The sequence below is a fragment of the Hydrocarboniphaga daqingensis genome (genome assembly GCF_900129825.1).
Lineage (GTDB): Bacteria > Pseudomonadota > Gammaproteobacteria > Nevskiales > Nevskiaceae > Hydrocarboniphaga > Hydrocarboniphaga daqingensis.
The window spans coordinates 1-42532 of sequence record NZ_FQWZ01000010.1 but is presented as its reverse complement, the minus strand read 5'-3'; the positions used below and the strand labels follow the sequence as shown (position 1 = coordinate 42532).

The following is a 42532-nucleotide window of genomic DNA, read 5'->3' as shown; positions in this document are numbered from 1 at the left end:
TCAGGCCAAGCCCGAGACTGAGAGGCCCTCACCCGGCGCGCCATGCGCGCCGACCTCTCCCGGGGGGAGAGGCAAGCGGGGGGCTGAGCCTTGGTCGGCGCATGGGTTACACCGCGTCCATTCGCTTGACCCAGAAGCGGCGCCAAGCCAGCAGCAGCACAGCGAACAGCGGCGGGGCCATCAGCACGCCGAGCAGGCCGCCCCAGCTGCCGATCACCAGCATGAACACCAGCAGCGGTACGGCCGGCAGCGAAGCCTGGCCGCGCATCACCAGCGGCAGGATCACATGGCCTTCAAGTTGCTGCGTGACGATGAACACCGCGGCGACCCAGTACACGCGGTGAGGGTCGTCGGACGCCAGCGTCACCAGCACCGCAAAGACCACGACGATGGCGATGCCGGCATACGGAATGATGCCGAGCAGCCCCGTCAGGATGCCGAACAGCAGCCAGTAGTCAGCGCCGACGATCCACAAGCCGATCGCGGTCAGCGCGCCGATGATCGCCATGTCGATCAGCTGTGCCTGGAACCAGTTGCGGATCGTCGTCGCCGCGTCGACCAGAAACTGCGAGGCTTGCAGTCGCTTCGATCGCGGGAACGCATCGACCAGGCCGCGGAAATAGGTTTCCGCTTCGACGGCGGTGTACAAGCCGACGATGAACGCGAACACCAGCGCGCCGAGCACGCTGATGCCCGACCATGCCCCGCGAAACACGCGGCCACCGACACTGCGTGCAGCCTCGGCGACGTTGAACGACTGCGCGCCGCTGTTGAGCCAGGGATAGCGGTCGAGCAGGCCGTTGGCCAGTGCTTGCAGCTTGCCGACGATCTGCGGCATGCGCTCCGACAGCGAGGCGACCTGCGTTTCGGTGATCGCGTAGATGCCGTAAGCAACGCCAGCGACCACGCCGATCGAGATCAGTGCCACGACCAGGGCGCCGACTGCGCGAGGCAAACTGAAATGCGCCTGGAATCGACGCAGCGGCGGTGCCAGCAGCACACCGACGCCGATGCCGATCGCGGCGCTGATGACGATGATCTTCAGGTACAGCAGCGCGACGATCGCCGCCGCGATCAAGCTGGCGAGCGTCAGCGCATAACGGATCGACTCGCGTGATCGGCGTCCGTCACGCGCTTGTGCTGATTCGCGTGCGGCATCGCGCGACGAAGCGCGCGCCATCGCGTGCGCAGTGCGTAGGACGTCCGTGTCCGACATGGTGTTGGGCCCCGTCAACGATCGGCGCCGTGCTGGCACCGCTGCGGCCGACTACAACGGCGCCGCGCTGAACTACCGGTGAACCCGATGCGCGCCGCAAAAAACTCAGGCCAGCTTGCGGTCCAGCATGCCGAGGATTTCCTTTTCGATGCGTCCCTTCATCGGCTTGAGCAGCATGCCGAGCTTGGCGCTGATCTTCACGTCCTGGGCCGTGATCGCCATTTGTCCGCTGAGCCCGCTGCGCTCGAACTTGAGCGTGTCGCCATCCCAGGCGTGCTTCAGGTCGAACTCCTTGGCGAGCTTGCCAATCAGGCCGTCGACGATCTGACGCGCCTCGGCGACGCTGCGGCCATGGGCGCGGACGACTTCAATATCTGCCATTGCTGTATCCCCTCTGTTGATGTGGTGAAGCCCGTCATGAAACGCGGCGGCCAATTGGGCCACCAGCGCGCGGATGGTCGGCGCTTTAGTCAGCGATGTGCAAGACCAGCTTGCCGATGTGCGTGCTTGCTTCCATCGTCCGGTGTGCATCGACGACCTGATCGAGCGGCAATACTTGGTGGATCACGGGCGCGCAACGGCCGGCATCGAGCGCCGGCCACACACGCTGGCGCAGCGCGCTGGCGATCGCGGCTTTCTGCGCCACGCTGCGCGGCCGCAGTGTCGAGCCCATCAGCCGCGCGCGGCGCTTCATCACCTCGCGCCAGTCGAAGTCGTCGACCTTGGCGCCGCCGAGCGTGGCGATCTGCGCAATGCGCCCGTCGAGCGCCAGCAGGCGCAGATGACGCGCGGTGTAGCGGCCACCGACCATGTCGAGCACCACGTCGATACCGCGGCTGCCGAGCCGCTCGCGCAGCACCGCTTCGAAATCCTGTTGGCGATAGTCGATCGCCATCGCGGCACCGAGTTGCTCGCAGGCCGCGCATTTGTCCGGGCTGCCGGCCGTGGCGTAGACGGTGGCGCCAAATTCGCGCCCGAGCTGGATCGCCGTCGTGCCGATACCGCTGCTACCGCCATGCACCAGCAGATGTTCACCGGGCTGCAACGCGGCCATGTCGAACACGTTGGACCAAACGGTGAAATGGTTTTCGGGCAGCGCGGCAGCCTGCTCAGCGCGGTAGCCGCGCGGCCACGGCAGGCAGTGCGCGGCCTCGGCCACGCCGTACTCAGCGTAGCCGCCGCCGTGCGTCAGCGCGCAAACGCGGTCGCCGATCTGCCAGCCCTGCACATCGGCGCCGACGGCGACGACCTCGCCGGCAATCTCCAGACCCAGCACCGGGCTGGCATCGGCCGGCGGCGGATACAGCCCGAGACGCTGCGCGATGTCGGGTCGGTTGATGCCGGCTGCCTGCACGCGCACCAGCAGCTGCGACGGCGATGGCTGCGGCCGGGGACCGCGGCGGATCACCATCACCTCGGCCTCACCAGGTGAGTCGAAAGCGACGTAACGCATGTCGTCGTGCAAGGGCATCGGAGTCTCGATGTCGGAGCGGGAGCCCATGTTCGCATCGCGGCCGGCGCGATGCTCAGCATGACCCTCTCGGCAGCGGAGCCGCGCCGCGCTGGTTGCATCAGCGCGCAGCGGCGACAATAGCGTGCTGCATGCCACCCCCTCCCCCATGAACGAGTCCCACCCGCCCCGGCGCATTCGCGCCGCGCGGCGCCCGCTGCATCACGATCGCCCGGTGTGCGCCGATGCATGACCGTCGCCGGATCGCGGTCGTGCTGGCCGGCGCGGCGGCGTTCCTGAGCTTGTACGCGCCGCAGTCGCTGATGCCGCTGCTGCATGACTGGCTCGGCGACAACGCAGCGCTGGCCGGGCTGATCGTGTCCGCCGGCACCTTCGGCGTGGCGATCGCCGCGCCGTTTGCCGGCTTGCTGGCCGACCGTATCGGTCGGCGCCGCGTGATCGTGCTCGCCGCATTCTGGGTCGTACTACCGACCACGGCCGTGGCGCTGGCGCAGAGCCCGACGCAGCTGATCGCCGCGCGGCTGCTGCAGGGGCTGCTGCTGCCCGGCATCTTCGGTGTCACGGTGGCGTACATCGGATCCGAATGGCCGGCCGCGTCGGCGCGGCAAGTCACGGCGCTGTATGTCGCCGGCACGATCGGCGGCGGTTTTGTCGGGCGCTTTACCTCGGGCCTGGTCGCCGAGTTCGGCGGCTGGCAGGCCGGCTTCATGGCGCTGGCGGTCGGCCAGTTGTTGCTGGCACTGCTGATCCGCGCCTGGCTGCCGACCGAACGCCAACGCCCACCGCCGGCCGGCTCGCCGCTGCAGACGATGGCGACGCTGCTGCGCCGGCCGGAGTTGCGCGGCGCCTATGCGGTCGGCTTCACGCTGCTGTTCGCACTGGTCGGCGGCTTTACCTATGTGACGCTGCATCTGGCACGACCGCCGTTCGCGCTCGGGCCGGCCGCGCTGTCGGCGATCTTCGCGGTGTATCTGGTCGGCGTGCTGATCACGCCGCTGTCGGGCCGGCTGCTGAACCGCTACGGCCACGGCCGCGTGCTGGCACTGGCCTGGGGCGTGACGATCGCCGGTCTGGCGCTGAGCCTGCTGTCGTCACTGCCCGCAATGGTCGTGGCGCTGACGCTGTTTTCGGGCGGCATCTTTGTGGCGCAGACGGCGGCGACCAGCTTCGTCGCCGAGGCGTCCGGCGCGGCGCGCGCAACGTCGGTGGGCTTGTACGTGCTGTGCTACTACCTGGGCGGTTCGGTCGGCGGCGTGCTGCCGGCTGCGCTATGGACGCACTACGGCTGGCCCGGTGTGGCGGCGCTGATCGCCAGCGTCGGCCTGGTGTCGATCGCGCTGGGCCTGCGCTCGTTCCGCCACGCGCTGCGCCCGCCGCCCGACGCACCGCCGCCGCTACCCGAGGCCGGCGGCGAATCGGCTTGATCGCCGCGCAATGGGCAGCGCGCCTACCGCTGTGATCGGGCGCTGACGCAGAATCGGGCGCTTCGATGATTCCAACAACAAGAGCACACCCCGATGACCCAAACCTTCAAGCGCGTAGCCGGCGCCACCGCGCTGGCACTGGCCGTGGCCACGTCATTGATCGCCAGCACGTCGGCGCAAGCCGTCGTGCCGCAGCAGAAGCAGCAAGTGCCGGGCTATTACCGGCTCAAGCTCGGCGACCTGGAGCTGACCGCGCTGTATGACGGCTACATCGATCTGGACCAGAAGATCCTGAAAGGCATCAAGGCGGGCGATCTGCAGAGCCTGCTGGCGCGGATGTTCATTCAGGACAGCAAGGCGGTGCAGACCTCGGTCAACGCGTTCCTGGTCCACACCGGCACGCAGTTGGTGCTGATCGACACCGGCACCGCGCAGTGCTTCGGCCCGACGCTGGGCACGATTCCGGGCAATCTGCGCGCGGCCGGCTACGAAGGTGCGCAGGTCGACGCCGTGCTGCTGACGCATATGCACCCCGACCACGCTTGCGGGCTGCTGCAGGCCGACGGCAAGCCGGCGTTCCCGAACGCGACCGTGTACGTGGCCGCGCCCGAAGCCGACTTCTGGACCCGCGACGCGATCAAGGCGCAGGCGCCAGCCGACCAGCAGCCGATGTTCGACCTGGCGCGCAACGCTGTGGCGCCGTATCGCGCGGCCGGCCGCTTCAAGACGTTCACGCCGGGCGACACGGTGTTGCCGGGCTTGGTGTCGTTGTCGACGCCGGGTCATACGCCGGGCCACAGCAGCTACTTGGTCGGCGAGCCGGGGCCGTCGCAGCTGCTGGTGCTGGGCGACTTGATCCATAGCCATGCCACGCAGTTCGCGCGGCCCGAGATCTCGGTGGAGTTCGACGTCGACGCCAAGGCGGCCATCGCCAGCCGGCGCCTGGCGTTCGATCGAGCCGCGCAGCAGCAGCTGTGGACGGCCGGCGCGCACTTGCCGTTCCCCGGCATCGGGCACATCCGCGCCGACAAGCCGGGCTACGCCTGGGTGCCGGTCGAGTTCGGGCCTTACCGAGCCGATCGCTGAGCCCGAGCATCGCTCGCGCCGTCGGGAACGGTCAGACGGTGCTGAGCGGGCGGCCCTGTGCGGCAGTCGCCGACGGCCTGGCGGGACGCGTGGTCGGACGCAGATAGCTCTGCAGAAACACACGCGAGCTGCCGTCGGCCAGTTGCACGCGCGCATGGGTATCGGTCAGGTCGACGATGCGGCCTTGCCCATAGCGGCTGACGCGAACGCGGTCACCGATCGCCAGCGGAGGCGCGGCCGCCGCGACGGGTTCCGCGGAGTCATCGCCACGGACGGACGGCACGGGCTTGCGCTCGCGCCAGGCGGCGTCGTTTTCGGCACGACGCAGCATGTCGGCGTCGACGCGGATGTCGGGACGCGAGCAGTTGTCGCAGTGACCGCAACGCTTGCGATCGGCGCGCACGCCGAAGTATTCGAGCAAGCGTCCCCAGCGGCACAGCGAGCTTTGCGCGTAGGCGATCATCTGCTCGAGCACCCGCTGGTCGCGCTCGGCACGGCGCGCGTAATCGTCAGCAATCTTCTGGAAGTCGAGCAGATCGCCCTCGCGGTCGGCCAAGCCATGGCCGCCGTCCTCGCTGCGCACAATCAACGACGCTTGTTCGAGCAGCTTCAGCGTGACGCGCAGCCGGGCGACACCCAGCCGCGGCAGCGCCTGCTGCAAGTCCTTGAGCGTGGCACGCCGGCCGTTCTGCGTCTGACGGCATAGCGCAACCCAGGTACTCGACAGCTCGTCGACACCCGGATATCGCCGCGCCAGAAAGAACTGCTGGACCTGCTTGTCCTTGCTGTCGAACAACAGCAGGCACAGCGCCGGCTGCCCGTCGCGACCGGCGCGGCCCGATTCCTGGTAGTACGCCTCGATACTGCCGGGCAGTTGGTAATGGATGATGAAGCGCAGATCGGCCTTGTCGATACCCATGCCGAACGCGTTGGTCGCGACCATGATCCGCGTCTGGCCCGACATGAAGCGGTCCTGGCTGGTGTCACGCTCCCGCGCCGGCAGCCGGCCGTGATAGCGCGTGCTGTCGATGCCGGCGCGGATCAAGGCTTCGTGTAGCGCATCGACGCTCTTGACCGTGGCGCAGTAGACGATGCCCGCACCCTCGCTGCTGCGCAGTCGATCGATCAGCGCAGCCCGTTTGCGGTCCTCGCCCTGCACCGGCTGCACCGCATAGTGCAGATTGGGCCGATACAGCCCGGTGTTGATCACGCGCAGCTGGTCCAGGCCCAGCTGCGTGCGGATATCGTCGATCACGCGCGGCGTGGCGGTCGCTGTCAACGCGAGCACCGGCGGGCGGTTGAGTGCATGAATCGCGGTGCCGATCTCGAGAAACGCCGGGCGAAAGTCATGGCCCCACTGCGAGATGCAATGCGCCTCGTCGACCACCAGCAGTGCCACCACCTTGCTGCGCAGCGTCTGCAGGAAGCGCTCGTCGGCGAGTCGCTCCGGCGTGACGAACACGATGCCGTCGCGCATTGCCTCGACCCGCTGCAGCATCAACGACTCGGCCTGCACGCCAAGCGCGCTGTTGAGCTGCGCGCTCTGGATGCCGGCGCCTTCGAGTTTGTCGGCCTGGTCCTTCATCAGCGCAATCAGCGGCGAGACGACCAGCGTCAGGCCGTCCAGATGCAGCGCAGGCAGTTGATAGCACAGCGACTTGCCGGCGCCGGTGGGCATGATCGCCAGCGTGTTGCGCCCGGCGAGCACGCTGGTGATCACGCGCTCTTGTCCGGGCCGCCACGCATCGAGTCCGAAGCGCTGCGACAGGGTGTCGCGCAACGCGCTCATGCCGAGCGCCGTAGCCGTCGTCATTCCTTGACCTACCTGCTGATACGGATGAAACCGACACCCACCACGCGCAGCTACTCGTGCCTCATGGCACGGGCCGAACGACACCTGGACTGCGACGACCGGGGCCGTCGAACCGCCGCTGCTACCGAAACCTAGTCGACCGGCTGACAGACCTTGCGCGTCGCCGTGCTGTCATCGGTCTTGTTGTCGTTGTACTGCTTGCCCGCATACGCGCCGACACCGGCACCGGCCACCGTGGCCAAGTCCTTGCCGCGCCCACCGCCGACTTGATGGCCGAGTACGCCACCGGCAACCGCACCGATCACCGGCGCGGCCACAAGGTGACCGTCGTCGGCCTTGACCGTTTCATAGTGGCAGTCGACGCGCTGACCGTCGTCGTTTGTATAGATTTCGGCGAAGGCCGGCGTGGCCATCACGCTCAACGCCGCAGCGGCACACAGCGCATATCCGGTGAGCCGGCTCTGATGCAGACGCTGCGGCGGCTGGCGATTGCGATGCTGATGATCGACGTCCATGTCGGTGATCCTCCTGTTGCACGAGCACCACGGTAGGCCGACGCGATGAATTGCCCGTGAACTCCGTGCCACCAGCGCCGATGATCAGGGCGTGCGCGACGCGACCAACTCGGTGCGCAGTTGGCGCAGCTTGCCCTTGATCACTTCGGCGTTTTCGCTGCCGATGCGGATCAGCGCCTTCTGGCCGGCCGAGCGCGATTCCAGCTCCGGGTCGGCAAATTGATAGAGCACCTTGGGCCGCTGCAGCAGCACCGGCGCAGGTACCTCCGGCGTTGCCAGCAAGTGGTCGATCACTTGGATCAGCCGGTCGTTGAAGTAGTCACTGCCATGGCCCAGCTCTTCATACGCGGCCTGGAACAGCGGGTAGTAGCGCCGGTACAACTGCACCAGGCGCTCGACGTCGGCCAGTTGCACCGCTTCGACGAAGCCGGCGTATCGCGCGGGGTTGCTGGCGCTGATCTGCCATTGCGGATCGGCGGCATCGGCCACCGTCACCGGTTGCACCGCAAAGCTGCCGTCGATGCGGCGCAGCGCGCGCAGGCGCATCGGTAGCGACGGCGCATCGAGGTTGTCGATCGTCGCCACAAAGCGGCGCACGATCTGCTGCGGTACCAGGAACGCATCGATGGGCACTTGGTCCATCGCGCCGATCAACGACTGGCGCAATTCGGAATCGCTGTCGGCCAGCGCCGGCAGGTCGGCCATCAGTGGCGCGGCGTCGTCGTCGGCTTGTCCAGGGGGCGATACGGGAAACTGCGGCGCCGGGGCAGCCTCGGCCGCCATGTCGGGATCGGCGGCGGGCACTTCGTTGGTCACCGGGACCGGCGCCGGCGCATCGCCGGCCGATCGCAGCAGATAAAACCCGGCCGCCACGACACCGGCCGTGATCAACAGCAACGGCGGAGCCCAGTCGCGCGGTTTCATAGCGTCATCCGTTGGCAGGTTTGAGTCACGGCCCAAGACTTGGAGAGCCCCGAGGCCTTGTCAAGCACGGTTCAGGCCGTCACCTCGATCGACAACGCAAAAAAGCACCGGAACCCCGATGGAATTCCGGTGCCGTCGCTTCCCTGCGCAAACCACCGCCGTCCATGGCGGCTTCAAACATCGGTCACCGCACGGCTATGACCTCGCCGTGAACCCGCGTGCCTCTGCGGCAACCGCGAAGCGCCCGCTCATTCGAAGAAGTATTCGTCCTTGCAGAGCTTGCCGTCGTTGTTGGCATCGCGGGTCTTCAAGCGCTTCTCGAGTTGCGAGCCGGGCTTGAGTTCGCCCGCTTCGAGGCAGCCGTCGCCGTTCTTGTCTTCGTAGTCGGAGTTGTTGACCGCCAGCGGGCTGCCGGGCGGATACGAACTGCCGACTCCGGTCTTGGAATAGGTGTTTTCAGCCGATGCAAGGCCACACAGCAGCGTCGAGGACACCAACAGCAGGGTTGCGGCCAGGCTGGCCGTCGAGATCTTGTTCACGCGTACGCTCCAATAGGACATCCATGGTGGGTAGCGCGTCGTTGCGCGGCAGGCCGCCGTCCGGATTGGGGCATACCTGGTGCCGCTGGGCGGCATTACCGGGCGGCGCGGAATGCGTAGCAAAAAACAAACCGACCCCGGCCATCGGACGCCGGATGTCGAGGTCTCGATCATTTCGGGGGACGCCATCCGAAAACTAGTCCGATGGGATCATTGAGCCGTCGCGTTGCGGTTGCAGCATACCGGTCAATCGAGCCCGCCCTGCGCGCGACCCCGGAGATTCGCTCAATGAATACCGCCACAACCACCGCCGGCCACGTCGAGCCGACGGCGCCGAAAACGCCACCGACTGCTGTCCACACCACGCCGCGCGTGCCCGGCCTGCCGTTTCTCGGCAATGCGCTGGAGATGTCCAAGGACATCGGCCGCTTCTTCCTGCGCTGCTACCGCCAGTACGGGCCGGTGTTCGAAATCAGCATGCTCGGCAATCGCTACAAAGTGATCGCCGGCGTCGAGGCTGCCAACTTCATGGGCACGCGCGAAGGCCGCGAATGCCTGCGCAGCAAGGAATTCTGGGAAGGCCTGGTCAAGGAATACGACGCGACGCGCACGCTGACCGGCGAAGACGGCGAAGCCCACAAGCAGCTGCGCGACGTGATGCGCAGCGGCTACTCGAAGGAGTCGATCAAGGGTCGCTACGACGAGCTGGTGAACATCACCGACGGCGCACTGCTGCGCGACTGGAAAGTCGGTGAGTTGGTGCCGGTGGTCGAAGGCATGCAGTACATGGTCGTCGATCAGCTGGGCCAGATCCTGACCGGTGCCGCGCCGCTGGAATACGTCAAGGACATCCGCACGACGATCCTGCACATCCTCAACGTGCTGGTCACGCGTCAGCGGCCGAAGTTTCTGCTGAAGCGGCCGGTGTACAAGAAGGCCAAGTCGCGCGTGCACGAGCTGGGCGAGAAGATGATCGCCGATGCGCGGGCGCGCTATGGCCGCGTCAAGCCCGAAGATCGCAACCTGATCGACGACATCATGGCCGCGCATATCGAGCGTCCGGACATCATGCCGGCGCAGGACCTGATCCTGACGCTGACCGGCCCGTACGTCGCCGGGCTCGACACCGTTGCCAACACGACGGCGGCGATCACGTACACGGTGCTGAAGTATCCCGAGGTCAAGCGCCGCGTGCTGGCCGAAGTCGACTCCTTGTTCGATGCCGGCCCGATTGACGAAGAAGGCTTGATGAAGCGGATCCCGTCGCTGCAGGGCGCGATCATGGAGACGATGCGGCTCTACCCGATCGCGGTTGCGCAGATGCGCACTGCGACCAAGGATTTCGTGTTCCAGGGTCACTTGATCAAGGAAGGCGAGATGATGTTCGTCGCCACCAGCGTTCCGCACTTCATGGACGAGTTCTACCCGGAAGCCGACCGCTTCGACATCGACCGCTACCAGCGTCCGCGCGCCGAGCACCTGCAGCCGGGCGTGTACTCACCCTACGGCCGCGGTCCGCACACCTGCCTGGGCAAGAGCCTGGCCGAAGTCCAGATCGCACTGTCGATGGCGCGGCTGTTCTACAAGCTCGACCTGGAACTCGAAACGCCGAACTACCAGCTGAAGACCAAGACCGCGCCGACGCCGGGCCCGGCGATGGACTTCAAGGTGCGCGTCAAAGGCTATCGCCACTGAGCACGCGGCGCAGCGCCGGCGGCTGATGCCGCCGCGCTGCGCACGTCAGCAGAATCGATGCAGCGCTGCGGGCGATACCCGCGCGCTGCACTCGCGGCGCGGCGGGTAAGCGATCCGCCTTAGACCGCCACCGGCGCCGACTCGACCGCATGCCGCAGCACGCGGCCTGCACGCTGCTCGCCAAAACCGGGTTGATACGCGCCGTCGCGCCACAATAGCTGGCCCGCCACGACGGTCGCCCGCACCACATCCGGCGGACGATTGACGAGTTGGTGATGCTCGAAGCAATCGCGCCACACGTATTCGATCGTCGCTTCCGGATCCCAGCCGCTGAGCGCCGCCGGGTCGATCAACGCAAGGTCGGCGATCGCGCCGGGCTCGATGCGACCCACGTCCATACCGAAGTATTCGGCCGGCTCACGCGTCAGCCGGCGTACGGCCTCGGCCACGCGCGCAACGCCGCCGCTGGCCTGCGCATAACGCAGCATCCGCAGGTTGCCGTCGTAGAACGCCATGTTGGTCAGATGCGCGCCGCTGTCGTTGAAGCCCGGCAGCAGCAGCGGATTGAACAGCAGCTCGCCGGTCAGCTGCGGGTCGCGGTTGGCGGTGGTGGTCTTCCAGCGCAGCTGCGTGTCGAACTGCCGCATCAGGTGCAAAAAGAAATCCGCATCGTCTGGCCGGGCCGGCGGCATTGCGTCGAACACCGCGCGCTCATCGGCGCTGCGCGCTTGTGCTGCATCGCCAGCGCGATACGCGCAAGCGCGCTGGTAGACGGCTTGCAGGCTGTCGCCGGACCAAGCCGCAATCGGGCAACGGTCGATGAACATGTCGTCGAGCCGACGCGACAGCACATTGGTTTCGCGGCGACGCCGACGCGCCAGATTGGCCCAGTTGAAGCCGCTCTTGCCGTGAAACCACATGCGGCGGAAGTCGGCGATCCACGCCGGATCGTCGAGCAAGCGGCGACGGCCCGCGCGATCGTCCAGATCGAGTTCGTTGAGCAGCCGCAGACACGGAATCTCTTCGGCCAGCGGCGTGATCACGCCGTCGCTCCAAGTCGTGAACGGCGCTGCCAGCGCCTGGAAGCGGAAGCGTCCGCCGATCAACCGGCTGTTCAGAATGCGCGACAAGACCAGCGCCATCTTCAACAGCGCGCCGTTGGTGTTGAAGTCCATCGCCGCCACGGCCGTGACTTTCAGCGGCCGGCCGAACAGCCGCCCCGACGTCAGCAGGAAGTTGCGGAAGATCGCAAGCTTGTTGTCCTTCGGCGGCGTGGCTTGCCACAAGCGGCCCCAGCGACGCACGACGCCGGTCAGCCGTTTAAGCTCGCCGTAGGGCGCGAACTGCGTCGGAATCTGCTTGCGCGTGTTCGGCGCATTGGCCAGAAAGTGAAATGGCAGCGCGTCGGTCGAAAATCCGATGTAGCCCTCGCGCATGCCTTTTTCGAGCAGCTGCTCCATCCGCGTCAACTCGTCGGCGGTCGGCTCGCGAGATACCGAATCGTTGAGCCCCATCACTTCGACGCGCAGCATCGAATGCGGAATCATCGGCGCGACGTTCGGGCCTAGCGGCAAGCTCTGCAAGTGATCCAGATACGCCGCGCTGTCGGACCAGCTGACGCGATCGGCGACTTTGCGCAGCACCGACTTGGGCACGTTCTCGACGCGCGCGAAGCAGTCGACGATCGGGTCGGCGCCGTTGCGGCGCTGCGCGCCATAGGCCAGGCCCAGCGAGCAATTGGCCATCACCACCGTCGTCGTGCCGTGGCGTACCGCTTCGGGCAAGCCGGGCTCCAGCTCGACTTCGAGATCGAAATGCGTGTGTACGTCGAGCAGGCCCGGCATCAGCCACAGGCCTTGCGCGTCGATCTGCGTCGCGTCGCCGGCCGGCAGATCATGGCCGATCGCCGCAATGCGACCGCCGGCGATGGCGACGTCGCGCCGTTGAGGCGCCGCGCCGCTGCCGTCGAACAGCAGTGCGTTGCGAAACACCAGTTGATACGCGAGCGAACCACCGTCCATGGGGCGGGTTCCTAGTGGGGGCCGTGCGCTATTTACGCTGGCAACGGGTCACCCGGAACTAGCAAATCCATCCCACGATGGAGGCTCGACGCCGAGACTGTAAGCCTCGTCCTACATTGGGCTGATATTGCCAGCCCGCGGCGGCACTCAAGGTTGCTGCGCGCGCTGGATCGTCGCCGTGGTCGAGTAGCCGTCGTGAAAATTCAGGATCACGGTCTGGCCGCCGGCCGCCTCCACGACATCGTGACCGGCGACCTGTTCCACCGTGTAGTCACCGCCTTTGACCAGCACTTGCGGCAGCACGCGGCCGATCAAGCGGGCCGGCGTGTCCTCACCGAACTCGACGACGGCATCGACGCACTTGAGTCCGGCGAGCACGCGCATCCGATCGGCCGCTGCGTTCAGAGGACGCGTCGGGCCCTTGAGCCGGCGCACCGAGTCGTCGCTGTTGACGGCGACGATCAGCGCATCGCCGAGCGCACGCGCCTGCTCCAGGTAGCGCAGATGGCCGACATGCAGCAGGTCGAAGCAGCCATTGGTCATCACGATGCGCTGGCCGCGCGTACGGCGCGCTTCGACCCATTGCAGCAGTGCATCTTCGGCCATTAGCAGCGACTCGCTGCTGGCCGGACCGTCGGGCGTCAGCTGGGCCTGCAGTTCGGCCGGCGTGACGGTCGCCGCACCGAGCTTGCCGACGGTGACGCCAGCCGCCAGGTTCGACAGCCGCGTTGCCGTTTCCAGATCGCTGCCGGCCGCCAGCGCGGCGGTCAGCGTGGCGATCACCGTGTCGCCGGCGCCGGTCACGTCGTAGACCTCGCGCGCCACGGTCGGCAGATGCAGCGGCTCGCGATGCGGCCGCAGCAGGCTCATGCCCTTTTCGCTGCGCGTGACCAGCAGCGCAAACAGCTGCAGCTCGCCCATCAACTGCGTCGCCTTGGCCACCAGCGTGGCCTCGTCCGGGCACGGCCCGACGACGGCTTCGAGTTCGGCCATGTTCGGCGTCAGCAGCGTGGCGCCGGTGTAGCGTGCGTAATCGCGGCCCTTGGGATCGACCGTGACCGGCTTGCCGGCGGCACGGCAGATCGCGATCAGCGACGCCACGTCCGACAGCGTGCCCTTGCCGTAGTCGGACAGGATCACGGCATCGGCCTGCTGTACCTGCGCGCGAAACTGCGCGGTGAACGCAGCGCGATCGAATGCACCCGGCTCGGCCAGCGACATCTCGAAGTCGAGCCGGATCACTTGCTGATTGCGCGACATCACGCGCAGCTTGGTGATCGTCGGGTAATCGGGTGACGGGGTGAACTGCGCATCGATGCCGGCGTCGGTGACGCGCTGCGCCAGCAACTGCGCCGGCTCGTCGTCACCCACAACGCCCAGCAGATGCGTCTGCACGCCCAGCGCCGCCAGATTCAGCGCGACGTTGGCCGCACCACCGGCTTGCGTGCGATCGGCGTTGATCTGCACCACCGGCACCGGCGCTTCCGGCGAGATTCGCGACGCGCTGCCCGACCAGTAACGGTCGAGCATCACGTCGCCGGCGACGACGACCCGCGCGCGGGTGAAATCAGGCAGCTGGCTCATCGGCGCGGGACCCGGCTCGGCGTGGCGATCAGATGTGGCTGAGCCACTCCGGATACCGCTCGGACTGGCCCTTGACCTGCGCCAGATACGCGGCCTGCAGCTTCTGCGTGATCGGACCGCGGCTGCCGCTGCCCACCGGGCGATTGTCGATCTCGCGGATCGGCGTGACTTCAGCGGCGGTACCGGTGAAGAACGCCTCGTCGCAGACGTAGACCTCGTCGCGGGTGATGCGGCGCTCGCGCACCGTGTAGCCCATGTCCTGCGCCAGCTGCATCACCGTGCGGCGCGTGATGCCGTCGAGCGCCGAGGTCACGTCGGGCGTGCTGATCACGCCGTTGGTGATCACGAAGATATTCTCGGCCGAGCCTTCGGCGACGTAGCCTTCGGGGTCGAGCATCAGCGCCTCGTCATAGCCGTCCTTGAGCACTTCGTTGAGCGCCATCGACGAGTTCAAATAGTTGGCGTTGGCCTTGGCGCGGCACAGCGAGCTGTTGACATAGTGGCGCGAGAACGAGCTGGTCTTGACGCGGATGCCGCGCTCCATGCCATCGGCGCCCAAGTACGAACCCCAGGTCCAGGCCGCGACGATCACGTGGGTCTTCAGACCGGTGGCGCGCAAGCCCATGCCTTCGCTGCCGTAGAACACCATCGGACGCAGGTAGGCTTCCTTGAGCTGGTTGACGCGCAGCACTTCGAGCTGCGCTTCATTGAGCTCGTCTTCGGACCAGGGCATGGCCATGCCGATGATCTTGGCCGAGTTAAACAGGCGGCGCGTGTGCTCCTGCAAGCGGAAGATCGCGGTGCCCTTGGGCGTCTCGTAGGCGCGCACGCCTTCGAAGCAGCCGGCGCCGTAGTGCAGCGTATAGGTCAGCACGTGCGTGGTGGCTTCGCGCCACGGCACCATCTTGCCGTCGTACCAGATGTAGCCGTCGCGGTCGGACATGCTCATGACGCTTGTTCCTTCTTGCAATATTCGTGGAGGTTGATGGCGGCGGCCCGGTGCGTCAGCGCGACGGGGCGACCGTGGCCCCGCGGGTCGGCGCGGCAGCCCGGTATTATAGGGGCCTGCCCGCCTCCGTCCTCCTGTCCGTGTCGCACGACGCCCCGATGCCCGAGTCTGGCCACGCACCCCGCATCCTGATCGTGCGCAGCTCGGCACTGGGCGACATCGTATTCGCCACATCCCTGCTCGGCGGCTTGCGCGCCCGCTGGCCCGCGGCGCACATCGGCTGGCTGGCGCAAGCGGGCTTTGCCGGCATCCTCGACGGCGACTCGCGCATCGATGAGGTGATCCGTATCGCGCCCGACACGGTCAAGTCGCCGTCGCGGCTATGGGCGCTGCGCCGCGAGTTGCGCGCTCGCCGCTACGACTGGGTCATCGACGCCCAGGGCCTGGCCAAGTCGCGGCTGCTGGCGGCGATGGCCGCCGGTGCGCGGCGGATCGGGTTCGACTCGCGCGAGCCGCTGGGTTTCCTGCTGCATCAGCGTCTGCCCAAGGGCGGCGACATCCGTGACATCGCATCGGAATACCGCGCGCTGGCCGAGGCGCTGACCGGCGCCGTCGCGCCGCCGCCCCGGCTGCTGGTCGCCGAATCGGCTCGCGACGCGGCGCAAGCGCTGCTGTCGGCGGCCGGACTGGCACCCGGCTACATCGCGCTGTGCCCGTTCACGACGCGGCCGCAAAAGCACTGGATTGAAAGCCACTGGCCGCCGCTGGCGGCGCTGCTGGCCGCACAGAACCCGGGCCGCGCGCTGGCGGTGCTGGGTGGCCCCGGCGATGTCGAGGCGGCGGCGCGGATCGTCACAGCCTGCCCGGTGCCGGTGGTCAACCTCGCGGGCAAGACGCGCCTGAACCAGCTGCCCGGCGTGTTGCAGCAGGCGGGCCTGGTGATCGGTGTCGATACCGGCCTGACCCATATCGGCGTCGCGGTGCAGCGCCCGGTCGTCGCGCTGTTCGGTAGCACCTGCCCGTATACGCAAGGCGCCGAGTCGCCACTGACGGTGATGTACGACGCGCTGCCCTGCGCACCGTGCAAGCGCAAGCCGACCTGCAACGGACGCTTCGACTGCCTGCGCGGGCTGACGCCGCAGCGCGTGGCCGCCGCAGCGCGCGCACTGCTCGGCCGCGACGAGGCCGCACGATGACCCGTCGCCTGAAGCTGCTGCATGTGGAAACCGGCCAGCATCTGTACGGCGGTGCCCAACAGGTGGCCTATCTGCTCGACGGACTGTCGGCACAGGGCGTCGATAACCATCTGGTCTGCCCGCCCGGCGCCGCGATCGGCGCGCACTTCGTCGGCAGCGCGGTCACGGTGCATCCGCTGCGTTGCAGCGGCGATGCCGATATCGGTTTCATCCGCCGGCTGGCGCGCGTGCTGCGCGAGCAGCAGCCCGATCTGGTGCATCTGCACAGCCGGCGCGGCGCCGACGTGCTGGGCGGGATCGCGGCGCGCTGGGCCGGCGTACCGGCCGTGCTGTCGCGTCGTGTCGACAATCCCGAGCCGCACTGGTGGGCGCAGCGCAAATACCGCCTGTATGCGCGCACCGTCTGCATCTCCGAAGGCATCGCCGAGGTGCTGCGCAGCCAAGGCGTCGACGACAGCCGCATCCGCGTCGTGCGCTCGGCCGTCGACGCCGAGCCCTGGCGTCACAGCGCGTCGCGCGACGCGTTCTGCGCCGAGTTCGACGTACCGGCCGATGCGCTGATCGTCGGCGTCGTGGCGCAGCTGATCGAGCGCAAGGGCCATCGCGTGCTGTTCGCCGCGCTGCGCGGCTTGTCTGCGGCGCGGCAGATTGCGCTAGTAATCTTCGGCCAGGGGCCGCTACGCGAAGCGCTGCAAGCGGAATCGGCGGATCTGCCGCTGCGCGCGCTGCGCTTTGCCGGCTTTCGCCGCGATCTGCCGCGCTGGGTCGGCTGCCTGGACCTGTTGGTGCACCCGGCACTGGCTGAAGGGCTCGGTGTGTCGCTGCTGCAAGCCTCGGCCGCGCGCGTGCCGATCATCGCCAGCCGCGCGGGCGGCATGCCCGAAGCCGTGCGCGACGGGCTCAACGGGCTGCTGGTAGCGCCGGGCGATTCAGCGGCGCTACAAGCTGCGATCGGCAGACTCGCCGACGATGCGGCGCTACGGCGCTCGCTGGGCGCAGCGGGTTCGCAGTTGATCGACGCCGAGTTTTCGACCGCGGCGATGGTCGCCGGCAATCGCGCCGTGTACGACGAGGTGCTGGGCCGAGGCTGAACCCTCGCCGGCGCCGGAGCGCGCCGTCTGATACCGGATCGACAAGGAGCGTTGATGAACCGGATGCCATCACCGGGATTTCGCGGCAGCGTGCTGCTGCTGATGCTGTACGCCGCCGTGCTGTCGGCCTTGCCGTGGCGGCTGCCCAAGGCGCAGCTGCTGGCGCTGTTCGCCGAAAACGGTCCCGTCGAAAATCTCAGCGTGATCGCCTGGCTGCTGCTGGCGCTGCTGTGTCTGTTGCACGTGCTGCGCTGGCCGCGGCTGATGCTGCCAGCGATGCTGACCGCGTTGCTCGGCGCGGCGCGCGAACAAGACCTGCAAAACGCGATCACCGGCGTCAATCTGTTTCGCCTCAAGTGGTACCTGACCGCCGATGCGCCATTGGGTCTGAAGCTGGTCGCCGGCGTCACGCTGATGCTGATCGTCGCGCTGCTGCTGCACATGCTGCTGCTGGCGGCGCAGGCCTACCGGCAGCGCGACACCCGGCGTCAGCAATGGGCTTGGACGCTGTTGCTGGCGCTGGCTGTCGCTGCCGCATCGCTGGGCTTGGACAAGACCCAGGCGCTGGTGCACGACGCCACCGGCCACTGGCTGCACGAGCGCGCCTCGCTATGGGTCAAGGCACTCGAAGAAGGACTGGAGCTGGCGCTACCGCTGGTATTCGCCAGCGCACTGCTGCAGGCGCGGCGCATGCGGCGCAGCGCCTGGTGACCGCACCGCGCCGCTTGCTGTTCGTGCTGCCCGATCTGGGTGACGGCGGCGCACCGCGCGTTACCGTCGCACTGCTCGCGGCAATGGACCCGGCGCGTTATCAGCTGAGCTTGCTCAACTTGGGCGCTCGCAACAGCGCGCTGGCCGCGCTGCTGCCGCCCCAGGTGCGGCTATTGCACCGGCCTCGCTGGATGCCCGGCGGCTTGATCGGCGCACGCTGGGCCACGCTGTGGTTTGGCCGCGACCACGATCTGCTGATCGCCGGCGTGGAAATGCGCGCCACGTTCTGCGTGCATTGGGCAGCCCGGCTGCTGCGCAAGCCGGCGCTGGCCTGGGTGCATATTGCGTTTGCACCTTGGGCGGCTGGATTTGCACCACGGCATCGACGCCGCTCACGCGCCGCCTATGACGCGATCCCATCGGTGGTGTTTGTGTCCGACGGCGCACGCGCGTCGATGCGGCAATGGCGGGGCTGTGAAGCGCCGCATTGGCGGACGATACCGAACCTGCTGAGAGCCGCCGGCGATCCGCACGCCGTCCCGCCGGCTCCTGCGCAGCAACGCTGGCTGCACAGACTCGACACCCGACCGACCGTGATCGGCATCGGCAAGCTCGATCACCGCAAAGGCTTTGACCGATTGCTGCAGGCGGCCGCGAACGCGCTCGCGCTTGGCGCCGACTTTGACGTGGTGATTCTGGGCGATGGACCGCTGATGGCAGCACTGCAGTCGCAAGCACAGTGCCTGAACATCGCCGACCGCGTCGCGTTGCCGGGCCATGTCGCCGACCCGCTGCCCTGGTTGCGTGCCGCACAACTGTACGTGCTCAGCTCTCGACTCGAAGGGCTGCCGACGACGATCCTCGAAGCCTTCGCCTGCGCCACGCCCGTGATCGCCAACGACTGCGCCAGCGGGCCTGCCGAATTGCTCGCCGATGGCGCCGGCGTGCTGGTGCCCGAAGGCGATATCGACGCGATGGCGGCGGCGATCATGCAACTGCTGGCATCGCCGGAACGGCGCCGGGCGCTGGCGCAACGCGGCTTGCAGGCGCTGAAGCGGCATCGTCCGGAGCACGTGCTGCCACAGTGGGATGAGATCATCGACATCGCCTGCCGTCAGCCACCGCCGCGCTGAATGTTGCGTTCGTGGCTATGGCCGACGCGTGCCCCCATCAGACTCGAAGCCGTCGCTGGATGCGCGCAACGAGCGCACGCACGGCCCACCAGCTCAGACCGAGTACCGGCGGCAGGCCGGCCAGATGGGCGTACCAGTAGATCGGCATCAGCCGTTTGCGATCGCCCTTGAAATGCAGCACCGCAGTATCGTGGCGTGGGCGCCGCATTTTGCGGATGCGGTTGCCCGGCGTGTGGTTGTAGCGCGCACACGGCAACATCAGCAGACGAGCGTCGGTCTCGCTGGCCACCGCTGCGGCCAGCGCGTGTTGGTCGCCGTACCATGCGGCCCGACCGGCGTCATGCGCCTGATGCTCAAAGGCTCGCAGATAGCGCTGGAAGAAGCCCAAGCCGCGCGGCGGATCGGCATTGTTCAGTAGTAGAAATCCACCGTTGATCGGCATCTGCCGGTGCTCGCGAACGGTCAGCGCGACATCGAATGCGTGGATCGCCGGCAACGTACTCAGATCGGCGTTGACCAGCATATCGGTGTCGAGAAACAACAAGGGCTCGGGCAAGCCGTGCCGCTGCAAATGGGCCCATTGCGCTCGTGCCCGTGACAGCATCAGCGCGCCGGCATCCACTGGATGAACCTCTCGCGACACCGGCACGCGCAGCGCGCTCAAATCGGTAACCGCATCGGTCAGCACCGTAACCGACGCGGCTGGGTGAAAGCGGCGCACCGAGCGCACCATCAACTCCAGCAGCTGCAGGTAATGCGCGTGGTCGATGCGCAGATGCGGATGCGCCGCCTCGGTCTGCACATGAAACGTGACGAAGCGCATCAGCCGCTCGCCGACCAGCTGCGCAGGAATCGCTGCATCTCTGACCAAGCCACGCGAACGTGCTGCCGCAACGGCTCGAAGTCGAAGTCCCAGTCCGGCTCGGGTGCATCCGCCGTCACCAGCGGAAAAGCAAACGCCTCGGCCATGCCGTGGCCGCGTTGATCGACCGGCACCAGCCAGCTGCGGCGATTGCGACTGAGCATCAGCAAGTGCGCATGCAGGCGGCTGCCGACATGGACGTCGACCGCCTCGTAGAGGACGGCTGCGACATCGGCGTTGTCAGGCACCAGCACTTGATAGCCACGGCTTTGCGCATACCCGCGCAAGGCCAGCGCGCCGGCGGAATCGCCAATACTGTGCCGGCCTCGCAGCCGGTCGTGCCATCGGCCGATCACCGGCAGCGCGGCAAAATCCTGGTGAACAACGAAGTAGCGCCGAGCGCGCGGAAAGCGGCGCGCGACGCAGTCAATGATGGCGGTTTCGCGTTGCCAGTAATCGCCACGCTCGGTGGCCGTCACCGCGACGACACGCTCGGCAGACGAAAATCGCGCCCCATCGAGTACCGGCGTATCCAGCAGCACCGGGCAGCCGGTCATCACGAAGCGGTCTGCCAAATGCGGTAGCTCGCGCTGCAGGTATCGGACCGTTGCCGGACACCGCCACGACGACAGCTCGATACGTTGATGAATCGCCTCGATGATCGCGCACGTCGCCTCCGACATCTGCTGGTTGCGAGCCGGGTCGCCGTTCAAGCCCAAGCCGAAGATCACGAAGCGCCAACAAGCGCGCTGCACCTGCTCGGCCGTCATACCGGGCCAGATGCGGTATCCATCGTCGAGCTGATTGGCTCCGGCCAACACAACATCGCCAGCCTGCTGCAAGCGCGCCAGCATCGCCGCTGCTGGCGTCATGCGCGGTGAGCACCGGAGCGTCGCCACACGCGGCGCCAGCAAGCGTTCGATCGCCCGCACGATGAAGCCGTCGCCGATGTTGGCGACCTTGCGTGCGCGCAGCGAGGCCGGGATTCCGTAAGGGCTGACCAGCGCGTAGCCCGGATTCATCCGGCGATGCCGGTCGCGCTGCGACGGCAGGCCCAGATCCGCGTCTTGCCGTCATCGGTCATGCAGTGCGCATCGGGCTGCCAGCCGCAGCCGATCAGCATTTCTTCGAACTCATCACCCGACACGTGCAGACGCCAGCCAAGGCGCTGCAACTCGGCCGGCGATCGCGGCGGCTCGGCCAGCGTATGGCTGATGACCAACACCGACGCGCGGGCGCGCAGTCGACGCAAGCAGCCCGGCACATCGTCGAGATACTCGCCGACACCCAGCAGCACGGCCACATCGTGGTCGGACGGTAGCGCGTCGTATTCGGCGTCGAACGGCCGCACCGCCTCGGCTTGCGGAACACGGTCGTAGCCGTGATAGCGGATCGCCACACCGTGACGCGCCAGCGACGCCCGCAGCTTCTGATCGCCGCAACCGATATCGGCCAGCGACAGCGCGCGGCCAGCACCGGCCGCCGGCAGGGCTGCGATCAATTGCGCTGCCTTGTCGGCACGGTCGTACCAGGCTGGGCGCTGCTGATCATCACAGTTGTAGGGGCGCATCGAGCTGCGACGCCGGTGCGCGTGACCCGACGCACCCGCCTGCTGCAGATAGCCGATCAACTGCTCGACATGCGCGGCATAGTCGAAGCGGCGCAGGCCATCGACCGCCGCCGCACTGAACGCGGCATAGCGCGCGTCATCACCGGCCACTTGCAGCACGGCCTCGGCAAGGGCAGCGGGATCGGGCACGCCCGGCTCGGCGACCCGCTGCAACTCTGGGCGCCAGACGCGTGGATACACCTGATCGGGATCACCGCCGAACGACGCCAGCGCGGACAGCGGCAGCGTCGGCTCGACGCAGCGGCCATCCACACCGTCGCGGATCACGTCGGGCACACCATCGACCGCTGTCGCCACCACGGGCACACCGGCGATCAGCGCTTCGGCCACGACATTGCCGTAAGGCTCGCGTAGCGCCGGATGCAACAACAGGTCGATCTGCTGGTAGAAAGCATCCATGTCCGTGATGCGCCCGGTGAATCGCAGATCGTCAATGCCGAGCCGCTGCGCCTGGGACTGGATCGAATCACGGTCCGGTCCGTCGCCGGCCATCGTCAGTGTCGCCTCGACGCCTGACCGACGCAGCGCTGCCAGCGTGTGCACCGCCAGCACGCCACCCTTGAAGCTCTGCAGCCGCGCTGCAAAGCCAAGCCGCAATGGCCATTGCGGCGCGATGCGCGCCACGCCCGGCCGGGCCTGCGCGATGCCGGGTGCGCAGATGTGGATCGGTGCGGTCACACCCCAGTAGCGCAACATCGCCGCGCACGCCCGGGAGTTGGCCAGATAGCAGTCGAAGCCGTGCAGGAAGTCGGCATCGGGCGCACGGTTACGCGCGAACCAAGCCGCACCTCGCTCCCAATACACCGATGCAGCACCGATCCGCCTGGCAAGCTGTAGCGGCCGAGGGTCACCGAAGCGGTTCCAGCTGAGCACGGTGTCGATCCGCCAGGCTCGCGCCTGACTTGCTTGTCGCGATTGGCGCATGCCGCGCCAGTTCGGCACGGTCACGCCGTGCCATCGACGCGCATCGACCGGTGGCGCGCTCAAGCCCAGCAACGCCGCAGCGACCCCGTCTGCAACTTGGCGCAAATCCTCGGACAGGTAATGCGCCAGACGCGGATCGGCAGCACGGTGGCGCAGCAGCGCGGCGAACTGCTTTTCCATGCCGCCCCAGGCGTCATGCGCCAAATGAATCTGATGCAGCACCCGCAGCGCTGAGGCGTCCGCGTCGACGTGTTGGTGCGTGCTCATGCGATACGTCGCTGCGCGACCAGGTCGTCGATCAGCGCCTGCCACTGCGGCATGATCACGTCCGGCGCAAAATCGCGCAGCCGCTGACGCCCGGCGCTGGCCAGCTCACGGCATCGCTGCGGTGAGTCGAGCACCTCGCCGATCGCCTTGGCCATCGCAGCGGCATCGTCGACCGGTACCAGCACGCCACAACGGCCCTGCAGCAGCATCTCCTCGGGCCCATGCGGACAGCGCGTCGCAATCACCGGCGTGCCGGCTGCGAAGGCTTCCAGAATCGTGCCCGGCAGTCCTTCGATACGCGACGACAACACATAGGCTCGGCTGCGGCGCAGCCACTGCGCGACATCATGGGTGAAGCCCGGCATCTGCAATCGGTCGGCGATGCCCTCGGCCTGCGCCTGGGTTTGAAGCACATCGCGCAGCGGGCCTTCGCCGAGTATCGCCAGATCGAACTCCGCTCCTGCACGACGCGCGATGCCGGCCGCGCGGATCAGCAGATCAAAGCCCTTACGTGATTCAAGCCGGCCGATCGCCGTCAGTAGCGGCCGGCCCGATGCACTGAGCTCGGTGGGCTCCGCACGGGGGTGTCCGATCACCGGCACATCGGCTTGGTAAGGGTTGAGTACCGTGCGCCACGCTGGCCGTTGCTCGCCGTACCAGCGTTCGAACGACTGCCGGGCGCCGTCGGATACGAACACCAGCCGGTCGAAGTCACCATAGGTGTCACGTGACCGTCGACGATGGCGCGCGCTCAGTTGCGCGGCGTACTCGTCGAACGCGATCCGGACCCAGCCGATGGAGGGCTTGTGTAACCAACGCGCCGCTGTCTGTACGCAATAGCTCGCTCGCAGCTCGGTGCATGCAATCAATACATCGGCATCGCGCGCATGCCACAGCGTGGCCAATGTGCCGAGCCGGAGCCCGTGGTGCTGCGGAGCATGAAACAAGCGCACGCAGCCGGGAACGTAGCTCGACAACTCACCGGGTCCATCGAGTACCAGCAGCGTCACGTCGTAACGCTGCATGTCGAGGCAGCCCAGCAGCCGCAGCGTGACGCGCTGGGCGCCACCGCCGTCGAGATCCGGCAAAACAGCGAGAACCCGCGTGCGCGGCTGGCGACCGCCGGCGATCGATAGGCCGGCCGACCCGCCCAGTACGTCAGCGATGCGGCTAGCCATCGTCATGCTCGACGCCCAGATAGCGCTGATACATCGCGCGTAGCCGGGCCGGTGCAAACAGCGCCTCCATCGTGCGGCGCGCGTTGGCGCCGATGCGCCGGCGCAATTCGATGTCGTCGCGCAGACGGCGCACGATCTCGATGGCTTCGCGCTGCTCGTCGAATACAAAGCCGTTCTCACCGTGGACGATGTCTTCGACATGCCCACCGAAGCGATGGCAGACCACCGGCAAGCCGCAGGCCATCGCCTCGCGCACCGCCCGCGCCGCGGTGTCGTAGAACGTACCGGTACGGTAGATGAAGCAGTCCAGGCTGCGCAGATAGTCGGCCGCATCGATCGAACCGGTTGCGTGGATGCGCAGCCGCGACGCGTTCGCCGGCAGCAAATGCGCGATGCACTGCGCACCCATCAGTTCGACGTCGACGCCGTCGTCGAGCAGCGCCGCGTATAGCTCGGGGTCGTACAGGAAGTGATGCTTGTCGAGCGTGTCGCGGCTATGCCGGCCGATGCGCAGCTGCCCGGCGATACGGGTGCGGCCGGTAGCCGGCGTGAAGCGCTGCAGGTCGATCGGCGACACGTCCACGTCGGCTACCGCGTCGGCGCCGAACAGATGACGCTGTGTGGCACTGGTGAACGCGATACGCGCTTGGCCATCCATCTGCCGATACAACGGCAGATGCGCGCGATAGTGGTCCACATTCATATCGTTGACGAGCACGCTCAAACGATGCGGACGTAGCCGCTGGAGCCAGGGCTTGGGTCGCCAGAACGTGCCGATGAACACGAAGCTGCCCCGCGCGGTGCACCAGGGGGCAAACCAGCGCACGCCGTGCTGCTGACGAAGACCCGGTGCAAAGCGCGACGAGGTTGCCCATAGCGACACCTGCGCGCCGAACTGCTCGCGAAGCCCACGCGCAATTTCCAGCGCACGCATCTGCGATCCGCCGACGGCTGCTGTTGCGCCTTGGTACGGAAAGAATAAATGCGCTTGATATTGGTTTTTGACGGTCGTCGACACGCGGTCAGCGGCGCAGCAATGCAGGCGCATCGAGTGCGCGGTGGCGGTCTTCGATCTGCTTCAAATCGACCTGCTTCCAATAGGCGTAGCGCGCCAGCGTCGCGGCGATCAGCAGGCCACGCCAGCCGTCGAGGACCGAGCCCCGCAGCAGATACTGCTGAACAAAGTCGGTGCACAGCCGCAGCCAGGCGTAGGCCATATTGCTGCGCTTGCCCTGCTCGTACTTGTGCTGGGCCAGCAGCGCCGCGTAACGGCGATGCTTGCGCAGCAGATGCGGGTAATCACGCCAGCTGTGATGTTCCAGGCGCTGCCGCAGCGTCGCGACGCGACGTTCCGGCAGCACGACCTGCTCGTGCACCTGATGCTCGCGAAAGCGCGCGCCCTGACGCTTGAACAAGCGGTTCTGCGGCGTTGCGTACCGGCCATGGCGCAACACACCACCGAGCAGATAGGTGCGCCACGGAATACGGAACAGGGTGATGTCGAGTTGTAGCGCGCTGAGCGCCTTGTCGATTTCGGCCCGCAGCTCGGGCGTGACGCGCTCGTCGGCGTCGATGTACAGCACCCAATCGCTGTGGATGCGTGCCAACGCGCGGTTGCGCTGCGGCCCGTAGCCGGGCCAGTCAGTGATCCAGACCTTGTCGGTATAGCGGCGCGCGATCGCCACCGTGGCGTCGGTGCTGCCGCTGTCGAAGACGACGATTTCGTCGACCCAGTCCGCCAGCGATTGCAGGCAGGCTTCGATCCGGTCCGCTTCGTTGCAACAGATGATCATCGCCGCAAGACTGCGGCGCTGCGGTCGTTCGTCCATGAGCTATTCCGTTACGGCCGCATCGGCAGCCGTGATCGTGTCCAAGGCTCATGGTCGGTGCGCGCGGCTGAACCGCGGCTTGCCGCCCCGTGCAGCGCGCTCGCTTACGTTGATGCGTCGAGTAGCCCCAAGGTTTGCAGATAGCGGCGTGCGCTCAACTCGACGCGGTATTCGTCGACGGCGGCTTGCAAGCTTGCAGCGGGCAGCGGCGCCGCCAGCGTTGCCAGCATCGCAGCGGCCATCGCGGCGTGATCGCCAATGGCAACCAGCGGACCATAGCGGCCATCGGCCAGCAGCTCGTCGGGTCCGCTGGGGCAGCGCGTCGACACGCAGGGCACGCCCAGCGCCAGCGCCTCGGTCAGCGCATTCGGGCTGCCCTCCCAGGCCGAGGACAGCACGAACAGATCGGCGCGCGACAACCAGCTATACGGATTTTTCTGAAAGCCAGCGAAGCTGACGTGGTCGAGCACGCCCAACTCGGCCGCCAGCGTCTGCAGCGCGCTGCGGTCACCGCCCTCGCCCAACAGCATCAACCGCGACGGCCGCTGCGCCTGGATCGCTGCGAACGCGCGCAGCAGCGTCGGGAAGTCTTTCTGTCGCGTCAGCCGGCCCATGCCGACGATCACCGGCACCGTCTTGTCGACCAGCCACGGATGCGGCGCCGGTTCGGCAGCCTGCTGCGCCAAGGTCGGTGTGATCACTGGATTGCGGATCACGACGATCCGCTCTGGCGGCAGGCGCGTCACGACGACGGTGTCCTGGCGTACGCCTTCGGATACAGCGACGACACCATCGGCCAGCGGATACAAGCGCCGCATCGGCGTCACGCGCAGCCAGCGGCTCAGCGCGCTCTTGCGCTCGAGCGCGGCCGACAGATTGGTGCCGAGCCGGATCCACAGCGGCATCGACGCGCCCGCACGCCGACGTGCCTTGATCGCAGCGCGGCCGGCGCGGTCCTTGGCGACCAGCAGCGCGTCGGGCTGCACGCGGCGCAAGTAGTCCGCGACTTCACCGACGCTGCTCCAGCTGTGCCGGGCTTTGAGCTGGATCAGATTCACTTGCGGCGGAATCCGGCTGACGTGGCGACCCTCGGCCTTCAAGGCCAGCAGATCCACCTGCACATGCTGTGCAAACTCGGCGCACAGGTTGGTCACCATGCGCTCGACGCCGCCATCGCCCGAAAACGAAATCATCACCGCCAGTCGCTTCATGCTGCGTCTCCAGCACGCGGCGGCAAGGCCATCGCGCGCAAATATTCGTCGGTCGCCGCTTCGATCTCGTAGCGACGCGCCGCGTCGCGACAGACCGCAGCCGTCGGTGGTGCGTCGAGCATCCGCGTCAACGCGCGCGCCAGCGCCTGTGCATCGCCGACCGGCACCAGCGCCCCGACTCGGCCGCGATCCAGCACTTCGGCCGGGCCGCTAGGACAATCCGCCGCCACCGACGGCGTGCCGCAGGCCAGCGCCTCGATCAGCACGAAGCCCAGGCCTTCCCAGCGCGAGGTCATCGCAAAGACGCTGGCATGGGCCATGAAGGAATAGACATCGTCGCGAAAGCCGGGCATCCACAGGTCGTCGGCGATGCCGAGTTGATGCGCCAGCGTCTGCAGCGCGTCCCGCTCGCTGCCCTTGCCGACGATGATCAGATGCGCTTCGCGCTCGGCCCGCAGCAGCGCAAATGCGCGCAGCAGCGTCGCAAAGTCCTTGCGCGCACTCAGTTCGCCGACGCCGAGCACGATCGGTGCAGCACCAGTGTCGAACCACGGGTGCTGTGGCCGCGGCGGTGCGGCGTCGAACAAGGACGCCGGGACCACCGGGCTTGCGATGGCGGCAATCTTGGCGCGCGGCAGGCCGGTGTATGCACTCATGTCATCGGCCACCGCTTCGCAGGTGACGATCACTTGATCAGCGAACCGGTACAACCAGCCCATCGACAGACGCTGCACGAAGCGCTCGACCACGCCGCGATGCGCCAGATCGACCGAGATCGTCGTGCCCGAGCTCAGCACCAGATGCGTGCATCGGACACAGCCGGCAAGCCAGCGCGCCAGCAGCGCGGTGCGATTGACGCGGTCCTTGTCGGCCAGCAGCACCGCGGGGCGTTCGCGGCGCAGATACCGCACCAGCGCCGGCAATGCGCCATAGGTGGTCGAGGTGCCGGTGTCGATCACGCGCACACCGTCGGGCAGCACGCGCAAGTCAGGGCCGTGGCGGCGCACCTTGAGCAGATCGACCTGATAGCCGCGCCCGGCGAGCGCCGGAATCAAGTGGCGCATCGCGCGATCGACGCCGCTGTGTCCCGAGGTCGACAGGAAGATCGCGATTCGCGGCGGCGATGCGGGCGCCGGATTGTCTACAACCATTGCAGCGGATCTTCCTCGGCGCTCGGCGTCTGCTGCGGCTGCTCGATGAACAGCCGATGCCAGATCGCGAACTGCATCAGGCTCCAGATCTCGCGCGAATGCGCAGCGGTATCGCCAGCCAGCAGCGCGCGCACCGCTTGCGGCTGGCACCAGCGCCGGATCGCCTCGTTGCGCGGCAAGCGGTCGGCCAGCCCGCGGATGAAGTCACCACCGAGCCATTCGCGCACCGGCACATGAAAGCCGCGCTTGGGCTGCCACAAGTGATCGTGCGGGATGTAACGCTCAGCCCATTGCTTGATGAACACCTTGCCGGCCTTGCGCGACACTTTCAGCCCGTCGGGCAGCGACAGGCCGAACTCGATCACGCGATGGTCGACGAACGGCACGCGGCCTTCGACGGACCAGCTCATCAGCATGCGATCGCCTTTGACCAGCAGATCGTCCGGCAGATTGGTGACGATGTCGGTGTACTGGCGCCGCTGCAGATCGCTCCAGTGGCGCGGCGTCTCACTCCAGGCTGCGATCTGCGGCGCGCGATGCGCGGCCAGGGCCGGCTGCAGCTCGGGCACGAACAGCTTGCCGACCCAAGCGTCGTCGAGTTCGCCGCGTACACGAAAGCCGCCGCTGCCCGGAAAGCGCAGCCGCTTGTACTGGCGTTCGGCCCAGCCGGGCCGATAGCGGCCATAGCCGGCGAAAGCCTCGTCGCCGCCCTCGCCGCTGAAGATCACTTTCAAGTCGCGGCTGGCCGCTTCGGCCAGCGCCAGCGTCGGCAGGCAGGCGTAGTCGCGCATCAGATCGTCGGCCGACCAGACCACGCGTGGCAGTCGGCGGAACACGGCCTGGCGTGTCAACCGGATCGGCGTGTGGCGCGCGCCGAAGCGCTGCGCGATCCGCGCCGCATCGTCGAGCTCGTCCTTCATCTGCACGTCGGCATAGCCGATCGAATAGGTGCGGATCGGCTCGCTCTGGTGCTGGCTGAGCAGGGCCAGCAACACGGCCGAATCAACGCCGCCCGACAGGAACAAGCCGTACGGCACGTCGGAGCGCACATGCTCGCGCATCACTTGGCCGATCAGCTCGTCCCACTGCGCGGTGGCATCGGCCTGCGAGATCGCACGCGGCTGCACGTCCAGCGCTGACCAGTAGCGATGCCGCTCGATGCGCAGGTCAGCGTCGATCCGCAGCGCCTCGCCCGGCATCACGCGCTGGATGCCGCGGATGATCGTGTCGCGGCCGCTGGAATGCTGGTTCTGAAAGTACTGCGCCAGCGCTGCTTCGCTCAGATCCAGCGACGGCATCTGCGGCAGCAGCGCCTTGAGTTCGGACGCATACAGCACGCGGTCGCCGACCACGGCGACGTACAGCGGCTTGATGCCGAGCCGGTCGCGCACCAGCCACAGCTCGCGCTGCTGGTGGTCGTACAGCGCAAACGCAAACATGCCGTGCAGGCGCTTGAACGCGTCGCGGCCCCAGGCGGCATAGGCCTGCAGCGCCACTTCGCTATCGGAATCGCAGGAAAACACGCGGCCTTGCGCTTCCAGCTCGGCACGCAGCTCGGGAAAGTTGTAGATCTCGCCGTTGCAGACGATCGCGTAGCGACGGTCGCGGTCGAAGATCGGCTGATGACCACCGGCCAGATCGATGATCGCCAGCCGCGTGTGGGCGATACCGAAGCTGCCGCTGGCGTGGTGGCTGATGTAGTAGCCGGTGTCTTCGGGCCCGCGATGCGTCAGCCGCGCCGACATGCTGGCCAGCGAAGCCTCATCGACCGGCCCGCCGCGCCGTACCTGTCCTGCGATTCCGCACATCGTGCTTCAGCCCACCACGACGGCGGCGTCCGTGTCGAAGCGATAGCCGAGCATCTGGATGTCGCGCGCGAAATGCGTTGCCACCAGTTCGGCCGTGGCGTCGGTGTAGTACGAGCGGAAGTCGCGCGGACGATCGGTGGAATGACGTTTGTGCGGCAGCGCCGGCGTCGGCAGACCCAAGCGCTTGCAGATCGCCGACCAGTCGTCGTGCAGTGTTTCGTAGTGGCCGACGTAGTCGACCACCTGGCGGCCGTGCAGGTCGACCAGGTAGTCGGTCTGCAGCGTGATCGAGGTGTCTAGGTGGTACTGCCAAGGCCGCTCGGGGTTGAGCTTCCAGCGCAGGAAGGCCTCGAAGCTGTCGTGACCGTCGAGCAAGTGCGGGCGCTCGCGCTTCAGGTGGTGGTAGCTGCTGACCTGCAGATCCCAGGGGTTGCGCACGAACGCGAACTTGAACAACGACTCGAAGTAGTCGCGCGGCAGCATCTCCATCGCGGCGATCACCTTGGAGTGGCGCGGCAGCTTGGCGGCGATGCGGTGCCCAGACAGATGGTCGAGCCGGGCGCTGGCCCATTGCAGCAGGTACATCGGGTCGCGCAGCTGCAGCTTGCGCAGCGCCGAGCGCACGCTGGTGCCGCCGGTCTTGGCGATGTGGACATACAGGAAGCGATGACGATGGCAGATGACCACGGCGTGGCTCGCGGAGAGAAGCCGCTAGTTTAGCGGCTCGCCGGTCACGCCAAGGTGACGCCCGGATGGCCGCCATGCGGCCCTGCCGGCACGGGCCCGGTCAGGCCAGCCCGACGCGCGCCCAAACCTGGCGGACTTGCTCGCGCTCCGTCGCAAACGAGCCGGCCGGCGCCATCACCGGCTGCTGCTGCAAGCCGCGCGCATGGCTCCAGCCGCGCAGTGCCCGGTAGGCCTGAATCAGCGCGTCGCGGTCCTCGGCCGTGATCACGCCAGCGTCGGTCAAGGCGTCGAGCTGGCGCCAGTTGTCGGAATAGGCCACCAGCGCGGGCTCGCGGTGCGCTTCGCGCAGCAGCAGGTACTGGGTGATGAACTCGATGTCGATCAGCCCGCCCTCGCCCTGCTTGACGTCCCAGCCGTCGGGCTCGCGGCGTTCGAGCTTGGCGCGCATCTTCAGCCGCATGTCGCGGATCTCGTCGCGCAGCCGCGCCGGGTCGCGCGGCTGGCACAGCACGTCACGCCGCAGTGCCTGCAGCGCGGCGCTGATCGCGTCGCTGCCCGCCACCGGCCGGGCACGGGTCAGCGCTTGATGTTCCCAGGTCCAAGCCTCGCGCCGCTGGTAGTCGGCAAAGCCGGTGACGCTGACCACGGCCAGGCCGCTGCGGCCGCTCGGGCGCAGTTCCAGATCGACTTCGTAAGCGCGGCCGGCCGGCGTCAGCGTCGCCAGCCAGTGGATGATCCGCTGCGCCCATCGCACCATGAACGTGCTGCCGGCAATCGCACGCTCGGCGCCGACCGTTTCACGATCTGGCGCATCGCAGTCGTGGATGAACACCAGGTCCAGATCCGAGCCGTAGCCCATTTCGATGCCACCGAACTTGCCATAAGCCAGCGCGCACAGACCGGCGGGCTCGCCGTCGGTTCGCAGCGGCCGGCCGTAGCTGGCGCACAATTCGTCGTAGGCGCGGCTGAACGCGGTCTGCAACACGGCCTCGGCCAGCCAGGTGAGCCGGTCGCTAACCTTGACCAGCGGCAGATGGCCGGCGACGTCGGCAGCGGCGATGCGCAGCGTCGTTTCGAGCTTGAAGCGGCGCAGCGCATCCATGCCCGCTTCGACGTCGTCGCAGCCGATATCGGCCATCACTTGATCCAGCTCGGCGTGGATGCCGTCGCGATCCGGCGGCGCATACAGCGCGCGCGTGTCCAGCAGCGTGTCGAGCAGGGCCGGGCTGGTGCCGAGCAGCTGGCTGACCCAAGGGCTGGCCGCGCACAGCTTCACCAGATGATCGCGAGCCACCGCCGATTCACGCAGCAGCGTCAGGTAGGTCGATCGCGCACCGATCGCCTGCACCACGGCCAGCGTGCGTGTTGCCGCCAGCGCCGGCTCGGCTTGCGCGCTGGAGGCTTCCAGCAGCAGTGGAAGCAGCGCCTGCAGCCGCTGGCGCGCGGCCGGCGTCAGGCTGCGCATGCTGCGCGAGTCGCGCAGGTCGCGCAGCGCTTTGGCGACGCCGGGTGCACCGGCATCGCCGAACCACGAGGTCGGCGGGTCGGCCATCGGCTGGGCTTCGGGCTCGTTCCACAGCTGCTCGAACCAGCCGGCCAAGCCCTCGCCGGCCGTGGCTTCGTCGGGCTCGGCAAAGATGCGGCGGAACTCTTCGTGGACCTCGGCGCGCACCGCGGCCAGCTGCGCGCTCAGCGCGGCCCAATCGTCGACGCGCATCGCACTGCACAGCGCGCGTCGCGCCGCCTCGTCGGTCGGCATCGAATGCGTCTGCTCGTCGGCGTAGAACTGGATTGCGTTTTCGAGCCGGCGCAGAAACACGTAATGCGCATCGAGCCGCGCGGCGACATCGGCGTCCAGAAAGCCCAGCCGTGGAAGCCGCCGCAGTACCGGCCGCAGCCGGCTGTCGCGCAAGCTTGGCTCCTGGCCGCCACGCACCAGCTGGAACGACTGCACGATGAATTCCAGTTCGCGGATACCGCCGGTGCCGAGCTTGACGTTGTCATCCTGGCGACGGCGGGCGACGTCGTCGGCAATCAGCTTCTTCAGCGCGCGCAGGCTGCCGATCGCGTTGAAATCCAGGTATCGCCGGTAGACGAAGGGCCGCAGCCGGCGCAGCAACTCGATGCCGGCGCCGATGTCGCCGGCAACCGGCCGCGCCTTGATGAACGCATAGCGCTCCCACTCGCGCCCATGGTCCTGGTAATAGTCTTCGGCCGCATCGAAGGCGATCGACACCGGGCCGGCGCTGCCAAACGGCCGCAGCATCAGGTCGACCCGGAAAACGAAGCCGTGCTCGGTGCGCTCGGACAGCAGCCGCGCCACGATCTGCGCGAGCCGCTTGAAGTACTCGCCGTTGTCCAGCGTCTGCGCCCCGTCGGATTCACCGGCCGCGGTGTGGCAGAAGATCAGATCGATGTCGGACGAGAAATTCAGCTCGCGGCCGCCGAGCTTGCCCATGCCCAGCACCACCGGCTGAACGAGCGCGCCGTCGCAATCACGAGCCACGCCGTAGCGCGGCTTGAGCTGCGCCAGCCCGTGATCGACCGCCGCCTGCAACGCCGCTTCGGCCAGATCGGACAGATCGCCCAGCGTCTCGTCCAGATCGGCGAGCTGCAACAGGTCCCGGCTGGCGATCCGCGCCATTTCGCGGTCGCGGATCTGGCGCAACACGCGCATCGCATCGGCGTCGTCCACGACCCGCGCCATCGCAGCGCGGATCTCCGCGGCGATGCTGCCGGCTGCGCGCGGCGCGCGGTGCTCGCCAGCGGCGTGCCACGCGGCATGACGCTGAAACGCGGCGCTGAGGAAGCGGCTACTCGCCGCCAGGGTGTCGTCGTCGGGATGCTCGGCCATGGCCGATTGTCGCGCGGTTCAGGGGACGACGGGCAGATCCTCGGGATCGGTGGCACCCGGGGCCGCGTTGCCGCTCTGCACGCGGCGCACGCGCGGCGCGAACGCCGGGTCGATCAGGCTCAGCTCGGGCCGGTCGCGTCGGGTCTGGACGTCGAGCAGGTCGAGCAGCGTCCAGTCGAGCACATCGTTCTGAAACGCGCGCATCTGCAGCGCCGGGGTCGCCGGAGGCGCATCGTTGCGCCACAGCAGCAGCGGCACGACCATGCCCGGCATATCGGTCGAATGGCCGGCGAAGTTGCGCATGTGGCCGACGTCCTGCCCATGGTCCGACGTGAACAGGAAAGCTGCCGATGTACCGGCCTGACGCTGGAAGTCACGCAACAGCGTGGCGATCACGTGGTCCTGGTAGCGCATCGCATTGTCGTACTGGTCGCGCTGGACGCGGATCCACGGCATGCGCCCTTGATCGGCCAGCTTGCGGCTGACCTCGTCCTGCACGCCGACGTAATGTGAATAGGCTTTGGGATACCGCAGCTCGTAATGCGGGTGCGCACCGAGCAGGTGGGCGATGATCAGCTTGCGGGGCGCCGGGTCGCGCAGCGCGGCCTGCCACTCGGGGATCAGCGCCTCGTCGAGACGCCGGTCGCCGCGTTTGCCGCCGACATTGAGCAGCTTCTGCACGTCGGCTTCTTCGGCAAAGCGCGGGTTGATGTAGCGGTCGTGCTGGTTGCTGATCCAGAACACCTTGTAGCCGGCAGCGCGCGCCAGCATCAGCACGCTGGGCGCAGCTTCATCGTCGAGCGGCTCGTCGAGCGCCAGCGGCGTCAGCATGTAGCGGAACGAGGACACCGTCCCCGAGGTCGCGGCGATCACGTCGCGAAACACGCTCAGCCGCGGGTCGCTGGCCGCGGCGTGGCTCAGCTCCGGCGTCGTCGCCCGGCTGTAGCCATACAGTTGCCAGTTCCAACGCGTCGTGCTCTCGCCGATGACGATGCCGACCGTGTGCCGGGCCTGGGCACCGGTGTAGACCGGCGCCCAATCCGGTAGCGAGGCCTGCGCGCGCTCGCGGTCAGCACGCAGCCGCTCGATGTTCTGCTGAAACGCCTGCACCTGTGCTAGCTGAGACGGCCAGAAGTACAAGGGGTTGCTCTTGCGGAATGTCGGGTTGAAATGCAGCCCGGCGAACAGCAGGGCCACGACCACGGCGCTGACAGGGCTCGGCAGATGGGCACGCGGATATCGGCGATCGATCAGCGTCAGCAACAGTCCCAGCAGCAAGGCTCCGGCGCCGTAGAGCAGCAACAGGCGCCAGTACTGCATCAGGAACTCGGCCGACTCCTCGCTGGTGGTGTTGGCCACCGCATCGACGACCAGCACGGTGTCCGGCCGCGTGTGGTACACCGCCAACAGCAGGGACCGCACGCCGAGATCGGCGACAAAGGCCAACCGCCACAGTCCGGTGAGCAGCAGCGCTGCCGAGGCCGGCAGCCACGGGGCCGACAATGCATAGGCGCCTAATGCATAAACCAATGCCGCCTTGCCGGTTTCGCGCCAGCCGACATCGGCCAACAGGTAGGCGATGGCCAGCACCAGGGTGCCGACCGCCACGTGATGGCGTCGGCAAAAGCAGCTGAGCGCGATCAATCGCGCCGTCATCGAAGGCTCATCGATCAGGCTTGGGAGGGGACCGCGACAACGCGGCGAGGCGCGATTCTAGAGGCGCACCCACGCCTCGACCACCCACCGGGCGCCGGGGGCGTCGGGCCCTACGGTCAACGCGGAGCCGTCAGGCCCAAGGCCTGTACCGCGCCACGATCCCATTGCCTGGCGCCTTGGACGCCATCGACCAGCCCCATGTGCTGGCTAAAGTCGAAATGTGCCCAGCCGATCTGCCGCGCGTCGAGCAGTTCGCGGGTGTCGCGCAGCCAGGCCTGGCGCGATGTCGGCGGGGCGTACGTCTTCAGCACGCCGAACTCGCTGCACCAGACGACGACCCGGTGCTGATCGCGCCAGGCCGCCACGCGATCCAGCATCGCGGCCAGCTTGTCCCGGTTCCAGGCCTGCTGGCCGTACCAAGCCGCATGCGACCGGGCCTCCTCGTCCAGCTGAGGCAGCAGCGGCGCCATCGCCGCGGGTGATGACGGATACGGAAAGTCGTGAAACCGCGTCCACATCGGCCAGCCCCAAGTGGCGCCCTGGTGCGTGAAATTGAACGGCTCGTAAAAGTGGAAGGTGTAGACCAGGTTGTCATCCTGAAACGGCACCAGCGCGACCAGTTCGTCGACCGACGAGTACTTGTGTCCCGCCACGACGATCGTGTGGCGAGGCGCTGCGTCGCGGACCGCACCGGCAAGCGTCTGCATCACCTTCAGCGACGCCGCAGCGTCGTCGGTCGCCGGCTCATTCAAGACTTCGAACACCAGCTTGTCGGCCGGCAGCCTCGCCGCCAGCGCGCGTGACAGGCTCCACCAGAACGCAGCCGTGCTGTCGCGTACCGCAGGCTGTGTCAGCAGTCGCTGCAGGAACGCGTTGTCGGCATTCATCGTCAACACGGGCAGCAGGCCGAATGACGCGACCTTCTGCAGTGCAGCGCCGAGTTCGTCGACCTTTTGCGGATTGACCCGGCGCGCATCGACCGGATCGACCAGCCAAGCGTGGTCGAATGCGATCCTCGCATGGCGAAAGCCAACAGCACGCAGCTGACGCAGGTCAGCGTCGTCGGGACGGAAGCGTTGCGGATCGATCGACGGGTCGCCGCGATAGGTGAACCAGAAACTCAGGTTGATGCCGCGTTGCAGCTGAGTCTGGATGGTGTCGGGCACCGCCGCTCCAGCAGGCGCGCCGAACAGGGCCCACACCATGATGAAAGCGGCCGCGCGGATCGCGTGCTGCCAGATTATTGCCACCGTCATCGACGCCCGTACCGGTTGCGCGGGCTTGTACCCGCCAATGACCTCAGTCTACGGCAGCTGCCGGCGACGGTAATCGACTTCGACCCGACCAGGACGCTGGTAGATCGACGGAGACACCTTGATCAACGGTCCTGTGATGCCGTTGAGCGACTCGGCATGGCTGACGATCAGAAGCCCCCCCGGACGCAGGACCGCCAACAGCCGGTCGACGACGCGCTGCTTGGTCTCGGCATCGAAGTAGATCATGACGTTCCGGATCAGGATCGCGTCAAACAATCCCAGTGGCGGCAAGGCTTCGTTCAGATTGACTTGGTCGAAGCTGACCCGCGATCGCAGATGGCGCTGGATCAACAAGGTGTCATCGAACGCCCCAGTCCCCTTCAGACAGTAGCGTCGTAGATAGGCGGGCGGAATCTGCCGCGCCGCTGCAATGTCGTAGCGGGCTTCACGAGCGCGGGCCAGCATCGTCGCACTCAGATCGCTGGCAACAATCTCCCAGCCCGACTCGCCGAGCCGTTCGTTCAGCACCATTGCGAGCCCATAAGGCTCCTCGCCGCTGGAACAAGCCGCGCTCCAGATCCGGTACGGTCCCTGGCTCCTGCCGTGATTGCGGGCATGATCGGCAATCACATCAAAATGCCGGCTCTCGCGGAAGAAGTAGGTTTCGTTGGTCGTCAGCAGATCGATCGCCGTCTGCAACTCGGCGGCTTGATCGGGCTGTTGCAGCAGGCGGTGATAATCGCGGAACGTCGGCAATGACAGACCGCGCAACCGCCGCGCGAGACGCGAGCTGACCAGCAGACTCTTGTTGTCCGACAAGGCAATGCCAGCACGCTGATAAATGAGTTTGCGGAACAGCTCGAACTCGGACGGCGATAGATCCGGACTTTCGTAAATTAGCTTGTTGGTACCGGGCACGGATCAGCCTCGACCGAAGGTCGATGACGCCGCGTCATCCCGGTCGTGGCAGATGATGTCCGTGATCCGGCCGCCAGCGCCGCTGACCGTGACAACACGGTTGCAGCGTGGCGGCAAGTGAATCAGGCGATAGGTCACAGGTACTCCGCTGTGCTGCCTGGCCGCAGTGCGTGCGTGCCGGGCAATGAGCCGCGCATCCGCTTCGAAACGGATGCGCGGGGCCGCTGACCTGATTCAGGCTATCGCGGGCTCGTGAGTGTCGCGTGTCGCTGGAATCGCGCCTTCGTCATCAATCGCCGCTGCAGCAGCCGCCGCCACGGAGTCGAGATCGTCGAGCGCCAGTATTTTGTCGACATTCAGCAGGATCACGAACGAGTTGGCGACTTTGCCCATACCGACCATGAAATCGGTGCGCAGGCGCGCACCGAAGCTCGGTGGCGGTTCGATCTCATCCTGCCGGATCTCGAGCACTTCGCTGACAGCGTCGACGACGACGCCCACGTCCTGTCGTCCGGTTTCGCTCTCAACCTCGACGATGACATTACAAGTCCGTCGCGTGATCGGTGACGACGGTCGCCCGAACAACCTCGCCAGGTCGACCACCGGAACCACCGAGCCACGCAGATTGATCACGCCGCGTATCGACTCCGGCATCATCGGTACCGCGGTCATGCCGCCGTACTCGATGATCTCCTTCACGGCGAGGATGCCGATGGCGAACATCTCGCCACCGAGCACGAACGTCAGATACTGCTGCTGATCGGACGTCGCCGCCTGCACCTTGGATCTGGCTTCTTTCACGACGATCTCCCTAGAACTCGACGAAGCCCGGTTCAGCGTTGCTGCTGACGGCAACCGCGGCGCTGCCGCGTCCGGCCATCGACAGCCGAGTTACCTTGGACCGCTGCTGCATGACCGGCATCTGCCGTGCCGGACGCTTGTCGTCGACCTTGAAGAACGACACCAGCTGCTGCAACTGCGCCGACTGGTTGCTCATCTCATCGGCGGTCGCGGCCAGTTCTTCGGCAGACGACGCATTGACCTGCGTGGTCTTACTGAGCTGCGACATCGCTGCGGTAATCTGACCGACACCGGCCGACTGCTCCTGCGATGCAGCCGTGATCTCCTGTACCAGATCGGAGGTTCGACGAATCGACGGCACCATCTCGTCAAGCAGCTTGCCCGCCTTCTCAGCAAGCGACACGCTATTCTTGGCGACTTCGCCGATTTCCTGCGCCGCCACCTGGCTGCGCTCCGCCAGCTTGCGAACCTCGGCTGCGACGACCGCGAAGCCCTTGCCATGCTCACCGGCACGAGCCGCCTCGATCGCAGCATTGAGCGCCAGCAGATTGGTCTGATAGGCAATGTCGTCGATGATGCTGATCTTCTCCGCGATGCTCTTCATCGCCGTGACCGTGGCGCCGACCGACTGCCCACCTTCGACGGCCTCCTTGGCAGCCTTGGATGCGATACCGTCGGTGACCTTGGAATTGTCAGTGTTTTGCGTAATGGACGCTGACATCTCTTCGATCGACGAACTGGTCTGCTCGACACCGGCAGCCTGCTCGCTCGCCGCCTGAGACAGTTGCTGCGCCGTGCTCGACACCTGACGGATCGACTCACTGAGGGACGTCGATGATTCGAGAATATCGGTGACCGTCGTTGCCAGTCGGCCGACCGTACTCTCGACCGCTTCACGCAACTGGATCATGTCGCCGCGGCACTCGACGGTTACCGTCTGTGACAGATCGCCACTGGCAACGGCTGTCATCACCCGCATGACGTCGTTAATGGGCGCCACGATGGCGGCGAGCGTGTTGTTGATTGAGTTGCGCAGCTCCTGCAGGTCGCCCTTGAAGTTCTGCTCAACGCGCTGACTCAGACGGCCCTGCTCGACGACCGACATGACACCGCGAATCTCGTTGATCGGCCCGATGACCGCATCGAGTGTCTCGTTGACACCTTGCACGATCTTACGGAAGTCGCCGGAATGCTTGGTCGCGTCGGCACGGGTCGCCAGCTTGCCCTCAACGGCGGCCTTTGCCAGCATATCGGCGTCGGCCACCAGCGCATTGACAGCGTCGATGCAGGTATTGAGGTTGTTCTTGATCGTGTTGAAGTCGCCGTTGTAGCTGTCGGTGATCCGCGTCGGGATATCGCCCTTCGAGATGCGGTCGACATAAGTCGCAGCCACATTCAACGGCCCGATGACCGCATCCAGCGTGTCGTTGACACCTTGCACGATCCGGCGGAAGTCGCCTTCATGCTTGGTGGCATCCGCTCGCGTGGCCAGCCGACCCTCGACGGCTGCCTTGGCCAGCACGCCGGCGTCGTCGACCATCTTGTTGACCGCATCAATGGCCCGATTCAAGTTGTTCTTGATCGTGTTGAAGTCACCGTTGTAGCTGTCGGTGATCGCCGGGGGGATGTCACCCTTGGAGATGCGATCAACGTAGTTCGCCGCAACATTCAGCGGCCCGATGACCGCATCCAGCGTGTCATTGACGCCTTGGACGATCTTGCGGAAGTCACCCTGGTGCTTGGCAGCATCGGCACGTGTGGCCAGCTTGCCCTCCACTGCAGCCTTGGCCAGCACACCGGCGTCACCGACCAGCATGTTCACCGCATCGATACACGTGTTGAGGTTGTTCTTGATCGTGTTGAAGTCGCCGTTGTAGTTGTCGGTGATCTTCGTCGGGATGTCGCCCTTCGAGATCCGATCGACATAGTTCGCGGCGACGTTGAGCGGGCCGATGACGGCATCCAGCGTATCGTTGACGCCCTGGACGATCTTGCGGAAGTCACCTTCGTGCTTGGTCGCGTCGGCGCGGGTCGACAGCTGCCCCTCGACGGCCGCCTTGGCCAGAATGCCGGCGTCATCGACCATTTTGTTGACCGCTGCGATAGCCCGATTCAAGTTGTTCTTGATCGTGTTGAAGTCGCCGTTGTAGCTGTCGGTGATCGCCGGCGGGATGTCGCCCTTGGAGATCCGGTCGACGTAGTTCGCCGCAACATTCAGCGGGCCGATGACGGCATCCAGCGTATCGTTGACGCCCTGGACGATCTTGCGGAAGTCGCCTTCGTGCTTGGACGCGTCGGCTCGAGTCGCGAGGCGACCTTCGACGGCCGCCTTGGCGAGGATGCCGGCGTCATCGACCATCTTGTTGACGGCGTCGATGGCCCGATTCAGGTTGCTCTTGATCGTATTGAAGTCTCCGTTATAGCTGTCGGTGATCGCCGGCGGGATGTCGCCCTTGGAGATCCGGTCGACGTAGTTCGCCGCAACATTCAGCGGGCCAATGACGGCATCCAGTGTGTCGTTGACGCCCTGGACGATCTTGCGGAAGTCACCTTCGTGCTTGGTCGCGTCGGCTCGGGTCGAAAGGCGCCCTTCGACCGCCGCCTTGGCCAATACATCAGCATCAGCCACCATCTTGTTGACGGCGTCGATCGCCCGATTCAAGTTGTTCTTGATCGTATTGAAGTCACCGTTGTAGCTGTCGGTGATCGCCGGCGGGATATCGCCCTTCGAGATCCGATCGACGTAGTTAGCCGCCACATTGAGCGGGCCGATCACCGCGTCGAGTGTGTCGTTGACGCCCTGCACGATCTTGCGGAAGTCGCCTTCGTGCTTGGATGCATCGGCACGGGTCGACAACCGACCTTCGACCGCGGCCTTGGCGAGAATGCCGGCGTCGCCAACCATCTTGTTGACCGCATCGATTGCACGATTCAGGTTGTTCTTGATCGTGTTGAAGTCGCCGTTGTAGCTATCCGTGATCGCCGGCGGGATGTCGCCCTTCGAGATCCGGTCAACATAGTTGGCCGCCACATTGAGCGGGCCGATGACGGCATCCAGCGTGTCGTTGACGCCCTGGACAATCTTGCGGAAGTCACCCTCGTGCTTCGACGCGTCGGCGCGGGTCGACAGCCGGCCCTCAATCGCCGCCTTGGCCAACACATCAGCATCAGCCACCATCTTGTTGACGGCGTCGATGGCACGATTCAGGTTGTTCTTGATCGTATTGAAATCGCCGTTGTAGCTGTCGGTGATCGCCGGCGGAATGTCGCCCTTGGAGATCCGGTCGACATAGTTGGCCGCCACATTGAGCGGGCCGATGACGGCATCCAGCGTGTCGTTGACGCCCTGGACGATCTTGCGGAAGTCGCCTTCGTGCTTGCTGGCATCGGCTCGGGTTGCCAGGCGGCCTTCGACGGCCGCCTTGGCCAGCACGTCGGCGTCGGCCACCATCTTGTTGACGGCATCGATCGCCCGGTTCAGGTTGTTCTTGATCGTGTTGAAGTCGCCGTTGTAGCTGTCGGTGATTGCGGGCGGGATGTCGCCCTTGGAGATCCGGTCGACGTAGTTCGCTGCAACATTCAGCGGGCCGATGACGGCATCCAGCGTGTCATTGACACCCTGAACGATCTTGCGGAAGTCGCCTTCGTGCTTGGTCGCGTCGGCTCGGGTCGCGAGGCGACCTTCAACCGCAGCCTTGGCGAGGATGCCGGCGTCGGCGACCATCTTGTTGACCGCGTCGATCGCCCGATTCAGGTTGTTCTTAATCGTGTTGAAGTCACCGTTGTAGCTGTCGGTGATTGCCGGCGGGATATCACCCTTGGAGATCCGGTCGACGTAGTTCGCCGCGACATTGAGCGGACCGATGACGGCATCCAGTGTGTCGTTGACGCCCTGGACAATCTTGCGGAAATCACCCTCGTGCTTGGACGCGTCGGCGCGGGTCGCGAGCCGCCCCTCAACCGCGGCCTTGGCGAGAATGCCGGCGTCGTCGACCATCTTGTTGACGGCGTCGATCGCCCGATTCAGGTTGTTCTTGATCGTATTGAAGTCACCGTTGTAACTATCGGTGATCGCCGGCGGGATGTCGCCCTTGGAGATGCGATCAACATAGTTGGCCGCGACATTGAGCGG

At 66.6% G+C, this 42532-nt stretch carries 33 protein-coding genes; 7 read left to right on the top strand and 26 right to left on the bottom strand.

Annotation, left to right across the window (positions count from 1 at the left end; translation table 11 throughout):
• Window positions 1–106: 106 nt before the first annotated feature.
• From BUB09_RS16530 to BUB09_RS16520, 3 genes are all read right to left on the bottom strand, one after another.
• Window positions 107–1180 (bottom strand): AI-2E family transporter, encoded by a 1074-nt coding sequence (locus tag BUB09_RS16530; protein WP_175550236.1) that lies wholly within the window; start codon window positions 1178–1180, stop codon window positions 107–109.
• A 141-nt stretch (window positions 1181–1321) separates the two neighbouring features.
• Window positions 1322–1597 carry a polyhydroxyalkanoic acid system family protein gene (locus BUB09_RS17260; protein ID WP_072899633.1) on the bottom strand — a complete coding sequence of 92 codons (276 nt, stop codon included), beginning with the start codon at window positions 1595–1597 and terminating at the stop codon, window positions 1322–1324.
• An 85-nt stretch (window positions 1598–1682) separates the two neighbouring features.
• Window positions 1683–2687, bottom strand: coding sequence for an NAD(P)H-quinone oxidoreductase (locus BUB09_RS16520; protein ID WP_072899630.1), 1005 nt, complete (start codon window positions 2685–2687; stop codon window positions 1683–1685).
• A 224-nt stretch (window positions 2688–2911) separates the two neighbouring features.
• Here BUB09_RS16520 and BUB09_RS16515 point away from each other — a divergent pair, with 224 nt between their 5' ends.
• Both BUB09_RS16515 and BUB09_RS16510 read left to right on the top strand, forming a co-directional pair.
• Entirely contained in the window at window positions 2912–4111 is a 1200-nt protein-coding gene (locus BUB09_RS16515; protein WP_072899628.1) for an MFS transporter, read from the top strand.
• Between the two features lie 93 nt (window positions 4112–4204).
• Complete coding sequence (locus BUB09_RS16510; protein ID WP_072899626.1) at window positions 4205–5197, top strand: MBL fold metallo-hydrolase; 993 nt, start codon at window positions 4205–4207, stop codon at window positions 5195–5197.
• Between the two features lie 31 nt (window positions 5198–5228).
• Here the strand turns inward: BUB09_RS16510 and BUB09_RS16505 are convergent, their stop codons facing one another.
• The 4 genes from BUB09_RS16505 to BUB09_RS16490 all read right to left on the bottom strand — a co-directional run bounded on the left by BUB09_RS16505 (window position 5229) and on the right by BUB09_RS16490 (window position 8988).
• The gene (locus BUB09_RS16505) at window positions 5229–7010 is read right to left on the bottom strand and encodes a RecQ family ATP-dependent DNA helicase (protein ID WP_072899624.1); all 1782 of its coding nucleotides are present in this window, start codon (window positions 7008–7010) and stop codon (window positions 5229–5231) included.
• 131 nt (window positions 7011–7141) lie between these two features.
• Window positions 7142–7525 carry a glycine zipper 2TM domain-containing protein gene (locus BUB09_RS17735; RefSeq protein WP_084083528.1) on the bottom strand — a complete coding sequence of 128 codons (384 nt, stop codon included), beginning with the start codon at window positions 7523–7525 and terminating at the stop codon, window positions 7142–7144.
• 84 nt (window positions 7526–7609) lie between these two features.
• Window positions 7610–8449 carry a DUF3014 domain-containing protein gene (locus tag BUB09_RS16495; protein WP_072899622.1) on the bottom strand — a complete coding sequence of 280 codons (840 nt, stop codon included), beginning with the start codon at window positions 8447–8449 and terminating at the stop codon, window positions 7610–7612.
• Between the two features lie 248 nt (window positions 8450–8697).
• Window positions 8698–8988 carry an EF-hand domain-containing protein gene (locus BUB09_RS16490; protein WP_139250327.1) on the bottom strand — a complete coding sequence of 97 codons (291 nt, stop codon included), beginning with the start codon at window positions 8986–8988 and terminating at the stop codon, window positions 8698–8700.
• A gap of 288 nt (window positions 8989–9276) precedes the next feature.
• On the opposite strand from BUB09_RS16490, the gene BUB09_RS16485 reads away from it, so the two are divergent.
• A complete protein-coding gene (locus tag BUB09_RS16485; protein ID WP_072899618.1) occupies window positions 9277–10683 on the top strand; it encodes a cytochrome P450 in 1407 nt (468 codons plus the stop codon).
• A gap of 119 nt (window positions 10684–10802) precedes the next feature.
• On the opposite strand, the gene BUB09_RS16480 is transcribed toward BUB09_RS16485, so the two are convergent.
• From BUB09_RS16480 to BUB09_RS16470, 3 genes are all read right to left on the bottom strand, one after another.
• Complete coding sequence (locus BUB09_RS16480) at window positions 10803–12704, bottom strand: N-acyl-D-amino-acid deacylase family protein (protein ID WP_072899616.1); 1902 nt, start codon at window positions 12702–12704, stop codon at window positions 10803–10805.
• 147 nt (window positions 12705–12851) lie between these two features.
• Complete coding sequence (hldE, locus tag BUB09_RS16475) at window positions 12852–14288, bottom strand: bifunctional D-glycero-beta-D-manno-heptose-7-phosphate kinase/D-glycero-beta-D-manno-heptose 1-phosphate adenylyltransferase HldE (RefSeq protein ID WP_072899614.1); 1437 nt, start codon at window positions 14286–14288, stop codon at window positions 12852–12854.
• A 28-nt stretch (window positions 14289–14316) separates the two neighbouring features.
• Entirely contained in the window at window positions 14317–15237 is a 921-nt protein-coding gene (locus BUB09_RS16470) for a branched-chain amino acid transaminase (protein WP_072899612.1), read from the bottom strand.
• A gap of 158 nt (window positions 15238–15395) precedes the next feature.
• On the opposite strand from BUB09_RS16470, the gene BUB09_RS16465 reads away from it, so the two are divergent.
• The 4 genes from BUB09_RS16465 to BUB09_RS16450 are packed head-to-tail and all read left to right on the top strand — an operon-like array spanning window position 15396 to window position 19368.
• Window positions 15396–16433: a glycosyltransferase family 9 protein gene (locus tag BUB09_RS16465; protein WP_072899599.1), complete on the top strand. Its 1038-nt coding sequence runs from the start codon at window positions 15396–15398 to the stop codon at window positions 16431–16433.
• Window positions 16430–17524, top strand: a complete 1095-nt coding sequence (locus BUB09_RS16460; protein ID WP_217650336.1) for a glycosyltransferase — start codon at window positions 16430–16432, stop codon at window positions 17522–17524. The genes BUB09_RS16465 and BUB09_RS16460 overlap by 4 nt, the downstream gene beginning before the upstream one ends.
• A 54-nt stretch (window positions 17525–17578) precedes the next feature.
• Window positions 17579–18235: a hypothetical protein gene (locus BUB09_RS17255; RefSeq protein ID WP_175550235.1), complete on the top strand. Its 657-nt coding sequence runs from the start codon at window positions 17579–17581 to the stop codon at window positions 18233–18235.
• Entirely contained in the window at window positions 18232–19368 is a 1137-nt protein-coding gene (locus BUB09_RS16450) for a glycosyltransferase (protein WP_072899597.1), read from the top strand. Before BUB09_RS17255 ends, BUB09_RS16450 begins: the two co-directional genes overlap by 4 nt.
• Before the next feature lie 37 nt (window positions 19369–19405).
• On the opposite strand, the gene BUB09_RS16445 is transcribed toward BUB09_RS16450, so the two are convergent.
• The 16 genes from BUB09_RS16445 to BUB09_RS16825 all read right to left on the bottom strand — a co-directional run.
• Window positions 19406–20191, bottom strand: coding sequence for a glycosyltransferase family protein (locus tag BUB09_RS16445; protein WP_139250326.1), 786 nt, complete (start codon window positions 20189–20191; stop codon window positions 19406–19408).
• Window positions 20191–21252 (bottom strand): hypothetical protein, encoded by a 1062-nt coding sequence (locus BUB09_RS16440; protein WP_072899593.1) that lies wholly within the window; start codon window positions 21250–21252, stop codon window positions 20191–20193. The genes BUB09_RS16445 and BUB09_RS16440 overlap by 1 nt, the downstream gene beginning before the upstream one ends.
• Entirely contained in the window at window positions 21249–23051 is a 1803-nt protein-coding gene (locus BUB09_RS16435; protein ID WP_072899591.1) for a glycosyltransferase, read from the bottom strand. The genes BUB09_RS16440 and BUB09_RS16435 overlap by 4 nt, the downstream gene beginning before the upstream one ends.
• On the bottom strand, window positions 23048–24229 hold the full coding sequence (locus BUB09_RS16430) for a glycosyltransferase (protein WP_175550234.1): 1182 nt from the start codon (window positions 24227–24229) through the stop codon (window positions 23048–23050). Before BUB09_RS16430 ends, BUB09_RS16435 begins: the two co-directional genes overlap by 4 nt.
• Complete coding sequence (locus BUB09_RS16425) at window positions 24222–25163, bottom strand: glycosyltransferase (RefSeq protein WP_072899637.1); 942 nt, start codon at window positions 25161–25163, stop codon at window positions 24222–24224. The genes BUB09_RS16430 and BUB09_RS16425 overlap by 8 nt, the downstream gene beginning before the upstream one ends.
• A gap of 88 nt (window positions 25164–25251) precedes the next feature.
• Window positions 25252–26058, bottom strand: coding sequence for a glycosyltransferase family 2 protein (locus BUB09_RS16420; RefSeq protein WP_072899587.1), 807 nt, complete (start codon window positions 26056–26058; stop codon window positions 25252–25254).
• Window positions 26059–26162: 104 nt separating this feature from the next.
• Window positions 26163–27269: a glycosyltransferase gene (locus tag BUB09_RS16415; RefSeq protein ID WP_072899585.1), complete on the bottom strand. Its 1107-nt coding sequence runs from the start codon at window positions 27267–27269 to the stop codon at window positions 26163–26165.
• Window positions 27266–28420 carry a glycosyltransferase gene (locus BUB09_RS16410; protein WP_072899583.1) on the bottom strand — a complete coding sequence of 385 codons (1155 nt, stop codon included), beginning with the start codon at window positions 28418–28420 and terminating at the stop codon, window positions 27266–27268. Before BUB09_RS16410 ends, BUB09_RS16415 begins: the two co-directional genes overlap by 4 nt.
• Window positions 28411–30228 (bottom strand): asparagine synthase (glutamine-hydrolyzing), encoded by a 1818-nt coding sequence (gene asnB / locus BUB09_RS16405; protein ID WP_072899581.1) that lies wholly within the window; start codon window positions 30226–30228, stop codon window positions 28411–28413. Before asnB ends, BUB09_RS16410 begins: the two co-directional genes overlap by 10 nt.
• A gap of 6 nt (window positions 30229–30234) precedes the next feature.
• Window positions 30235–30915, bottom strand: coding sequence for a sulfotransferase family 2 domain-containing protein (locus tag BUB09_RS16400; RefSeq protein ID WP_072899579.1), 681 nt, complete (start codon window positions 30913–30915; stop codon window positions 30235–30237).
• A gap of 100 nt (window positions 30916–31015) precedes the next feature.
• Window positions 31016–33769 (bottom strand): bifunctional [glutamate--ammonia ligase]-adenylyl-L-tyrosine phosphorylase/[glutamate--ammonia-ligase] adenylyltransferase, encoded by a 2754-nt coding sequence (gene glnE, locus BUB09_RS16395; RefSeq protein ID WP_072899566.1) that lies wholly within the window; start codon window positions 33767–33769, stop codon window positions 31016–31018.
• A gap of 18 nt (window positions 33770–33787) precedes the next feature.
• On the bottom strand, window positions 33788–35425 hold the full coding sequence (locus BUB09_RS16390) for a phosphoethanolamine transferase (RefSeq protein ID WP_072899564.1): 1638 nt from the start codon (window positions 35423–35425) through the stop codon (window positions 33788–33790).
• Between the two features lie 116 nt (window positions 35426–35541).
• Window positions 35542–36681 carry a glycoside hydrolase family 5 protein gene (locus BUB09_RS16385; RefSeq protein ID WP_072899562.1) on the bottom strand — a complete coding sequence of 380 codons (1140 nt, stop codon included), beginning with the start codon at window positions 36679–36681 and terminating at the stop codon, window positions 35542–35544.
• Between the two features lie 48 nt (window positions 36682–36729).
• Complete coding sequence (locus BUB09_RS16380) at window positions 36730–37599, bottom strand: CheR family methyltransferase (RefSeq protein ID WP_072899560.1); 870 nt, start codon at window positions 37597–37599, stop codon at window positions 36730–36732.
• A gap of 234 nt (window positions 37600–37833) precedes the next feature.
• A complete protein-coding gene (locus BUB09_RS16375) occupies window positions 37834–38400 on the bottom strand; it encodes a chemotaxis protein CheW (protein WP_072899558.1) in 567 nt (188 codons plus the stop codon).
• A gap of 10 nt (window positions 38401–38410) precedes the next feature.
• On the bottom strand, window positions 38411–42532 hold a 4122-nt coding region (locus tag BUB09_RS16825), incomplete at its 5' end, for a methyl-accepting chemotaxis protein (protein ID WP_217650335.1).

Coding starts and splice junctions, on each gene's coding strand:
- BUB09_RS16410 (WP_072899583.1), bottom strand. CDS start 28,420: ATGGTTGTAGACAATCCGGCGCCCGCATCGCCGCCGCGAATCGCGATC.
- BUB09_RS16420 (WP_072899587.1), bottom strand. CDS start 26,058: ATGGACGAACGACCGCAGCGCCGCAGTCTTGCGGCGATGATCATCTGT.
- BUB09_RS16465 (WP_072899599.1), top strand. CDS start 15,396: ATGCCCGAGTCTGGCCACGCACCCCGCATCCTGATCGTGCGCAGCTCG.
- BUB09_RS17735 (WP_084083528.1), bottom strand. CDS start 7,525: ATGGACGTCGATCATCAGCATCGCAATCGCCAGCCGCCGCAGCGTCTG.
- BUB09_RS16415 (WP_072899585.1), bottom strand. CDS start 27,269: ATGAAGCGACTGGCGGTGATGATTTCGTTTTCGGGCGATGGCGGCGTC.
- BUB09_RS16495 (WP_072899622.1), bottom strand. CDS start 8,449: ATGAAACCGCGCGACTGGGCTCCGCCGTTGCTGTTGATCACGGCCGGT.
- BUB09_RS16520 (WP_072899630.1), bottom strand. CDS start 2,687: ATGCCCTTGCACGACGACATGCGTTACGTCGCTTTCGACTCACCTGGT.
- BUB09_RS16430 (WP_175550234.1), bottom strand. CDS start 24,229: ATGGCTAGCCGCATCGCTGACGTACTGGGCGGGTCGGCCGGCCTATCG.
- BUB09_RS16515 (WP_072899628.1), top strand. CDS start 2,912: ATGCATGACCGTCGCCGGATCGCGGTCGTGCTGGCCGGCGCGGCGGCG.
- BUB09_RS16425 (WP_072899637.1), bottom strand. CDS start 25,163: ATGCGTGCGCTGGAAATTGCGCGTGGGCTTCGCGAGCAGTTCGGCGCG.
- asnB (WP_072899581.1), bottom strand. CDS start 30,228: ATGTGCGGAATCGCAGGACAGGTACGGCGCGGCGGGCCGGTCGATGAG.
- glnE (WP_072899566.1), bottom strand. CDS start 33,769: ATGGCCGAGCATCCCGACGACGACACCCTGGCGGCGAGTAGCCGCTTC.
- BUB09_RS16470 (WP_072899612.1), bottom strand. CDS start 15,237: ATGAGCATGTCCGACCGCGACGGCTACATCTGGTACGACGGCAAGATG.
- BUB09_RS16440 (WP_072899593.1), bottom strand. CDS start 21,252: ATGAATCCGGGCTACGCGCTGGTCAGCCCTTACGGAATCCCGGCCTCG.
- BUB09_RS16485 (WP_072899618.1), top strand. CDS start 9,277: ATGAATACCGCCACAACCACCGCCGGCCACGTCGAGCCGACGGCGCCG.
- BUB09_RS16510 (WP_072899626.1), top strand. CDS start 4,205: ATGACCCAAACCTTCAAGCGCGTAGCCGGCGCCACCGCGCTGGCACTG.
- hldE (WP_072899614.1), bottom strand. CDS start 14,288: ATGAGCCAGCTGCCTGATTTCACCCGCGCGCGGGTCGTCGTCGCCGGC.
- BUB09_RS16460 (WP_217650336.1), top strand. CDS start 16,430: ATGACCCGTCGCCTGAAGCTGCTGCATGTGGAAACCGGCCAGCATCTG.
- BUB09_RS16480 (WP_072899616.1), bottom strand. CDS start 12,704: ATGGACGGTGGTTCGCTCGCGTATCAACTGGTGTTTCGCAACGCACTG.
- BUB09_RS16390 (WP_072899564.1), bottom strand. CDS start 35,425: ATGACGGCGCGATTGATCGCGCTCAGCTGCTTTTGCCGACGCCATCAC.
- BUB09_RS16445 (WP_139250326.1), bottom strand. CDS start 20,191: ATGCGCTTCGTCACGTTTCATGTGCAGACCGAGGCGGCGCATCCGCAT.
- BUB09_RS17255 (WP_175550235.1), top strand. CDS start 17,579: ATGAACCGGATGCCATCACCGGGATTTCGCGGCAGCGTGCTGCTGCTG.
- BUB09_RS16385 (WP_072899562.1), bottom strand. CDS start 36,681: ATGACGGTGGCAATAATCTGGCAGCACGCGATCCGCGCGGCCGCTTTC.
- BUB09_RS17260 (WP_072899633.1), bottom strand. CDS start 1,597: ATGGCAGATATTGAAGTCGTCCGCGCCCATGGCCGCAGCGTCGCCGAG.
- BUB09_RS16505 (WP_072899624.1), bottom strand. CDS start 7,010: ATGACGACGGCTACGGCGCTCGGCATGAGCGCGTTGCGCGACACCCTG.
- BUB09_RS16435 (WP_072899591.1), bottom strand. CDS start 23,051: ATGAGCACGCACCAACACGTCGACGCGGACGCCTCAGCGCTGCGGGTG.
- BUB09_RS16530 (WP_175550236.1), bottom strand. CDS start 1,180: ATGGCGCGCGCTTCGTCGCGCGATGCCGCACGCGAATCAGCACAAGCG.